The 55,327-nt window shown below is 62.3% G+C and carries 59 protein-coding genes, 1 tRNA gene and 1 pseudogene (2 of these 61 cut by a window edge); 17 read left to right on the top strand and 44 right to left on the bottom strand.

Annotated elements, in window-relative coordinates; all coding sequences use genetic code 11:
* The 8 genes from bamA to AC1D1B_RS18150 all read right to left on the bottom strand — a co-directional run.
* Nucleotides 1-1,661, bottom strand: partial view of an outer membrane protein assembly factor BamA gene (bamA, locus tag AC1D1B_RS18185; protein ID WP_477333829.1) — the 5' portion only. It extends 712 nt beyond the left edge of the window; 1,661 of the gene's 2,373 nt are visible here — the first part of the coding sequence; its start codon is at nt 1,659-1,661; its stop codon lies off the left edge, out of view.
* Between the two features lie 217 nt (nt 1,662-1,878).
* Entirely contained in the window at nt 1,879-3,021 is a 1,143-nt protein-coding gene (rseP, locus tag AC1D1B_RS18180; protein ID WP_477333828.1) for an RIP metalloprotease RseP, read from the bottom strand.
* Nucleotides 3,022-3,125: 104 nt separating this feature from the next.
* Complete coding sequence (locus tag AC1D1B_RS18175; protein ID WP_477333827.1) at nt 3,126-3,941, bottom strand: phosphatidate cytidylyltransferase; 816 nt, start codon at nt 3,939-3,941, stop codon at nt 3,126-3,128.
* Between the two features lie 11 nt (nt 3,942-3,952).
* A complete protein-coding gene (locus AC1D1B_RS18170) occupies nt 3,953-4,675 on the bottom strand; it encodes an isoprenyl transferase (RefSeq protein WP_477333826.1) in 723 nt (240 codons plus the stop codon).
* Nucleotides 4,676-4,706: 31 nt separating this feature from the next.
* Nucleotides 4,707-5,261: a ribosome recycling factor gene (gene frr / locus AC1D1B_RS18165; RefSeq protein ID WP_477333825.1), complete on the bottom strand. Its 555-nt coding sequence runs from the start codon at nt 5,259-5,261 to the stop codon at nt 4,707-4,709.
* 99 nt (nt 5,262-5,360) lie between these two features.
* Nucleotides 5,361-6,083 carry a UMP kinase gene (gene pyrH / locus AC1D1B_RS18160; RefSeq protein WP_477333824.1) on the bottom strand — a complete coding sequence of 241 codons (723 nt, stop codon included), beginning with the start codon at nt 6,081-6,083 and terminating at the stop codon, nt 5,361-5,363.
* Between the two features lie 152 nt (nt 6,084-6,235).
* On the bottom strand, nt 6,236-7,345 hold the full coding sequence (locus AC1D1B_RS18155) for an aldo/keto reductase (protein ID WP_477333823.1): 1,110 nt from the start codon (nt 7,343-7,345) through the stop codon (nt 6,236-6,238).
* Between the two features lie 35 nt (nt 7,346-7,380).
* Nucleotides 7,381-7,908, bottom strand: coding sequence for a nuclear transport factor 2 family protein (locus AC1D1B_RS18150; RefSeq protein WP_477333822.1), 528 nt, complete (start codon nt 7,906-7,908; stop codon nt 7,381-7,383).
* Nucleotides 7,909-8,022: 114 nt separating this feature from the next.
* On the opposite strand from AC1D1B_RS18150, the gene AC1D1B_RS18145 reads away from it, so the two are divergent.
* The gene (locus AC1D1B_RS18145) at nt 8,023-8,949 is read left to right on the top strand and encodes a LysR family transcriptional regulator (RefSeq protein WP_477333821.1); all 927 of its coding nucleotides are present in this window, start codon (nt 8,023-8,025) and stop codon (nt 8,947-8,949) included.
* A gap of 36 nt (nt 8,950-8,985) precedes the next feature.
* On the opposite strand, the gene tsf is transcribed toward AC1D1B_RS18145, so the two are convergent.
* From tsf to AC1D1B_RS18120, 5 genes are all read right to left on the bottom strand, one after another.
* On the bottom strand, nt 8,986-9,906 hold the full coding sequence (tsf, locus tag AC1D1B_RS18140) for a translation elongation factor Ts (protein ID WP_181057059.1): 921 nt from the start codon (nt 9,904-9,906) through the stop codon (nt 8,986-8,988).
* Nucleotides 9,907-10,014: 108 nt separating this feature from the next.
* Nucleotides 10,015-10,797 (bottom strand): 30S ribosomal protein S2, encoded by a 783-nt coding sequence (gene rpsB / locus AC1D1B_RS18135; protein WP_142865747.1) that lies wholly within the window; start codon nt 10,795-10,797, stop codon nt 10,015-10,017.
* Between the two features lie 176 nt (nt 10,798-10,973).
* Complete coding sequence (locus AC1D1B_RS18130) at nt 10,974-11,585, bottom strand: LysE family translocator (protein ID WP_477333820.1); 612 nt, start codon at nt 11,583-11,585, stop codon at nt 10,974-10,976.
* Entirely contained in the window at nt 11,582-11,860 is a 279-nt protein-coding gene (locus AC1D1B_RS18125; protein WP_477333819.1) for a DUF4031 domain-containing protein, read from the bottom strand. Before AC1D1B_RS18125 ends, AC1D1B_RS18130 begins: the two co-directional genes overlap by 4 nt.
* Nucleotides 11,861-11,874: 14 nt before the next feature.
* Nucleotides 11,875-12,705: a cell envelope integrity EipB family protein gene (locus tag AC1D1B_RS18120; protein ID WP_477333818.1), complete on the bottom strand. Its 831-nt coding sequence runs from the start codon at nt 12,703-12,705 to the stop codon at nt 11,875-11,877.
* A 139-nt stretch (nt 12,706-12,844) separates the two neighbouring features.
* Here AC1D1B_RS18120 and AC1D1B_RS18115 point away from each other — a divergent pair, with 139 nt between their 5' ends.
* The 5 genes from AC1D1B_RS18115 to AC1D1B_RS18095 all read left to right on the top strand — a co-directional run bounded on the left by AC1D1B_RS18115 (nt 12,845) and on the right by AC1D1B_RS18095 (nt 17,087).
* Nucleotides 12,845-13,309, top strand: coding sequence for a RidA family protein (locus AC1D1B_RS18115; RefSeq protein ID WP_181057063.1), 465 nt, complete (start codon nt 12,845-12,847; stop codon nt 13,307-13,309).
* Between the two features lie 14 nt (nt 13,310-13,323).
* Entirely contained in the window at nt 13,324-14,052 is a 729-nt protein-coding gene (locus AC1D1B_RS18110) for a glycerophosphodiester phosphodiesterase (RefSeq protein ID WP_477333817.1), read from the top strand.
* Between the two features lie 55 nt (nt 14,053-14,107).
* Nucleotides 14,108-15,322: a GNAT family N-acetyltransferase gene (locus AC1D1B_RS18105; protein ID WP_477333816.1), complete on the top strand. Its 1,215-nt coding sequence runs from the start codon at nt 14,108-14,110 to the stop codon at nt 15,320-15,322.
* Between the two features lie 122 nt (nt 15,323-15,444).
* Complete coding sequence (locus AC1D1B_RS18100) at nt 15,445-15,873, top strand: HIT family protein (protein ID WP_477333815.1); 429 nt, start codon at nt 15,445-15,447, stop codon at nt 15,871-15,873.
* Between the two features lie 146 nt (nt 15,874-16,019).
* Nucleotides 16,020-17,087, top strand: coding sequence for a phosphatase PAP2 family protein (locus AC1D1B_RS18095; protein ID WP_477333814.1), 1,068 nt, complete (start codon nt 16,020-16,022; stop codon nt 17,085-17,087).
* 78 nt (nt 17,088-17,165) lie between these two features.
* On the opposite strand, the gene clpA is transcribed toward AC1D1B_RS18095, so the two are convergent.
* The 3 genes from clpA to AC1D1B_RS18080 form a co-directional block, all read right to left on the bottom strand.
* Nucleotides 17,166-19,634, bottom strand: coding sequence for an ATP-dependent Clp protease ATP-binding subunit ClpA (gene clpA, locus AC1D1B_RS18090; protein WP_477333813.1), 2,469 nt, complete (start codon nt 19,632-19,634; stop codon nt 17,166-17,168).
* 6 nt (nt 19,635-19,640) lie between these two features.
* Nucleotides 19,641-19,967: an ATP-dependent Clp protease adapter ClpS gene (gene clpS, locus AC1D1B_RS18085; RefSeq protein ID WP_023671012.1), complete on the bottom strand. Its 327-nt coding sequence runs from the start codon at nt 19,965-19,967 to the stop codon at nt 19,641-19,643.
* A 276-nt stretch (nt 19,968-20,243) separates the two neighbouring features.
* The gene (locus AC1D1B_RS18080; RefSeq protein ID WP_112561625.1) at nt 20,244-20,573 is read right to left on the bottom strand and encodes a phasin family protein; all 330 of its coding nucleotides are present in this window, start codon (nt 20,571-20,573) and stop codon (nt 20,244-20,246) included.
* Between the two features lie 342 nt (nt 20,574-20,915).
* On the opposite strand from AC1D1B_RS18080, the gene AC1D1B_RS18075 reads away from it, so the two are divergent.
* The gene (locus AC1D1B_RS18075) at nt 20,916-22,295 is read left to right on the top strand and encodes an SPOR domain-containing protein (RefSeq protein WP_477333812.1); all 1,380 of its coding nucleotides are present in this window, start codon (nt 20,916-20,918) and stop codon (nt 22,293-22,295) included.
* 45 nt (nt 22,296-22,340) lie between these two features.
* Here AC1D1B_RS18075 and AC1D1B_RS18070 read toward each other — a convergent pair whose 3' ends face one another.
* The 6 genes from AC1D1B_RS18070 to AC1D1B_RS18045 all read right to left on the bottom strand — a co-directional run bounded on the left by AC1D1B_RS18070 (nt 22,341) and on the right by AC1D1B_RS18045 (nt 26,446).
* A complete protein-coding gene (locus AC1D1B_RS18070) occupies nt 22,341-23,039 on the bottom strand; it encodes a DnaJ domain-containing protein (RefSeq protein WP_477266698.1) in 699 nt (232 codons plus the stop codon).
* The gene (locus AC1D1B_RS18065; RefSeq protein WP_477333811.1) at nt 23,039-23,770 is read right to left on the bottom strand and encodes a vWA domain-containing protein; all 732 of its coding nucleotides are present in this window, start codon (nt 23,768-23,770) and stop codon (nt 23,039-23,041) included. Before AC1D1B_RS18065 ends, AC1D1B_RS18070 begins: the two co-directional genes overlap by 1 nt.
* A 103-nt stretch (nt 23,771-23,873) precedes the next feature.
* Nucleotides 23,874-24,311, bottom strand: coding sequence for a DUF1489 family protein (locus AC1D1B_RS18060; RefSeq protein WP_477333810.1), 438 nt, complete (start codon nt 24,309-24,311; stop codon nt 23,874-23,876).
* A 72-nt stretch (nt 24,312-24,383) separates the two neighbouring features.
* On the bottom strand, nt 24,384-24,722 hold the full coding sequence (locus AC1D1B_RS18055; protein WP_477333809.1) for a type II toxin-antitoxin system HicB family antitoxin: 339 nt from the start codon (nt 24,720-24,722) through the stop codon (nt 24,384-24,386).
* Nucleotides 24,719-24,973, bottom strand: coding sequence for a type II toxin-antitoxin system HicA family toxin (locus AC1D1B_RS18050; protein WP_477333808.1), 255 nt, complete (start codon nt 24,971-24,973; stop codon nt 24,719-24,721). Before AC1D1B_RS18050 ends, AC1D1B_RS18055 begins: the two co-directional genes overlap by 4 nt.
* A gap of 69 nt (nt 24,974-25,042) precedes the next feature.
* Nucleotides 25,043-26,446 (bottom strand): L-serine ammonia-lyase, encoded by a 1,404-nt coding sequence (locus tag AC1D1B_RS18045; protein ID WP_477333807.1) that lies wholly within the window; start codon nt 26,444-26,446, stop codon nt 25,043-25,045.
* 209 nt (nt 26,447-26,655) lie between these two features.
* Here AC1D1B_RS18045 and AC1D1B_RS18040 point away from each other — a divergent pair, with 209 nt between their 5' ends.
* Both AC1D1B_RS18040 and AC1D1B_RS18035 read left to right on the top strand, forming a co-directional pair.
* Nucleotides 26,656-27,351: a cysteine hydrolase family protein gene (locus tag AC1D1B_RS18040; RefSeq protein ID WP_477333806.1), complete on the top strand. Its 696-nt coding sequence runs from the start codon at nt 26,656-26,658 to the stop codon at nt 27,349-27,351.
* Nucleotides 27,352-27,395: 44 nt separating this feature from the next.
* On the top strand, nt 27,396-28,139 hold the full coding sequence (locus tag AC1D1B_RS18035; RefSeq protein ID WP_477333805.1) for a DUF599 domain-containing protein: 744 nt from the start codon (nt 27,396-27,398) through the stop codon (nt 28,137-28,139).
* Here the strand turns inward: AC1D1B_RS18035 and AC1D1B_RS18030 are convergent.
* The 8 genes and pseudogenes from AC1D1B_RS18030 to AC1D1B_RS17995 all read right to left on the bottom strand — a co-directional run bounded on the left by AC1D1B_RS18030 (nt 28,088) and on the right by AC1D1B_RS17995 (nt 33,775).
* A pseudogene (locus AC1D1B_RS18030) lies at nt 28,088-28,757 on the bottom strand (YdcF family protein). The gene AC1D1B_RS18035 and the pseudogene AC1D1B_RS18030 sit on opposite strands and share 52 nt — an antisense overlap.
* Nucleotides 28,758-28,764: 7 nt before the next feature.
* Complete coding sequence (locus AC1D1B_RS18025) at nt 28,765-29,202, bottom strand: hypothetical protein (RefSeq protein WP_477333804.1); 438 nt, start codon at nt 29,200-29,202, stop codon at nt 28,765-28,767.
* Between the two features lie 94 nt (nt 29,203-29,296).
* Nucleotides 29,297-30,862: an amidase gene (locus AC1D1B_RS18020; protein WP_477333803.1), complete on the bottom strand. Its 1,566-nt coding sequence runs from the start codon at nt 30,860-30,862 to the stop codon at nt 29,297-29,299.
* On the bottom strand, nt 30,862-31,317 hold the full coding sequence (locus AC1D1B_RS18015) for a GNAT family N-acetyltransferase (protein WP_477333802.1): 456 nt from the start codon (nt 31,315-31,317) through the stop codon (nt 30,862-30,864). Before AC1D1B_RS18015 ends, AC1D1B_RS18020 begins: the two co-directional genes overlap by 1 nt.
* Nucleotides 31,318-31,324: 7 nt before the next feature.
* Complete coding sequence (gene gatC / locus AC1D1B_RS18010; RefSeq protein ID WP_477333801.1) at nt 31,325-31,612, bottom strand: Asp-tRNA(Asn)/Glu-tRNA(Gln) amidotransferase subunit GatC; 288 nt, start codon at nt 31,610-31,612, stop codon at nt 31,325-31,327.
* Between the two features lie 70 nt (nt 31,613-31,682).
* A complete protein-coding gene (locus AC1D1B_RS18005) occupies nt 31,683-32,528 on the bottom strand; it encodes a radical SAM protein (RefSeq protein ID WP_477333800.1) in 846 nt (281 codons plus the stop codon).
* Between the two features lie 78 nt (nt 32,529-32,606).
* Nucleotides 32,607-33,023 (bottom strand): hypothetical protein, encoded by a 417-nt coding sequence (locus AC1D1B_RS18000; RefSeq protein ID WP_477333799.1) that lies wholly within the window; start codon nt 33,021-33,023, stop codon nt 32,607-32,609.
* Nucleotides 33,024-33,067: 44 nt separating this feature from the next.
* Nucleotides 33,068-33,775 (bottom strand): metal-dependent hydrolase, encoded by a 708-nt coding sequence (locus AC1D1B_RS17995; protein ID WP_477333798.1) that lies wholly within the window; start codon nt 33,773-33,775, stop codon nt 33,068-33,070.
* A gap of 151 nt (nt 33,776-33,926) precedes the next feature.
* Here AC1D1B_RS17995 and ruvX point away from each other — a divergent pair, with 151 nt between their 5' ends.
* Entirely contained in the window at nt 33,927-34,433 is a 507-nt protein-coding gene (ruvX, locus tag AC1D1B_RS17990; protein WP_477333797.1) for a Holliday junction resolvase RuvX, read from the top strand.
* Here the strand turns inward: ruvX and AC1D1B_RS17985 are convergent.
* The 3 genes from AC1D1B_RS17985 to AC1D1B_RS17975 all read right to left on the bottom strand — a co-directional run bounded on the left by AC1D1B_RS17985 (nt 34,351) and on the right by AC1D1B_RS17975 (nt 37,087).
* The gene (locus tag AC1D1B_RS17985; protein ID WP_477333796.1) at nt 34,351-34,692 is read right to left on the bottom strand and encodes a DUF6105 family protein; all 342 of its coding nucleotides are present in this window, start codon (nt 34,690-34,692) and stop codon (nt 34,351-34,353) included. The genes ruvX and AC1D1B_RS17985 overlap by 83 nt on opposite strands.
* A complete protein-coding gene (locus AC1D1B_RS17980; protein WP_477333795.1) occupies nt 34,692-35,330 on the bottom strand; it encodes a hypothetical protein in 639 nt (212 codons plus the stop codon). Before AC1D1B_RS17980 ends, AC1D1B_RS17985 begins: the two co-directional genes overlap by 1 nt.
* A gap of 128 nt (nt 35,331-35,458) precedes the next feature.
* Nucleotides 35,459-37,087 carry a DNA alkylation response protein gene (locus tag AC1D1B_RS17975; RefSeq protein ID WP_477333794.1) on the bottom strand — a complete coding sequence of 543 codons (1,629 nt, stop codon included), beginning with the start codon at nt 37,085-37,087 and terminating at the stop codon, nt 35,459-35,461.
* 177 nt (nt 37,088-37,264) lie between these two features.
* Between AC1D1B_RS17975 and AC1D1B_RS17970 the strand changes: the two genes are divergently transcribed.
* From AC1D1B_RS17970 to dprA, 4 genes are read left to right on the top strand one after another with little or no spacing between them, the layout of a single operon-like run.
* Nucleotides 37,265-38,227: an aspartate carbamoyltransferase catalytic subunit gene (locus AC1D1B_RS17970; RefSeq protein WP_477333793.1), complete on the top strand. Its 963-nt coding sequence runs from the start codon at nt 37,265-37,267 to the stop codon at nt 38,225-38,227.
* Nucleotides 38,224-39,510 (top strand): dihydroorotase, encoded by a 1,287-nt coding sequence (locus tag AC1D1B_RS17965; RefSeq protein WP_477333792.1) that lies wholly within the window; start codon nt 38,224-38,226, stop codon nt 39,508-39,510. Before AC1D1B_RS17970 ends, AC1D1B_RS17965 begins: the two co-directional genes overlap by 4 nt.
* Nucleotides 39,511-39,566: 56 nt before the next feature.
* Nucleotides 39,567-40,172 carry a glycerol-3-phosphate 1-O-acyltransferase PlsY gene (gene plsY / locus AC1D1B_RS17960; protein ID WP_477333791.1) on the top strand — a complete coding sequence of 202 codons (606 nt, stop codon included), beginning with the start codon at nt 39,567-39,569 and terminating at the stop codon, nt 40,170-40,172.
* A complete protein-coding gene (gene dprA / locus AC1D1B_RS17955; protein WP_477333790.1) occupies nt 40,169-41,302 on the top strand; it encodes a DNA-processing protein DprA in 1,134 nt (377 codons plus the stop codon). The genes plsY and dprA overlap by 4 nt, the downstream gene beginning before the upstream one ends.
* A gap of 20 nt (nt 41,303-41,322) precedes the next feature.
* Here dprA and AC1D1B_RS17950 read toward each other — a convergent pair whose 3' ends face one another.
* A complete protein-coding gene (locus tag AC1D1B_RS17950) occupies nt 41,323-42,465 on the bottom strand; it encodes a hypothetical protein (RefSeq protein ID WP_477333789.1) in 1,143 nt (380 codons plus the stop codon).
* A 548-nt stretch (nt 42,466-43,013) separates the two neighbouring features.
* On the opposite strand from AC1D1B_RS17950, the gene AC1D1B_RS17945 reads away from it, so the two are divergent.
* Together AC1D1B_RS17945 and AC1D1B_RS17940 are read left to right on the top strand one after the other, a co-directional pair.
* On the top strand, nt 43,014-43,232 hold the full coding sequence (locus AC1D1B_RS17945) for a hypothetical protein (RefSeq protein ID WP_477333788.1): 219 nt from the start codon (nt 43,014-43,016) through the stop codon (nt 43,230-43,232).
* A 1,349-nt stretch (nt 43,233-44,581) separates the two neighbouring features.
* Nucleotides 44,582-44,893 (top strand): hypothetical protein, encoded by a 312-nt coding sequence (locus tag AC1D1B_RS17940; protein WP_477333787.1) that lies wholly within the window; start codon nt 44,582-44,584, stop codon nt 44,891-44,893.
* Nucleotides 44,894-44,961: 68 nt separating this feature from the next.
* Here the strand turns inward: AC1D1B_RS17940 and AC1D1B_RS17935 are convergent, their stop codons facing one another.
* On the bottom strand, nt 44,962-45,234 hold the full coding sequence (locus AC1D1B_RS17935) for a hypothetical protein (RefSeq protein WP_477333786.1): 273 nt from the start codon (nt 45,232-45,234) through the stop codon (nt 44,962-44,964).
* 105 nt (nt 45,235-45,339) lie between these two features.
* Nucleotides 45,340-45,415: transfer RNA gene (locus AC1D1B_RS17930), tRNA-Lys, on the bottom strand.
* Between the two features lie 327 nt (nt 45,416-45,742).
* On the opposite strand from AC1D1B_RS17930, the gene AC1D1B_RS17925 reads away from it, so the two are divergent.
* Nucleotides 45,743-46,210: a BA14K family protein gene (locus AC1D1B_RS17925; protein WP_477333785.1), complete on the top strand. Its 468-nt coding sequence runs from the start codon at nt 45,743-45,745 to the stop codon at nt 46,208-46,210.
* Between the two features lie 78 nt (nt 46,211-46,288).
* On the opposite strand, the gene glpK is transcribed toward AC1D1B_RS17925, so the two are convergent.
* The 8 genes from glpK to glpD all read right to left on the bottom strand — a co-directional run.
* Complete coding sequence (glpK, locus tag AC1D1B_RS17920; RefSeq protein WP_477333784.1) at nt 46,289-47,782, bottom strand: glycerol kinase GlpK; 1,494 nt, start codon at nt 47,780-47,782, stop codon at nt 46,289-46,291.
* Between the two features lie 89 nt (nt 47,783-47,871).
* On the bottom strand, nt 47,872-49,599 hold the full coding sequence (locus AC1D1B_RS17915; protein ID WP_477333783.1) for an ABC transporter substrate-binding protein: 1,728 nt from the start codon (nt 49,597-49,599) through the stop codon (nt 47,872-47,874).
* Between the two features lie 80 nt (nt 49,600-49,679).
* Complete coding sequence (locus tag AC1D1B_RS17910) at nt 49,680-49,967, bottom strand: DUF2160 domain-containing protein (RefSeq protein ID WP_477266674.1); 288 nt, start codon at nt 49,965-49,967, stop codon at nt 49,680-49,682.
* A 2-nt stretch (nt 49,968-49,969) separates the two neighbouring features.
* Nucleotides 49,970-50,884: a carbohydrate ABC transporter permease gene (locus AC1D1B_RS17905; protein ID WP_477304178.1), complete on the bottom strand. Its 915-nt coding sequence runs from the start codon at nt 50,882-50,884 to the stop codon at nt 49,970-49,972.
* Between the two features lies 1 nt (nt 50,885).
* On the bottom strand, nt 50,886-51,752 hold the full coding sequence (locus AC1D1B_RS17900) for a carbohydrate ABC transporter permease (protein WP_477266672.1): 867 nt from the start codon (nt 51,750-51,752) through the stop codon (nt 50,886-50,888).
* Nucleotides 51,753-52,835, bottom strand: a complete 1,083-nt coding sequence (locus AC1D1B_RS17895) for an ABC transporter ATP-binding protein (protein ID WP_477333782.1) — start codon at nt 52,833-52,835, stop codon at nt 51,753-51,755. It lies immediately after the preceding gene.
* A 10-nt stretch (nt 52,836-52,845) separates the two neighbouring features.
* On the bottom strand, nt 52,846-53,925 hold the full coding sequence (locus AC1D1B_RS17890) for an ABC transporter ATP-binding protein (RefSeq protein ID WP_477333781.1): 1,080 nt from the start codon (nt 53,923-53,925) through the stop codon (nt 52,846-52,848).
* 38 nt (nt 53,926-53,963) lie between these two features.
* Nucleotides 53,964-55,327 carry the 3' portion of a glycerol-3-phosphate dehydrogenase gene (gene glpD / locus AC1D1B_RS17885; protein ID WP_477333780.1) on the bottom strand. The gene runs 157 nt beyond the window's last position, so only the last 1,364 of its 1,521 coding nucleotides appear in the window; its start codon lies beyond the right edge, outside the window; the stop codon is at nt 53,964-53,966.

The following is a 55,327-nucleotide window of genomic DNA, read 5'->3' as shown; positions in this document are numbered from 1 at the left end:
TCATCGCAACCATCGTCGAGCTTGTACTTCTCCTGGGCGATATTGTACGCCAGCTGGGTCGAGATATTGTCGGTGATCGGCAGGCCGAAGCGGACCGTCGCACCGAGCGTCTCGCTGTCATAGTGGTCGTAGTTGCGCGTCTGCTGGAAGATATCGAAGCCTGCGGCGATGCGTCGTCCGAGGAAATAGGGCTCGGTGAAGGAGAGCGCATAGTCGCGCGAATTCTTGCCGCCGCCGGCCGAAACCTTGATGTACTGGCCGCGACCGAGGAAGTTGCGCTCCGCGATCGATCCCTCGACGGACGGACCAGCGGTCTCGCCACCGGTCGAATAACCGGCGCCGACCGAGAACTCGCCGGTCGACTTCTCGACCACGTCGACCACCAGCACGACCTGGTCAGGCTCGGAGCCGGGAACACTCGAGATGTCGACTTTCTCAAAATAATCCAGCGCTTCCAGCCGCTTTTTCGCGCGTTGGATGAGAACCTGGTTGAAGGCGTCGCCTTCGCTGACGTCGAATTCGCGACGAATGACGTAGTCGCGCGTACGATCGTTGCCGCGAATTTCGATGCGCTCGATATAGGCCTTGGTGCCCTGGTCGATGGTATAGACGACCGAAATGGTGTGGTTTTCGAAGTTGCGGTCGCCGCGCGGCGTCACCTGGGCGAAGGCATAGCCCGAACCCGCGACCTTCTCGGTCAGCGCGATGATGGTGTCTTCGACATCCTTGGCGTTGTAGACGTCGCCCTTGTGGGTCTGGACCACCGATTCCAGCGACTTCGAGTCGACTTCCGGAATGGTGCTCTCGACGCTGACGTCGCCGAACGTATAGCGGTCGCCTTCCTGCACGGTGATGGTGACCGTGTACTGGTTGGTCGTGTCGTCGAGCTCGCCGACAGCGGACACCACCTGGAAGTCGGCATAGCCGTGATTGTAGTAGAAGCGACGCAGCGTCTCCTGGTCAGCGCGCAGCTTGTCCTCGTCATAGACGTCATCACGCAGCACAAAAGACAGGAAGCTTGAGCGCTTGGTGGCGATGACGTCGGACAGGCGGCGGCTTGAATAGGCGCTGTTGCCGACAAAATTCACTGCGGCGATCTTGGTGCGGCCGCCTTCGTTGATGTTGAAGACCACATTCACGCGGTTGTCGCCGAGATCCATAATCTGCGTCGTCACAGCCGCATCGTCACGGCCAATGCGCCTGTAGGCGGCCTTGACCGCCTCGACATCGGAATCCAGCGTTGCCTGCGAGAAGGTGCCGCGCGGCTTCAACTGCACCGCGACCGCCAGCGCATTGTCCTTGAGCTTCTTGTTGCCCTGGAACAGAACCTGATTCACCACCTGATATTCAGAAACCTTGACCACCAGCGTCGAGCCGACCTGGTTGATCTGCACGTCCGAGAACAGCCCGGTGCCGAACAGCGCCTTGACCGCATCGTCGATATCGGCGCTGGAAAACGCCTTGCCCGGCTTGATCGTGATATAATTACGAATGGTGTCGGCGTCGACACGCTGGTTGCCGCTGACCTCCACTCTCGAGACAACGGCGGCTTCAGCCGCAGATGTGGCAACGAACTGCACGGCGAGCGCGCCTGGCACAACCAGAGCGGCGGAAATAGCCACCGCGGACGCGGCGCTCAAAAACTTGGATGCTGCCTTCATCGGGCTTTTGTACCTTTTCTCGAAGTCCCCACGGCGAGAAAACCGGACGTGCGGTAATTTCCCCTACCGTATTAACCGGATTTTCCCTACACGCAAGGCTTCTGGTTAATTTGTAATTACTTAACCCTGATGCGTGGCTTTCGCGTCACGCATACCCCCGTGCATGGTAAACGGCGTCTCAACATTGCCGGTGCCGAAGCCGAATTTCTTCATGATTTCAGCACCCAAACAGATCGTTCCAGAAAACGAAGCCCATAAATCCCAGCACCAGAAAGAGGCCGGCCCGGTACCCCATTTCCATCATCCGCTCCGATACCGGACGTCGGAAAACGGCTTCGATGGCGTAGAACAGGAGATGGCCGCCGTCGAGGGGGGGAATCGGTAAAAGGTTCAGAATTCCGATCCCGACGGACAGTAATGCAACAAGTTGCACGAGCCATTCGAAGCCAAGTTTGGCCGCCTGCCCCGACATCTTGGCGATCTTGATCGGGCCACCCAGTTGGCATTTGTCCTCGCGGCCGACAACAAAACGTTGCAGGAAGTGACCCGTGCCCTGAATGGCCTGCCCCGTCTGCTCGACCGCCGCTCCCAGCGCGCCAATCGGGCTGTAGGTGATCACCCTTGGCTGACCGAGCTCCTTGTTGTTGACGACGCCAATGACGGCCACCTTGGTTTTGTTGCCCAGCGCGTCCTGCTGTTCCATCAACTCCGGCGTCGCGGTGACGGCAATCTCCTTGCCATCGCGCAGCATTGTAAAGGTGAGCGAATCGCCAGCGCGACCCTGCACAAGGCGCTGGACGTCGGCGAAGGTCTCAACCTTGCTGCCGTTGACGGCGACGAATCGATCGCCGGGCAAGATGCCAGCCTTTTCAGCCGGACTGCCGGCGGTGACCTGAGCCACCATCGGCTCCAGCACCGGGCGGCCATAAAGGGAAAACATCACGGTGAAGACGGCGATGGTCAAAAGGAAATTGAATAGCGGCCCGGCAAACACCGTGGCAGCGCGCTTCCAGATCGGCTGCGTGTGGAAGGCAACTTCGCGTTCGGCATCGGTCAGCTTGTCCAGCTCGTCCGTGCCGGGCTGGCTCGACGTGACGCTCATGTCGCCGACGAATTTGACATAGCCGCCGAGCGGTATGGCGCAGAGCTTCCAGCGCGTGCCGTGGCTGTCGTTGAAGCCGAAAAGCTCGGGGCCGAAGCCGATCGAAAAGGCTTTTACGCCGATGCCGCACCAGCGGCCGACGAGGTAGTGTCCCATCTCGTGCACGAAGACGACGACAGTCAGCACGAACAGAAACGGCACCAGTGTGCCGAGGACAAAGCCTTCCGTGCTGAAAAACGCGTGAAGAATCTCGTTCAAGTCGTGCCCTCAAATTCACCCACGGCGAAAAGGTGACGCCGCGACTGTGACATCAATCCAGGCGAATCCGTGGCGCGCGCCATTTCTTCGCCGTCAAATACCGCTCAAGCCGGAAAAAGCCCCTGCGCCGGATGATCGGCGCCCGCCGAAATCCAACCGATGACGTATAGGGCAAAAGCCGCCGCGACAAGCCCGTCCACCCTGTCCATGACGCCGCCATGCCCTGGTATCAATGCGCTGGAATCCTTGCGGCCGTGGCGGCGCTTGACCCAGGACTCGAAGAGGTCGCCAGCCTGGGAGACGATCGACAGCACCAGTGCGACCAGCGCCAGGACAGCAAGATTGCTGGCTCCCGCCGCAGCCGCCAGAAGCAGGCCGGCTACGACACCGCCTATGGCGCCACCGAGCGCGCCGCTCTGCGTCTTGCCGGGTGATATCGATGGCGCGAGCTTGGGACCGCCAACGGCGCGGCCGACGAAATAGGCGAAGACGTCGGTCGCCCAGACCACGGCGAACAGAAACAGGATCGCGACCAGGCCGGAACGGTCGCCGTCGCGCAGCAGCGCCAGCGACAGGCCGGACAGCGCTGCGTAGGCAAGGCCGGCAGCATCCCATTGCGCGGCTCCGCGCATGCGTGCGCCGACCGCCGCAACGACGACCATCGCCAGGACAAGAGACAGAAGCCACAACGCCGGCACGCCGGCGATAAGAGCGCCGACGAAAACCAGAAGCAACGCCTCTGGAACGAAACCGAGGGCCGCACCGGCCGCAGGGCGTGACATGCGCGCCCATTCATAGAAGATGACTGCCGAAATGCCGGCGCTAAGCAGGTGGAACCACAGCCCGCCCAACCAGGTCAGCCCAAGCGCTATTGCAGCCAGCACCAGCGCCGAGACGATGCGAAGCTGGAGATTGTTCATCCCGCCGCCGGTCACGAGGCGGCGACGTCTTGAGCGGCAAGCCCGCCGAAGCGGCGCTCGCGGCCAGCAAAATCGCGCAGTGCGTCAGCCAGGTGTTCGCGGCTGAAATCGGGCCAGTAGCAGGGCAGGAAGACCAACTCGCTGTAGGCTGCCTGCCACAAAAGGAAATTCGACAGCCGAAGCTCGCCGCTGGTGCGGATGACCAGTTCCGGATCTGGAATGCCCGCGGTGTCGAGCGAGGCGGCAAAAGTGTCCGCCGTGATCGCCTCGCTGTCGATCTCGCCGCGCGCTACGGCGGCTGCGAGCTTGCGCGCCGTGCGCACGATCTCGTCGCGCCCGCCATAGTTGAAGGCGATGACAAGCGTCAGCGCTTCATTGCGGGCGGTCAGCGATTCGGCCTCTTCGAGCAGGCCCCTGATGTCGGACTGCAGCCCTGCCCTGTCGCCGATAATCCTGACGCGCACGCCGCTCTGGTGCAGTTCGGCCAGATCGCGGCGGATGAACAGCTTCAACAGCCCCATCAGGTCGCTGACTTCGGATTTGGGCCGCGACCAGTTTTCCGACGAAAAGGCGTAGACGGTCAGGAAGGAAATGCCGAGACCGGGCGCGGCGCGCACCGTCTTGCGCAACGCTTCGACGCCGGCGCGATGGCCGGCAAGCCGCGGCATGCCGCGCGCCTTGGCCCAGCGTCCGTTTCCATCCATGATGATCGCGACATGCGCGGGCGTTGCCATGGTCTCGCTTTCGGGCCGGTGTGGGCCGACCCTAAACCTGCATAATTTCAGCTTCCTTATCGGAAAGCAGGTGATCGATGGTGCTGATCGTCTCGTCGGTCAGCTTCTGGACCTGATCGGAGCGCTTGCGCTGATCATCCTCGCTGATATCGCCGTCCTTTTCCGCCTTCTTCAAGAAGTCCATGCCGTCGCGGCGGACATGACGCACCGCAACGCGGGCGTTCTCGGCGTAGCCGTGCGAAATCTTGACCAGCTCCTTGCGGCGCTGCTCGTTGAGCTCGGGCAGCGGGATCCGCAGATTGGTGCCATCGACGATCGGATTGAAGCCGAGATTGGATTCTCTGATGGCGCGGTCGACAGCGCCGACCATCGACTTGTCCCAGACTGAAACCGAAATCATGCGCGGCTCCGGCACCGACACGTTCGCTACCTGGTTGATCGGCATGGTGGTGCCATAGGCCTGGACCTGGATGGCGTCGAGCAGATTGCTGGAGGCGCGGCCGGTGCGCAGCGAAGCCAGATCGTGCTTGAAGGCCGCGATCGCGCCATCCATGCGCCGCCTGAGGTCGTCGAACTCACCACTCATCTTAGTCTCCTCGACCCGTTTGATCCGGGTTCACTGCTTAGGGCCCGAATAGCCCGCTTTCGAAAAACTGGTCCCCGTTCCGGAGAGTATACTCCGGATTTACTCGTCGGCGACGATCGTGCAACGGCCGCCGCCCCTCAGAATATCGCCGAAACCACCTTTTTCGTGGATCGAATAGACGATTATCGGGATGTTGTTTTCGCGCGCAAGTGCAATTGCGGCGGTATCCATGATCGAAAGCCCCTTGTTGATGACTTCGGCATGGCTGATGCGCTCGAAGCGGGTGGCATTCGGTTCCTTCTTGGGATCGGCTGAATAGACGCCGTCAACCTGGGTGCCCTTGAACAGGGCATCGGCGCCGATCTCGGCAGCGCGCAAGGCCGCGGCCGAATCGGTGGTGAAGAACGGATTGCCGGTACCGCCGGCGAAAATGACGACCTTGCCCTGGTTCATATAGGCGGTGGCCTGGCGCTGGGAAAAGCTCTCGCACAGTTCGGGCATGGCGATCGCCGACAGTACTACGGCGTCGACGCCGATCTTGTTCAGCGAGGTGCGCAGCGCCAGCGAGTTGATGACGGTGGCCAGCATGCCCATATGGTCGCCGGTGACGCGGTCGCCGCCCTTGGATGCCACCGCCACGCCGCGAAAGATGTTGCCGCCGCCGATGACGACGCCGACCTCGATGCCGAGCGCGCGGGCTTCGGCAATATCGGCGGCGATGCGGTCGACGACCGAGACGTCGATGCCGAAATGCTGCTCGCCCATCAATGCTTCGCCCGACGCTTTCAGCAAGACACGTCGATAGAGGGGCTTTGCCGTCATCTGGACCTCGTCATTATTGCGTGTGGCGCGGCTGGGCAGGCCACCCTCATGCGGGCGCCGCCGCTGGCGCGATGCCGAGTTCCGATACACGAAGGGCGCCGCGATGTCACGCGGCGCCCTTCGCCCAATTCCGCCGGTTTTGTCGCGGCCAGTCAGCGACTGGTGATGCTAACGGCGTCGCCTTCGACAAGCAGCGGCGGCATATAGCCGACCGGCTTGTCGCCGGTCACGGCGCCGCCGGTAACCCGGGCCTGGATCTCGGGACCGAAAAAAGAATAGGGGAATGGCGGCGGTGTCTTGCTGACGTGATCCAACCGCTCGCGAAGCTCGGCGGGAATCGTGAAATCCAGCGCCGTCAGATTGTCCTGCAGCTGCGCCAGTTTCGTGGCGCCAAGGATCACCGAGGCGATGCCCGGCTGCGTTACCGCCCAGTTGACGGCGACTTGGGGCATGCTGCGCCCGAGCTCGGCGGCGACCTTTTCGAGTTCCGCCACGATCGCCCAGTTACGCTCGGTAAACTTCTGGAACCCCGGATGGGTGGTGTTGCGAAAGCCGTCGAGCCGACCGGCATTGCCATCCTGCGTCGGCCGGTACTTGCCGCTGAGCAGGCCGCTGGCCAGCGGACTCCACACCATGATGCCGGCACCGTGGCGGATGCCGAAGGGCACGAACTCATGCTCGATCGAACGCTCGGCCAGCGAGTATTCGAGCTGCAGGGCCGACACCGGCTCATAGCCGCGCAATTCGGCGATCGTTTGCGCCCGGGCAGCATACCAGGCCGGCACGTCGGACAGGCCGACATGGCGGATTTTGCCTGCGCGCACGAGATCATCCATCGTGCGCATCACCTCCTCGGCCGGTGTCAGGCTGTCCCAGACGTGCATGAGATAGAGGTCGATGTAGTCGGTGCCTAACCGCTTCAGCGAAGCGTCGACGGCACGCAGTATGTTCTTGCGCCCATTGCCGCCGGCGTTGGGATTGCCAGGGTCCGCGTTGAAGGTGAATTTTGTGGCGATCACCGCTCTGTCGCGCAAGCCGCGTTCAGCGATGAATTCACCAAGCCAGGTTTCGGCGGTGCCACCGGTATAGAGGTCGGCGGTGTCGAAGAAATTACCGCCGGCGTCGACGTAGGCGTCGACCATGGCGCGGGCGGTTTCCCTGTCCGCGCCCCAGCCCCATTCGGTGCCGAAGGTCATGGTGCCCAGAGCCAACCGACTCACTCTGAGGCCGCTGTTGCCCAGCGTGTAGTAGTTCATGGTCATGGTGTTTTTCCGATCCTGATTTTTTTGATGCCGGCTCACTGGCCGGGCGTGGTCTTGACCCAGAGGTTGCCGCGCTCATGCGTGGCGCGGAAAATGAAGCCGTCGACCTTCCAGCCGGCGCCGGAGCGGACCAGATGATGCTCGTAGGTGCCCCAGACTTCCCAGAGCGGATCGCCATTGCCCTCCATCCGGTTCCAGGCATAGCCGTTGGAGGAGACGCTGGCCGCATCCGCCTCAAGAACCACCTGGTGGTTGGTGCGCAGATGCAGGCTGGTCTTGCTGCCCCTGAGGTTGCCGGCCCAGGTGCCGATCAGATCGTCGGAAGGGATGGTGGCTGCGGGCTGTCCCGACAGGCTGCTGAAGTCGACGGTGACCCGGTCGGCGAAATAGGAACGCGCAAGCTTCCAGTCCTGCGCATCGACGGCACGGTCAATGGCGTCGGCGATACGGATGACGGCGCGTTCGTCGGCCAGCGCGCGCCAGCCGGACGGCTCGGCGCCGCCGGCATCTGCCGGCGCCAGGGCAAGGCCTGCGGCGAAGGCTACGTTTTTCAAAGCGTTCATGTTTTTTCTCCCTGTGCATCTGCCCGCCGTCGATGTGTTGACCACAATATGGCCCGCCACGCTGGCATCGGTAAGATTGCATTATCTGCATGGACTATGCGATATCATGCATGAATGGATCGCGACCTGCTCAGCCATCTGCCTGTTGTCATTGCCGTTGCCCGACGCGGCGGCTTCGCGCTTGCCGCTGCCGAACTCGGCATGAGTCCGTCCGCGGTCAGCCACGCCGTGCGCCTCGTGGAGGAGCGCATCGGCCAGCCGCTGTTCGCGCGCACGACGCGCAGCGTCTCATTGACGGAAGCCGGCAAGGCGCTGGTGGAGACGGCGGCCCCTGCCCTTCAGGACATTGCCGAGCGGATGGATCGCATCCGCGCCATCAAGGGCCGGCCTTCAGGCCTGCTCAGGCTCAACGTTCCCAACATCGCGGTTCCACTTGCCGTCACGCCTGTGGTCGCGGCGATGGCGGAGCGCTATCCGGATGTGACGGTCGAATTGCTCACCGACCAGGGGCTGATCGATATTGTCGGCGAAGGTTTCGACGCCGGCATCCGGCTGGGCGAGATGATCGCGCAGGACATGGTCACGGTCCGGCTGACGCCGCCGTTCAAGGCTGTCATCGTTGCCTCTCCCGCCTATGTCGGCCGGCATGGCCGCGCGCGCAGCGTGTCCGATCTCGCCAATCACAATTGCATCGGCTACCGGCTCGTCCGCTCCGGTGCACTCTACCGCTGGGACCTGACCGAGGATGGCAAGGATGTCGTGGTCGAGACGAAGGGCACTGTCATGGTTACGGATTCGCTCGCCGCGATCGACCTTGCGCTTGCCGGCGTCGGGCTGACCTATGTGTTCGAGCCGCTGGTGCGCGCGGACTTGGCCGCTGGCCGTCTCGTTCAGATCCTGCCGCAAACGGCGATCGAAGAGCCCGGCCTCTTCCTTTACTTCCCGCGCCGGGCGTCAATGGCGCCGAAGCTCAGGGCCTTCATCGACACTGCACAAGAAATCGGCCGAGCATCCTTGCGGACACCCGGCCGAGTTGCCTGAGCTGAGAAGCCCCTTTTCAGGGACTATTTCCAAGGATTATTTCTTCACCGCAGCCGCGACTTCCGCCGCGAAATCGGTCTCTTCCTTTTCGATGCCTTCGCCGAGCGCAAAGCGCAGATAGGCGGAGATCTTGGCCGGGGCGCCGATTTCCTTCTCGGCATCCTTCAGCGCCTTCTCGACGGTGATGTCGGGATTGAGCACGAAAGCCTGCTTCAAGAGCACGACTTCCTCGTAGAACTTGCGCAGGCGGCCCTCGACCATCTTTTCGATGATCGCTTCCGGCTTGCCGGACTGGCGTGCCTGATCGGAGAAGATCGCCTTCTCGCGCTCGACCGCAGCCGGATCGATCTGCTCGGCCGTCAGTGCCATCGGGTTGGTGGCGGCGACATGCATGGCGACCTGACGGCCAAAAGCGTTGGCGGCATGCTCGTTGCCCGTGGTTTCGATCGCAACCAGCACGCCGAGCTTGCCAAGGCCATCGGCAACCGCGTTATGGACATAGGTCGCGACTGCGCCGTGCGGAACGGTCAGCTTGGCCGAGCGGCGGAAGCCCATGTTCTCACCGATTGTGCCGACGGCGTCCTTGATGGTGTCAGCAACCGACTTGTCCGAACCCGGATATTTTGCGGCAGCCACAGCCTCTGTCGTGCCATAGGCGAGCGCCACCTTGGCGACGTTGGCGACGATTTCCTGGAAAGCCGCGTTGCGGGCGACGAAGTCGGTCTCGGAATTGACTTCGACGACAGCAGCCTCGCGCACACCATTGTCGACACCGATCAGGCCTTCGGCAGCGGTGCGGCCGGCCTTCTTGTCGGCCTTGGAGATGCCCTTCTTGCGCAGCCAGTCAACGGCCTCTTCCATATTGCCGTTGGTCTCGGTCAATGCCGCTTTGCAGTCCATCATGCCCGCGCCCGTCAAGTCGCGGAGTTCTTTGACCTGTGCAGCCGAAATGCTCATTGTCGCCTCTTTGTTTTAAATGCACCGACGCACCACCGGTACTCGGTGATGCGTCCGTTTAGCGTGCCAAAATATTAGAAAGATGAAGGCCGGGGCCGGCCTCCGCTATCAGGCTTCCGGGGTCTCGGCCGCCGGGGTCGGATCCAGCGCCGGTTCGACCGGAGCTTCGACCGAGGCGCCGATGTCGACGCCGAGCGCGCCCTGCTGGCGTGCGATGCCGTCGATGGCAGCCTTGGCGATCAGATCGCAATAGAGCTGGATGGCGCGGGCCGCGTCGTCATTGCCGGGGATCGGGAAGTCGATCTTGTCCGGGTCGCAGTTCGAATCGATGATGGCAACGACCGGGATGCCGAGGCGCTTGGCCTCGAGGATGGCGATCGCTTCCTTGTTGGTGTCGATGACGAACATCAGGTCGGGCGTCGAGCCCATGTCCTTGATGCCGCCCAGCGCCTTGTCGAGCTTCTCGCGCTCGCGGTCGAGGTTGAGGCGTTCCTTCTTGGTCAGGCCCTGGGCCTCGCCGGCCAGCATCTCGTCGAGCTTGCGCAGGCGCTGGATCGAGTTCGAGATCGTCTTCCAGTTGGTCAGCATGCCGCCGAGCCAACGCGAGTTGACGTAGTACTGGGCCGAACGCTGCGCCGCGTCAGCGACGATGTCCGACGCCTGGCGCTTGGTGCCGACGAACAGCACGCGACCGCCCTTGGCAACGGTGTCGGAAACCTGCTTCAACGCCTGGTGCAGCAAAGGCACCGTCTGCGAGAGGTCGATGATGTGGATGTTGTTGCGGGCGCCGTAGATGTAGGGCGCCATTTTCGGGTTCCAGCGGTGGGTCTGGTGGCCGAAGTGAATGCCAGCTTCCAAAAGCTGGCGCATGCTGAAATCAGGCAGTGCCATTCAAAGTTCCTTTCCGGTTAGCCTCCACGGACACAGGCATTTTTGGACTTTGTCCTCGAACGCCACCGGAGGTTTCAGCCGGATTTCTCCCGGGCAGACACCAAAGTCCGTGTGTGGAATGAGCGCGCATATAGAGGGGAAGTGCCGCAAACGCAAGCGGTGAGGCGCGTTACCGCTCAGCGTGCGGCAATCAGCGCTCCGGTGCCGATCATGGCGCTGCCGGCAAACCTGTTCATCAGCCGCATGCGTTTGGGCGTCCTGAACCAGCCGGACGCCCGGCCCGCCAGCGCCGCATAGACGCCCATGGTGACAATGTTGACGCTAACGACCACAGCGACCACCAGCAGGCCATCGGCAAACGTCATGGTATTCAGGTTGAGGATCAGTGGCATGATCGAGGCATGAAACAGGATCGCCTTCGGGTTGCCCAGCGCCACGGACGCGCCGAGCAGGAACGACCGCGACAATCCGGTTTGAGGCATCCCCTGCACGGCCGACTGCGCGGCGGCGGCCCGCCACATCTTGACGCCGAGAAAGATCAGGTAGGCCGCACCAGCATATTTCAATAGGAGAAACACCCATTCGAAGGTCTGGGCCAGCGCCACCAGTCCGAGCAGTGCCAGGGTGACCAGCACGGCATCGCCGGCGGCGATGCCAATTCCGGCGACGAACGCACGCAGGAAGCCGCGCGACACGCCGTTGGTAATCACCGTGAACATCGCCGGACCCGGCGTCGCGGCGGCAAGGGTGATGGCAAGGCAATAAGCCAGGAATGCCGTTACTGTCACGATCGGCCCTTTCCGTTGGGTACCCGCACGCGCCGGAAGATCGCGACGATCTCCTCGCGGCTGCATTCGATTGCGCCGAGCCGCACCGCGCGGTCGCGCTCGAAGCCGGTTATGTCATAGTGAGGCGCCGATGTCTTGGGCGGCCCCTGGTAGGACGAGCGCTTGACGCCAAGCTCGCCGGCGAAACGATGCAGTTCGTCCGTATCGTCGGCCATCAGGTGGCACCAGCGATGGCCGGCCCACTTCCAGATCGCCGCATCGACATAAACCGCCATCAAGCCTGCTGTTGCTATTTCGAGACCGGGCAAGGCTTGGTCTGGTCGAACAGCGACAGGTTGACCAGCTTGCCGGTCATCGAGAACTCGCCATAATCCATGGTGAGGTCGCGGGTGATGCCGTTCTCGTGCAGCTTGAAGCTGATGCGGTATTCCGGCACCTCTTCGCCCGATTTGTCGGTCGCGTCGAAATAGGCGATGTCGACCGGCCAGTATTTGTCGCCGGCGAGCTTTGCCAGCGCCGGCGCTTCGGGGTCGGCCTTGTCGCCCTCGGCCTTCTTGCCGACGATAACGGTGGTGGTCATCACCTTGTTGGCATCTTCCGAACCGTCGAACAGGCTGGTTTCGTAGAAGTTCTCGCCTTTTTCGGCCTTGCCGATCAGTTCGACCAGGTGCTGTGTCGGGAACTGCGTGGCGGCAAGTTCCAGGCTGTTCTTCTCGGGCTTGTCGATGTCGACCTTGAGGCCCTTGGTCTCTTTCGTGGCGGTCCCCTTGACCTCCTTGTCGAGATTCTGGTCGACAAAGGATTTGGTCACGAATGAAAAGGTCTTGCCTTCGGCGTCCTCGAAAGTGGTCGTCTGCTGGTCGGTCAGCCTGGTGTTGTCACCGGTGACGATCTGGGTGACGAAACGGAATTTTACCGTATACCCCTCGCAGGGTGAGCCGTTGAACTCATAGACCATGCGGCCGGAAATGCCGGTGATCCCCGAGCGGTCCGACGCCTTGCTGAGGGTAAGATCGTAGACGGCGCGATGCGCCTGCAGCGCCGGCACGGCAAAGGCGGGAGCCATCGAAAACAGCGCTGGGACAAGAACGGCGTGGAAGGCAAGGCGCGTTGCGCGCATAGGGGGCTCCGATCGTCGCGGCTGATGGCAGGCCGCAGGGAAAGATGGTCCAGCTTAAAAAAAGTCATGGCGGAAGCGAGGCAAAAATAGCAATTTCGGCCCCTGCCAGCGCGGCGTCTCCAAGCAATAGGGAAATACCATGAGTGAAACAATCGAAAAGCGGCTAAGCGATCTCGGTGTGACGTTACCGGCCGCCGCAGCGCCCGCCGCCAACTATGTGCCCTATTGCAGGTCCGGCAATCTTTTGTTCACCGCCGGGCAACTGCCGCTCAAGGACGGCAAGCTGCAGGCAAGCGGACTGCTCGGCCGCGACGTCGACACGGCAACCGGCAAGGAAGGCGCAAAATACTGCGCAATCAATATTCTGGCGCAGGCCAAGGCAGCGCTTGGCGATCTCGAAAAGATCCAGCGTCTGGTCAAGATCACCGTGTTCGTTGCCTCGGTACCGGATTTCGTCGAGCAGCATCTGGTCGCCAACGGCGCCTCCGATTTCCTGGTCGCCGTCCTTGGCGAACGCGGCAAGCATGCCCGATCAGCCGTCGGTACCGCGTCGCTGCCGCTTAATGCCGCAGTGGAAATCGAAGCCGTCTTCGAAGTCGCATAAGCAGGGACTGAGCTATGACCGATCTTTCCTGGCTGACCGAGCGGCCCGTCGCCCATCGCGGCTTCCACGATATGAACAAGACGCGCTGGGAGAACACGCTGTCGGCCTTCACTGCGGCCGCCGAGCGCGGCTATGCGATCGAATGCGACGTGCATTTATCGTCCGATCGCGTCCCCGTCATCATGCATGACGGCGACCTCAAGCGGCTCACCGGCCAGGACGGCTTCGTCTGGCAGCGTACGGCGGTGGAACTGGCGGCACTCAGGATCGGCGGCACCAAGGACCATGTGCCAACGCTGCAGGAAGCGCTCGACCTGGTCGCGGGCCGCGTGCCGATGGTTGTCGAGCTGAAGGGCATGCCCGGCTATGACGAGGGGCTGGTGGCCAGCGTCGGCAAGATGTTGAAGCGCTACAAGGGCAAGGCGGCGATCATGTCGTTCGACCATTGGCTGGTCCGTGATTTCCCCAAGGACGCGCCGGGCATTCCGGGCGGGTTGACGGCCTATGGCAAGGATATCAGGCTGATCGAGGCGCATTTCGCCATGCTGGCGCACGACCTCGCCTTCACCTCCTATGCGGCGGGCGACCTGCCGAACCCGTTCGTCAGCTTCGTGCGCGAAAAGCTGAAAATGCCTGTGATCACCTGGACGGTGCATGACCAGCCGGCGGTCGATCTCACTTTCAAATATGCTGACCAGATGACGTTCGAAGGGTTTGAACCCGATCTGGTCAAAGTCGCCTGACGGGAGTGTCTGAAACGTGACTTGTAGCGGCCCCGACAGAGCTTAAATAAGTCTCATGGATCAGGGTGATGAAGGCGACGGACAAACGGCGAATGCGGAGTTTTCCATCCGCGTCGCTGCTGGCATCAATGCCTTCACCTGCGACGAGTGGAACGGCTTTGCCGGCACCACGCGCGGCGACACAGAAAACGGCTATAACCCTCTCGTTTCATACGCTTTTCTGAGCGCGCTTGAGGATTCCGGCTGCGCCGTGCGGCGCACCGGCTGGCAGGGCCATCACCTCCGGCTGGAGAACGCAGAAGGCCGATTGCTCGGCGCGGTGCCCTGCTATCTCAAGTCGCACAGCCAGGGCGAATATGTCTTCGATCACGGCTGGTCGGATGCGTTCGAGCGTGCCGGCGGCAACTACTATCCGAAACTGCAATGCGCCGTGCCATTCTCCCCGGTCACCGGCCCTCGCCTGCTGGTCAGCAGGGGCGAGGACGATGCCACAGTGAAGGTGGGTCTCGCGGCGGGCCTGAAGGCGGTGACGGAAAAGCTCGGTGTGTCCTCAGCGCATGTCACCTTCGCGCAGGAGAGCGACGTTGCAACGCTCGAAGCATCGGGCTTCCTGCACCGCACCGACCAGCAGTTCCATTTCTTCAACGAAGGCTTTTCGACCTATGACGATTTCCTCGCCACGCTGGCGTCGCGCAAGCGCAAGGCGATGAAGAAGGAGCGCCGCGAGGCGCTCGCAAACGATATCTCGATCGACCGGCTGACCGGCAAGGACCTGACCGAAAAGGCCTGGGACGATTTCTTCGCCTTCTACATGGACACCGGCAGCCGCAAATGGGGCCGGCCCTATCTCAACCGCAAATTCTTCTCGCTGATCGGCGAGCGCATGGCCGACGACATCCTGCTGGTGATGGCCAAGCGCAATGGCCGCTATATCGCCGGCGCCATCAACTTCATCGGCTCCGATGCACTCTACGGGCGCAACTGGGGTTGCATTGAGGACCACCCGTTCCTGCATTTCGAAGTCTGCTACCACCAGGCCATCGACTTCGCCATCGAGCGCAAGCTGAAGGTGGTCGAGGCGGGCGCACAAGGCGAGCACAAGCTGGCGCGCGGCTATCGTCCCGTGACCATGCATTCGGCGCACTACATCGCACATCCCGGCCTGCGCAATGCGGTGGCCGACTATCTCCGGCGCGAACGGCGCGAGGTCGAGCGGATGGGCGAAATTCTGGAAGAGCATACGCCGTTCCGCAAGGATCTTGAGGAATAGCCGCCACCGCCTCCTCGCCCCAGTTTGCTCCGATTGACGGGGGAATGGTCGATCTCGCCTGACCTGGCTTGTCGGTCCGGGGCAGCTTCGCTACACCGGGAGCATACTCCCGGAGCGTCGCCATGACCGAGACTTACGACCCCAGCAATATCTTCGCAAAGATCCTGCGTGGCGAAATCCCCTCGCACCGTGTCTACGAGGATGACGCGGTGGTCGTCTTCATGGATGTGATGCCGCAAGGGCCCGGGCACACGCTGGTTGTGCCGAAGGCGCCGTCGCGCAACCTGCTCGATGCCGATCCGGCGACGCTCGGCCCGCTGTTCACGGTCGTCCAGAAGGTTGCAATGGCGGTCAAAAAGGCTTTCGGCGCCGACGGCGTCACCATCCTGCAGTTCAACGAACCGGCCTCCGGCCAGACCGTCTATCACCTGCATGTCCATGTCATCCCGCGGTTCGAAGGCATCGTGCTGAAGCCGCATACGGGACAGATGGAGAAGCCCGAAGTGCTGGCTGAGAACGCGGGCAAGATCCGGGCAGTGCTGAACGGTTGAAGCTGGTGTGCCTCAAGGCGATGCGCTTAGGCACATTCCACCGCGTCGGTTAGGAAAGTATCAAACCACGCCATGGTAACTTGCCGTACCGTGGTGCGTTTGGGTTTTCAAAAATCGTGGGAAATTCGGTTGCGACATCAGAACCGTTGGCAAAGGCAATTGCCGGGCGGGTCTTTCTGAGCATCCTGGCGGACGCATACCGGCGACACCGGCTACTGCACGTGATGGCCATCGCTGCCTTGCTTTTGGCAGCCGCGGTCGGCCTGCGTACCGGAAATATGCCGGATTTCAGCGTTCTGGTTGACTATGCCCAATACCTTCTCTTCGCTTTCTGGATAGGCGGCTGTGCCTTCGCACTCGGCAGCTTTTTTCACCTTGCGCTCGTCAAGCGGGATCCTGAACCGCTCGGCACTTTTCTGCGATCGATGGCGAGCTTCTTCGGCAACGCCGAGCGCAACGCCAACAGCCTCAATGGTCTGGCTGCGAGCATCGCGCTCATATCCGCTTTCGGTGTGTTGAAAGGGGCGGTTGCGATCCTTTCGCCATTCGCATGGGACCACGCATTGGCTCAGGCCGACCGGGCGCTGCATTTCGGTCGAGCTCCCCATGAATGGCTATGGTTTATCGTCCAGTCGCCGCTTGCGGTCAGACTATTCAACCTGTCCTACAATTCCTGGTTCGTCGTCCTCATCGCCTCGGTCTTCATCGCTTGCATCACGCGCAACGACACGAAGCTGCGCCACCAGTTCCTGATGAGCTTCATGCTTGTGTGGATACTGGCGGGGTTCTTCCTGGCGATGGGCCTGTCTTCGGCAGGGCCGTGCTTTTACGAGCGGCTGGGGCTCGGCAGCGACTATCATTCCCTGATGCAAGCACTCACTGCTGCCAATCGATCCTATCCGATCTGGGCGCTCAGCACGCAGGACATTTTGTGGAGCGGCTATATCGGGGCGACCCCAGGCAGTCTTGGTATATCCGCTTTCCCGTCCATGCATGTGGCGATGGCGGTGCTTTTCGCGCTTTATGCAACACGCCGCTCTCGGCTGGCTGGTCTGTTGATGTGGACATTCGCTGCAATCATCATGGTCGGCTCCGTCGTCCTTGGCTGGCACTATGCCGTGGATGGCTATGCGAGCGTGCTGATCTCGATCGCCATCTGGAAGGCGTGCGGTCTTTTCCTGGCTCGCTTCGCACCCGACGGCGTCGCCGCCTGACCTGAAAGTGCTGTTTCGGCAAATCGGCCAGCCATGAAAAAAGGCCCCGTCACCGGGGCCTTTTCATTGGCGAACTTTTTAGCCCTTGCGTGGCAGTTGCGGCACCAGGCTGCGCTTGCCGCCGTCCTTGCCCTTGGGCTCAGGCTTTTGCGCCACCGCCTTCTTGGCGACGGGCTTCTTGGCAACCGCCTTGCGAGTGGCTTTCGGCGCCTCTTCCGGCTCCTGCTTCGGCTGCACCGGCGCTTCGTCGGCCAGCGATTCGAGTTTCAGGCCGGTTTCGCCGGTTTCCTTCTTCTCGACGGTGACGCGCACCGTGCCGCCCTTCTTGAGCTTGCCGAACAGCACCTCGTCGGCCAAAGGCTTCTTGATATGCTCCTGGATGACCCGGCCAAGCGGCCGCGCACCCATGCGCTCATCATAGCCCTTGTCGGCGAGCCAGGCGATCGCATCCGGCGACAGGTCGAAGGTGACGCCACGTTCGGAGAGCTGGGCCTCGAGCTGCATGACGAACTTCTGCACCACCTGATGGATGACCGGGATCGGCAGCGAGCCGAACGGGATGATCGCATCGAGACGGTTGCGGAATTCCGGCGTGAACAGCCGGTTGATCGCCTCGACATCGTCGCCTTCGCGCTTGGTCGACCCGAAACCGATCGCAGCGCGCTGCGCATCGGAAGCGCCCGCATTGGTGGTCATGATCAGGATGACATTGCGGAAGTCGATCTGCTTGCCGTTGTGGTCGGTCAGCTTGCCGTGGTCCATGACCTGCAACAGGATGTTGAACAGGTCCGGATGCGCCTTCTCGACCTCGTCGAGCAGCAGCACGCAATGCGGATGCTGGTCGACGCCATCGGTCAACAGGCCGCCCTGGTCGAAGCCGACATAGCCGGGAGGCGCGCCGATCAGCCGCGAAACGGTGTGGCGTTCCATATATTCCGACATGTCGAAGCGGATCAGCTCGACGCCGAGCGAGGCAGCCAATTGCTTGGCGACTTCGGTCTTGCCGACGCCGGTCGGACCCGAGAACAGGTAAGAGCCGATCGGCTTTTCCGGTTCGCGCAAGCCGGCACGGGCCAGCTTGATCGCCGAGGTCAGCGCGCTGATTGCCGTGTCCTGGCCGTAGACGACGCGCTTCAGCTCGATGTCGAGGCCCTGCAGCACCTTCTCGTCGTCGGCCGAAACCGTCTTCGGCGGGATGCGGGCCATGGTGGCGATAGTGGCTTCGATCTCCTTGATGCCGATCGTCTTCTTGCGCTTGGCTTCCGGCACCAGCATCTGCGAAGCGCCGGTCTCGTCGATCACGTCGATCGCCTTGTCCGGCAGCTTGCGGTCGTTAATGTAGCGCGCCGACAGTTCCACCGAGGCCTTGATCGCCTCGTTGGTGAACTTCACCTTGTGGAATTCCTCATAATAGGGCTTCAGGCCCTTCATGATCTCGATTGCATCCTCGATGGTCGGCTCGTTGACGTCGATCTTCTGGAAGCGCCGCACCAAAGCACGGTCCTTCTCGAAGAACTGGCGGAATTCCTTGTAGGTGGTCGAGCCGATGCAGCGGATGGCGCCCGAAGACAGCGCCGGCTTCAACAGGTTCGACGCATCCATGGCGCCGCCCGAGGTGGCGCCGGCACCGATGACGGTGTGGATCTCGTCGATGAACAGCACGGCGCCCGGATAATCCTCGAGCTCCTTGACGACCTGCTTCAGCCGCTCTTCGAAATCGCCGCGATAGCGGGTGCCGGCAAGCAGCGTACCCATGTCGAGCGCGAAGATGGTGGCGTCCTGCAGAACTTCGGGAACGTCGCCTTCGACGATGCGCTTGGCCAGGCCTTCGGCAATCGCCGTCTTGCCGACGCCGGGATCGCCGACATAGAGCGGGTTGTTCTTGGAGCGGCGGCACAGCACCTGAATGGTGCGGTTGATCTCGCTCTCGCGGCCGATCAGCGGATCGATCTTGCCGGCCTTGGCCTTGTTGTTGAGGTTGACGCAATAAGCCGTCAGCGCATCCTGCTGCTGCTTCTTCTTGCCGCCTTCCTCCTGCGGCTCGGCGCCGTTCTGGCCGCCCTGCTCGTCATCGGCGCCGCGCGGCGAGCGCGTCTCCGATGCGCCCGGGCGCTTGGCGATGCCGTGCGAGATGTAGTTGACCGCGTCGTAGCGGGTCATCTGCTGTTCCTGCAGGAAATAGGCGGCGTGGCTCTCGCGCTCGGCGAATATGGCGACCAGCACGTTGGCGCCGGACACTTCCTCGCGGCCGGATGACTGCACATGGATCACGGCGCGCTGGATGACGCGCTGGAAGCCAGCGGTCGGCTTGGAATCCTCATCGTAACCGGTGACGAGGTTGTCGAGCTCGGTGTCGATATATGTGAGAACAGTGTGCTTCAGCTCGTCGAGATCGACGTTGCAGGCGCGCATGACGGCGGCCGCCTCGGTGTCGTCGATGAGCGCGAGCAGCAGATGTTCAAGGGTTGCATATTCATGGTGCCGCTCATTGGCGAGCGTCAGCGCCTGGTGAAGCGCCTTTTCCAGGCCTTGGGAGAAAGCCGGCATGTTACCTCACTTCTTCTCCATCACGCATTGCAGCGGATGCTGATTCTGTCGGGCGAAATCCATGACCTGGGACACTTTGGTCTCGGCCACCTCGAATGTATAGACCCCGCACTCGCCCACTCCATGATTGTGAACATGAAGCATGATGCGTGTGGCGGCTTCGCGGTCCTTTTGAAAAAAACGCTCCAGGACGTGAACCACGAACTCCATAGGCGTGTAGTCGTCGTTGAGGATAAGGACCCGGTAAAGGCTGGGCTTCTTGGTCTTGGTTTTCGTGCGCGTAATGACGGCCGTGCCGCGACCGGCCTCATTGCCGTCGCCGTCACTTTGCATCCGCACCACGCTTGTCGTGGCAGTCAAACCTGAAGTCACGTAATCCTGCCTCTTTCGAATCCCCATGCGAGTTCGACATGTAGGTGTTCGATGGACGATTTTAAGCCCTTCTTGTTAGCTGACAATATGGCTAGGTGGGCAAACCCAGGCGATTTTCAAAATCGTGAACCGCCAAAGCCCCGGAATTGAAACCGGCATGAAAAAACCCGGCCGCGCATCCGCGACCGGGTCTGTTTTGCAAGCCCGAAAGGCCGTGCCTGGTATTTTCGAGCGAAATTACTTCGCCTTGGCGACAATCGATTCGAAGGGCTTGTAGGCTTCCTTAGCGAGCTCGGCATAGAGATCGCCGAACTTGGTCGCCTCGGCAACGAAGCTCTCATAGCTCTGCTTGGCGAAATCGGACTGGATCTCGATCGCCTTCTCCAGCGACTTGGCGGAGATCAGCTTTTCGACCGCGGCGCTGCCGGCTTCGAAGCTCTTCTTGGTGTATTCGCCAGCTTCGGTGGCGATCGCCTGCGCGCCCTTGGAGAGCGAAGCGAAGCTCTTCAGTCCGGTGTCGGCAAACTCTTTGCCGTATTTCGAGAAGTCCTCATAGGTCTGGGTCATTTCACGTTTCCCTTGGCGGTTTTAAAGCGCCCTTGCCTGAGCGCAGTTGTGCAATGCAGGAGAATATATTGTGCGCTGCACAAAAGTCAAGATTTCCGCGGCATCGAGCCGCGCTGCGCCGGCAAACGGCTAAAATTCGAATAAAGAAAGGCTCAAGCCCGAGGAAAATGGTGAACGCGCTGGTTACCATAAACGGATTGGTAACGCAGGCCGCGATAGTTTGACGACAAGTGAGGTCGGATCCCTTTGCCGCCTCCGGGGCAATGAGTTTCAAAGGAACTATCAGTGCGTCAGGCGTTGTCGGTCTTCGGTTCAAAATCCGTATCTCCCCTCAAAACGATCATGATCCTCGCTTTGGCGATGTCATTCGTCGTTGGGGGTGCCGCATCGTCGATGGCCGCCAGGTCGTCGGCGATCGTCGTCGATGCCAAGACCGGCAAGGTGCTTTATTCGTCCGATGCCAACGGCCGGCGCTACCCGGCGTCACTGACCAAGATGATGACGCTCTATTTGACCTTCGAGGCCATGGCGAAGGGCAGGATCAGCAAGAACACGCCGGTGCCGTTTTCGGCCAAGGCAGCGGCCGAGCCGCCGACCAAGCTCGGCGTCAAGGCCGGCGGAGCGGTTTCGGTCGAGACCGCCATCCTGTCGATGGTGACCAAGTCGGCCAATGATTCAGCGACCGCGCTCGGCGAACTGCTCGGCGGGAACGAAAGCAATTTCGCCCGCATGATGACCGCCAAGGCTCGGCAGCTCGGCATGGACGGCACGGTGTTTCGCAATGCCAACGGCCTGCCCGATCCCGGCCAGTTCACCACCGCCCACGACATGGCGATGCTCGGCATCGCGCTCAGGGAACATTATCCGCAGTATTACGGCTACTTCTCGCAGCGCTCCTTCCTCTATGGGCGCCAGCGCATCAATGGCCACAACCGCCTGCTCGGCCGCATCAAAGGCGTCGACGGCATCAAGACCGGTTACACCCGCGCCTCCGGCTTCAACCTCGTCTCGTCGGTTTCCGACGGCAACCGCCGCCTTGTCGCCGTCGTCATGGGCGGCACTTCGGGCCGCAGCCGCGACAACCAGATGGCCGGGCTGATCAACGCCTACATGCCGCGCGCATCGACCCGCGGTGGCGGCGCCCTGGTCGCCAAGGCAGGCGGTGACAATCCGATCAAGGCGCTGGCCAAGGTCTTCCTGCCCAAGCACGACGCGCCGACGCCGGACGACAAGCCGGTGATGGAAGACGATGCCGTGGCGTCCAACGACGATCCGACATCTGCCGACGAGCAGTCTGGCGACGAACAGACGGTGGCCGCGGTCGAAGAACCCGCGCCCGTCGTCAAGACCAGGAAGGTCAAGACCGTCATCGTAACGGCGCCCAAGGTAGAAACGGCGCAAATGGTTGCCGCCTACGCCGAACCCACGCCAGCATCCCCTCAGGCGGTCGACCCGGTCAACACGGCCTCGGTGCCGTCGGGTTGGGCGGTGCAGGTGGCGTCTTCGCCCAAGCAGTCCGAAGCCCAGGCATTCCTCGACAAGACCGCCAAGCAGGCGCCCAAAGTCCTCGCGGATGCCGCCGGCTTCACCGTCGCCTTCGACAAGGATGGCGAGACCTACTACCGAGCCCGATTCGGTGGCTTCGGCTCGAAGGACGCGGCCTGGAATGCCTGCAACGCTTTGAAGAAGAAGAAGATCGCCTGCTACGCCGTCCAGCAATAGGGCGGCTTCGAAACCACCTCCCGGAAATTTACTGCGTCGAAGGAGTTAGTTGTGATTGGAGAGCAAGACGTCCTTGGCTTCGTTGATCCGCGCCGCCAGGAAAGACGTGCCGCCGATGTCGGGGTGCAGGCGCTGCATCAGGCGGCGGTGCGCCTTGCGGACATCCGCCGCGGCGGCCCCCGCTTCAAGACCAAGGACCTTGTAGGCCTCCTCCTTAGTCATGGCGCCCGCACCTGGCGCAACACCCAGCCCTTCGCCACCGTTCGCCTCAGCGTCTTTGCGCCAGACGGGAAAACGGCCGTCAAGATACGTCTCTAGGAGCTGGCGGCTCTCCGGGTCGCCGGGGAGTTCGCGGTAAAGCTGCTGCAGTTCGGCCAGGCCCATAGCGCCCAACATCTTGCCTTCATGGCGGCCGGCCAGAACCAGGCCTTCAAGCCCGCCCGTATCGTGATCAAGCTCCATTTCCAGTGCAGCGGTGCGCACCGTCGAGCGCTTGCCGGGCGCCAGCCCGACCGTGGGTCGCTTCATTCGCACCGAACCATACCAGGCAAGGGCCGCGGCCAGGATGAGGCCGGCAATGCCTTCGCGCCCGACCACCAGCACGGCAAGACCGACCAGCGCCAGAAGCACCGGCCCGAGCGTGCGCATGCCGCTTGCCAGTTTTTGCGGATCGGCGCGGACGAAGATCGTCGCCGCGCCAAGCAGCACCAGAAGCAGTGCAACAAGTGCAATGATTGCGCCCATCAATTCCCGCCGCCCTTGAGATGCTCGATCATCAGCCGGTCTTCCGGCCTGCCCCTCGCCTCAAGCGCCTTCAAGCCGCCGGTCGCATAGACGGCGACGGCTGAAAGCAGTCCGGCCAGGGTCGCGGCAGCCCGCCGGTCAAATCGGAACCAAGCCCCTTTGGACAGCCGCGCGATCTCCTTGAACGCCTCTTCTGCGCCGGAATCATGACCTTCCTGGAAGACGAAGACGGGAACGCCGTGCAGGCCGAGGCTGCCGGCCTTCTGCGCCAGGTCGTCGATATCCTCTTCCATGGCGTCGCCGATATAGACCAAGGCATTGACCTTGGCTGTCGCCGTTTCCTTCAGCGCATGTGCCAACACCTTGCCGATCTGGGTGTGACCGGCGCGGCAATCGATCCGCGTCATCAACTGCTTCAAGGCATTGGTGTCGGCGACAAACGCGGATGACCGGCACTCACCCAGACCGCGAAAATAGACGAGTTGGACACTGAGGGTTCCGGCCTTGCCGACGGCATCGAACATTTCGCCCTGCAGCTTGGTGGCGAGATCCCAGGTCGGCTGGCGGCTCATCGTCGCGTCGAGCGCAAGGATCAGCCGCCCGGAGCCGGTCGCTGACGCCGCAAGCGTCCGTGCCTGACGGATAAAGGCGTCGATCTCGCCGGCATTGGATTGAGGCTTGACCGGCGCAGGACTGGCCCTCGCGGGCACGGGCTGCTTCTTGTCGCTCATGAAATTCAAGATGTGGCGTTGCGGGGCCGCTTGCAAGTCCAGCTTTGGACAAGATGAAGGGCCAGCGATCGGCCCGCGGGTGAGGCGACGCCCAGCCCTGGCGCTAGAGCAGACCGAGATCGGCGAGTTCGCGCTTCAATTTCGGCGGCATCTCGACCATTCCGGCCTTGCCCTTGCCGATATCGGCGGGCGCATCCGATGGTTTCAGGTATCGCCAGCCCTGGAAGGCACGACGTGGCTGCCAGTCGGTGCGCACGACTTCTAGGCCGAGCATCAGGCGGCAACGGCCGATTCCTTCATCGTCGGTGAAAGGGCGGATTTCGGTGATCAGCTGACGGCACTGGACGCTACCTTTGATCACCCAGTAGAGCGAGCCGCCATCGGTGACCTCGGCACCGCGCGTCGGCACCATGCGGGTGGTGTGCCAGTGTTCGGCCGGTTCGCCGGCGCGGCGTCGCTCGTCGAGGCGAAAGGCGATCCACTCTTCGAGATCCTCGACGCTGTCGCAACCGACGCACAGTTTTAGGAGATTGAGTGCCATGGCGGCAATCTAGCGGCTGCACGCCGAGCCTTCAACGCTTTGGAAGGTTTTGCACAGGCAGAGCCCGTCAGCTCACGAAGCTTGAGCCGCTGTTTTGATGGCTTCCGCAACCCATTCGTTGAGGCTCTTGTTCTCCGCCGCCGCTGCGGTCGCAGCCGCTTCATGCACACTGGGTTCTAGCCTCAAATTGAAGCGGCCGGAGAATTCACGGAAAGGCTCGATGTTCTTCTCCCTGCACAGGGTGAGGAACACCTCCAGGGATTTCGCACCCTCCACATGGAGTTGCTGGACGTCCTTGGCGTAGAAATCTGCGCCCCCGGCCAGCCCCAGAAATTCGCCCCTGAGCATTTCGATCTCCGGATCGAAAGACACCAGCGCCTTGTGACCGTCGATCTCTATGATGTTTTTCATGGTCTCACTCCATGGCTTTCCAGCCATTTCCTGATGCTCGACACTGCACCTTTGTCCGTGTCCGGTGTTGGATGTGGTCGATGAAAGACACGAACCTCCCCGAACAGAAACACACCGACGCGTGATCCTTCGCGCTCACTCACCTCGGCACCCAAGGCCACGAACAGAGCCTCAATTTCCGACCATCGGACTGTGCCGCTTACGGGACGCGCGAAAATCTGGACCAGCGTCGCTTGGTGCTTACGCTTCATGCCAATCTAGTACCACTAAATGGTATCATTTCGCAAGGATTCAATGGAAAAAATGGCCTGAGCCCGCCTTCAACATTCGACGACATTGACGGCCAGCCCGCCCAGGCTGGTTTCCTTGTACTTCTCGTTCATGTCGAGGCCGGTCTGGCGCATGGTTTCGATGGCCGCGTCGAGCGGCACGAAGTGGACGCCATCGCCCTTGATGGCCAGCGACGCGGCGGTCACCGCCTTGACGGCGCCGAGCGCATTGCGCTCGATGCAAGGCACCTGGACCAGGCCACCGACAGGATCGCAAGTCATACCGAGATGGTGTTCGAGCGCGATCTCGGCGGCGTTTTCGACCTGCTCGGGCGTGCCGCCCATGACGGCGCACAGCCCTGCCGCGGCCATTGCCGAGGCCGAACCGACCTCGCCCTGGCAGCCGACTTCGGCGCCGGAGATCGAGGCGTTGGTCTTGATGATGCCGCCGACGGCGGCGGCGGTCAGCAGGAAGTCGCGGATGCTCGGCTGGTCAGCCTCGGGATGGAAATGCAGCCAGTAGCGAAGGACTGCCGGCAGCGTGCCTGCCGCGCCGTTGGTCGGTGCGGTGACAACACGGCCACCGGCGGCGTTCTCCTCGTTCACCGCCATGGCGTAGATCGACAGCCAGTCATTGGCCAGCAAGGGGTTTGGCTTGTTCTGCTGCCACTGTTCCTGCAGCTTGTCGTGCAGCATGCGGGCACGGCGTCGTACTTTCAGCCCGCCAGGCATAATGCCGTCCTGCGACAGACCGCGGTCGATGCAGCCCTTCATGGCGCCCCAGATGGCATCGAGGCCGCTGTCTAGCTCTTCGCCCGACATTTGCGTCTCTTCGTTGACGCGCTTCATATCAGCAATGGACAGACCGCTCTTGCCCGCCATCTTCAGCATCTCGACAGCGTTCTTGAAGGGATAAGGCACTTTCTTGCCTTCGGTGGTCACCGAACCCTTCACCTTCATCCGCTGCAGCTCTTCCTCGGACACGACGAAGCCGCCGCCGATCGAATAATAGATGCGCTTGAGCAGCAGCCGGTCGCCGGCATCATAGGCGTAGAACGCCATACCGTTGGCGTGGCCGGTGAGCGGTGTTTTCCTGTCCAGCACCAGATCCGTTGCCGGATCGAAGCGGTAGGCGGGATGGCCGGGCGGCGAAATCCGCTTCTCGGCGGTGATGCGCGTGGCAATGACGTCGGCCTGATCGGGATCGACCGTTTGCGGCGTCAGGCCGGCAAGGCCAAGGATGACGGCGCGGTCCGAGCCATGGCCGATGCCGGTATACGCGAGCGAGCCGTGCAGGCTGGCGCCAATGCGATCGACCTTGACGCCGGCCGGGCGTGGCCACTCATCTCCGGCGATCTCGTCGAGAAACCGCCGCGCCGCCGTCATCGGCCCCATCGTGTGCGAACTCGACGGTCCGATGCCGATCTTGAACAGGTCGAAAACCGAAAGGAACACGCTGCGCCGTCTCCGGGAATGAGATCAAGACCTACATATAGGACTTTCCATGATGTTTGTGCTGTTTTGACAAATGCGGCGCTGCACCCGCCGACCTTGTTTGCTCCGGCAGCGACATTGATTGCTCGACCATGACGCCGCGGCTATCCTGAACAGTGCGCCCCGGGGTGCGCCGCAGCGTTGTTTCTCGTCTGCCGAGGGAGAGAGCCGTGCTTACGTTGAATGCCAGGCCGCAGCCGGTGCGCATCGCGCCTGCCGAGACCGCCGTCGTCGTAGTGGACATGCAGAATGCCTTTGCCTCGAAAGGCGGCATGTTCGACCTCGCTGGCTTCGACATATCCGGCGCCGCACCGGCAATCGACGCCAGCAAGCGCCTGCTCAAGGCAGCACGCGAGGCCGGCGTCGGCGTCATCTACCTGCAGATGTCGTACAAGCCCGATCTCAGCGATGCGGGAGACCCTTCGTCCCCGAACCATCACAAGGAACTGGGAATGGTCATGATGCGCGAGCGTCCGGAACTTGCCGGCAAACTGTTGATCGACAACAGCTGGGATTGGCAGATCGCCGACGCGCTGAAGCCGGAACCGGGCGATCAAATCATCCGCAAATCGCGCTACAGCGGCTTTTGCAACACCGGCCTGGAATCGTATCTGCGCGCCCGCAAGATCCGAAATCTGCTGTTCACCGGGGTCGCCACCAACATCTGCGTCGATGCCACCGCGCGCGACGCCTACATGCTGGAATTCTGGCCGATCCTGGTCGAGGACGCGATGAACCATTCTGGCCCCGATTTCAATCGCCAGTCGACGCTGTGGAATTTCGAACACGCCCTCGGATGGATCACCGGGACTGACAGCGTCGTCGAGGCGTTGCAGATGGAAGCCGCCGCGCCTTTGCCGGCCTGAGCCAACAGTCGAAACGGTTGGCTGGCCTGTGATAAAAGAGACGCATGGGCGATTCCTTCCATCTGTCGACAGCCGATCTCGCGGCGCTGGCCTTCTTCCTCCTTGCATGGGTGCTGCATACGCTGGCGTCCGACGGCAGACTGGTCAGCCGTGTGTCGCTGACGATGGCCATGAATGTGCAGCGCGAGGCCTGGATGCGCACCATGGCCGAGCGCGAGATCCGCATCGTCGACACCGCCATCATGAGCGGCCTGCAGCAAGGCACCGCTTTCTTCGCCTCGAGTTCGCTGATTGCGCTCGGCGGCTGCTTTGCGCTGCTCGGCGCCTCGGACCAGGTGCTTGCCGTGCTGAATGACCTGCCGTTGAATGCGACTTCGACGCGCTCGGCCTTTCAGATCAAGGTCTTCGGCCTGGTGCTGATCCTGGCCTTCGCCTTCTTCAAGTTCGGCTGGGCCTACCGCCTCTTCAATTACTGCACGATCCTGATCGGCGCGGTGCCGATCCCGCATGGCGAAGCCTCGCGCAATCCGGTCAGCGAAACGGCGGTGTGGCGCGCGGCGCGCATGAATATGCTGGCCGGCAAGCATTTCAATTCAGGCCTACGCGCCGTGTTCTTCTCCATCGGCTATCTCGGCTGGTTCGTTGACCCGATCGTGTTCGTGCTGTCGACGCTGCTGCTTCTGGCGGTGCTGGTGCGGCGCCAGTTCTTTTCCGCCGCCAGGCAAGCAGTGATCGGTCAGCCGCCTGGTCCGGGGAAAAGCTGGTCGATCCGGCCCGACAACCAATAGGCGGCAAGGCCGATCCATTCGCGGATCGCCATGGTCGTTGTCTGCAGCGAATCGGGTGCGTTGTCGCGGAACAGGCCAAAGCCTTCCTTACCCGAGGTGCGGTAGTCGACAGGCCACGCAACCGTCGCAAAACCGGCCTTGTCGAACAGCGCCTTGGCGCGCGGCATGTGGAAGGCCGAGGTCACCAGCAGCCAGGTCTCACCGGGCTTCGGCGTCACCAAACAGTTCGCCGGTACCGCCCGAGATAACCACCTTCGCCTCGGGAAAGCGCCGGGCGAGGATCGCGGTCTCAACCATGCGGTCGCCGCCGGAATTCAACTCGTAGCCGCCGCGCACCAGATTGATGGCGCCCTCGAAACCGCCGCCCAGCACGACAATGCCGTCGACCTTCTGCGGCAGCGGCGGCCTTGGGAAGCGCTCTTCGAGCGGATTGAGCATCATGGCGCCAAGCGACGTCCAGGCCGACAGTGCGAGAATCAGGAAGGCGAACACGCTGCCTGTCGCGGCCAACCGACGCCGGCCGAACGGCGCCGCGAGCAAGCCGGCCAGCAGCAGGAAGATCGCCAAATTGAGCGGCTGGACGAAGAACCAGAATATCTTGGAGAGATAGAAGAACATTGGCTTCCTATCGCAAGCTCAAATTTCGACTGCCGATAAAGTGCTCGACCGCATCCGCCACCGCCTCCGCCTCGGAACGGCTCAACTCCCTGCCGAAAACGAGGATGCCGCTGGCGTTGGTCAAGCTGATGACTTCCGACAACCCGGCTTCATCGGTTGGATAGGTATGGTCGAGGATTTCGACCCTAAGGTGCCCTTTCAAAGGCAATGACGAACGATTTCGCAAAGAACTCCTCACCGAGCGCACGGCTGCGGCGTCGGTTAGCCGCAGGGTTTCCTTGCCGAAGACCAGCCAGATGAAGTCCTTGCCGAGGAAATAGGTGAAAAGGGCAATGACCGCCAAGAACGACAGCAGGCCGAGAGTGCCGGTGGTGAGCGTTGCGGACGACGTGTCGGTCAATCCCATGTAGCCGGTGTAGGCAACGATCGCTGCCCCGATCAGCACAAAGCCTGTCCTGAAATCCGAGGTGCGGGGCGGGTTCGTGATCAGCAGTTCGTTTCCCGTCTCGACGATGGAAATGCGAGACGGGGGCGGCATGCTACCACCATTTCTCCGGCTGGAAGGTTCCCGCCGCGTGCTCGATGATTGCGGCGGTCTGGAACAGGGTTTCCTCGTCGAAAGGACGGCCGATCAGCTGCAGGCCGAGCGGCAGGCCCTTGGCGTCGAGGCCAGCGGGCACGGCAATGCCCGGCAGGCCGGCCATGTTCACGGTGACCGTGAAAATGTCGTTGAGGTACATCTTCACCGGGTCGGCAGCCATGTCCTCGTCGGCGATGCCGAAGGCGGCGGACGGCGTCGCTGGCGTCAGGATGACGTCGACACCGGCGGCAAAGACGGTCTCGAAGTCACGCTTGATCAGATTGCGCACCTTCTGTGCCTGCAGATAGTAGGCGTCATAGTAGCCGGCAGACAGCACATAGGTGCCGATCATGATGCGGCGCTTGACCTCGCGGCCGAAACCGGCGGCGCGGGTCTTTTCATACATGTCGACAATGTCCTTGCCCGGCACGCGCAGACCGTAACGGACGCCGTCATAGCGCGCGAGGTTGGACGACGCCTCGGCGGGTGCGACGATATAATAAGCCGGCAAAGCATATTTGGTGTGCGGCAATGAAATGTCGACGATCTCGGCGCCGGCATCCTTCAGCCAGGCAATGCCTTTCTGCCACAGCGCCTCGATCTCTTCCGGCATGCCGTCGACGCGGTATTCCCTGGGAATGCCGACCTTCATGCCCTTGATCGGCTTGCCGATCGCCGCCTCATAGTCCGGCACCGGCCGATCGACCGACGTGGTGTCCTTGGCATCGACCGAAGCCATCGACTTCAACAGGATCGCCGCATCGCGCACGTCTCGGGCGATCGGTCCGGCCTGATCAAGCGACGAAGCGAAGGCGACGATGCCCCAGCGCGAGCAGCGGCCATAGGTCGGCTTGATGCCGACCGTACCGGTGAAGGCGGCGGGCTGGCGGATCGAGCCACCGGTGTCGGTGGCCGTGGCACCGGCGCAGAGGAAGGCCGAGACGGCCGAAGCCGAGCCGCCCGACGAGCCGCCGGGCACCAGCTGTGCGTTGTCCAGCGTGCGCGCGGTCTTGGTGCCGCCGGCCGAAACAAAACCGCCATCGCCCTGATGCGTGGTCGGCATCACCACCGTATCAAGGCGCGAGCGCCGCCACGGATTGACGACCGGGCCGTAGTAGGAGGTTTCGTTGGACGAGCCCATGGCGAACTCATCCATGTTGAGCTTGCCCAGCATGACGGCGCCGTCGGCCCACAGATTGGCGGTGACGGTCGATTCGTAACGCGGCTTGAAGCCGTCGAGCACATGGCTGCAGGCCTGGGTGTGGACGCCTTCGGTTCCGAACAGGTCCTTGATGCCGAGCGGGATGCCTTCCAGCGCACCGCCCTCGCCCTTCGCCAGCCTGGCGTCGGAAGCCTTGGCCATATCGCGCGCCTTGTCGCCGGTGACGACAATGTAGGCATTCAACACAGGATTGGCGCGCTCTATTGCCGAGAGATAGGCCTCGGTGATCTCGGCGGCGGAGATCTCCTTGCCGCGCAGCTTGGCGCGGGCTTGCGAAATCGTCAGATGGGTCAGTTCGCTCATCAAAGGCTCTTTTCGTAAAACACCGACCACTCGGAATCGGGATAATCCAGCACAGGGCCGCAGCGCGAGAAGCCGGCGCGTTCGTAGACGGTCCAGGCAGCGGGATGACGATCGCCGGTTTCCAGCACCAGACGCTTCAGCCCTTCGCTGCGCGCCAGCGTCTCGACCTGCTCGACGATCTTGGCGCCGATCTTGCGGCCGCGATGCGAGGGCCGCGTATACATACGCTTGACCTCGCCAACGCTGGCATCATGGCGCTTCAGCGCGCCGCAGCCGATGGCAAGGCCTTCGTCGCGGGCGATGAAGACCGTGGTGTCGTCGCCCGCCATCTGCTCGACAGTCAGATGGTAGCAATGCTCCGGCGGCGTCAGTTCGAGCAGCGTCGCGTTGAGCTCTTCGACCAAAGCGCGGACATCGTCCTGCAGCGGCGTTTCGATGGCGATCTCGATTGCCATCGGCCGGCTACTCCACGACCTTCGGCACGAGGAAGAAATTCTCGTCGGTGGCCGGCGCGTTGGCGACGATGTCGGCGGCCCTGTTGCCGTCGGTGACGATGTCTTGGCGCTTCTTCATCTCCATCGGCGTCACCGAGGTCATCGGCTCGATGCCGGAGACATCGACCTCGTTCAGCTGCTCGACGAAGCCCAGAATGGCGTTCAGCTCGCCGGTCATGCGCTCGGCATCCTCCTCGCTCACCGCAATGCGGGCGAGACGCGCGACGCGCTTCACAGTCTGCAGATCAACGGACATGTCTTTAGCCTTTGGGAAAACCAGATGGCGCTATAGCGGCGCGGCGCGTGCCGCGCAACATCGATCGTGCTCAAGGCTGTACTGCGGTGCTGGCCCGGGCCTTTGGCAGACGCAACGGAAGCGGCAATTCGAACAAGCGCTCCTTGGCCGGACACATGCCGCATGCGGCTTCGTCCTCGAGGGCGGCGAAAGCGTCGAGTTCAGCGCGTGAGCAATCCGGGTCGAGCGGCTGATAGGCGAGATAGCGATCCCATTTGTCGGAAAGGCGGTATTTTGCCTTCTGCATCGGCAAATAAGCCAATGCAGCGCATTTCCAGATGCGCCCATCGAGGAGCTGCTTGCAGTGGCGGGCCGGACAGGCCTCCCAGCTGGCGCGCGGGTCGCCATCCTCGTAGGGCAGCATAGTGTCGCCAAAACCTTCGTAGCGCCGGGTCCAGTTCTTGTGCGCCGGACGCACCCTGGCGACGAAACCGTGCTCCTGCCGCCATTGTTCCAGCAAGGCGAAGACCGGTTTCAGCCGGTCGCGGTATTCCTCGGAATCATGATGCACGGAGATGACGAGGCGAGCGCCCGGATCCGCCGCAAGGACGACCGGCAGTGTCGGGTGGCGATGCAGGAAGAAGCCGTTCGAGACGATCTCGATCTGCGTGCGCGGCCAATGCCGCCGCACCAGACCGACAAATTGCGGCAGTTGCGGATGGATGGTGGGCTCACCGCCAAGCAGGGAAAACCGGGTGACCGAGACGCGCCGGCTCCACAGCTCCATCCAGCGGTCGGCATCCTCAAGCGACACCGTGCCGGCATGAGAGTGGTTGGAATAGTGCGAACAGCTTTCGCAGGCCAGGTTGCAGCCATGCGCGACATGCAGTTCAAGCTTCCGGAACACCGGCTGCTCTTCCCGCAGAAGCGATCTCACCCGTTTCAGCATCCCCATGGGATCACGCTAGCACGCGGATGTGTGCGGTGCATCATGCCGCCGGCGGCAAATTTCTGCCTATGGTAAGGACACGCCGTCGCAAAGGTAATAGCTGCCGCCATTGCCGGCCTGCTCGCCTTCGTCGGCGGTCGGGCGCACCGAAACGATGTCGATTTGCGTCGCGTTCATCTGCGTGATCGAAAGCACGTCGGGAAAGAGGAAGCCCGGCTCCTGGCAGATGGCGGTGACCGCCCAGCTCGGCGAGCGCGTCGCCTTGGTGACCTGGACGAACTCGCAATTATACTCGACGCTTTGCAGGCCGTCCGCCGACAAGATGACATTGCCGGCGTCGATCAGGGTCTGCAACGTGTCCTTTTTGGCTTGCGCGCAAAGCTCCTGGGTTTGGAGATAGACGCCCTTGATGAAGTCCTCGGCGGCCGATGCGGGCGACGCCGCAACCAGCATCGACACGCAAAGAGTCCTTCTCAAGGCCATGATTTCATTCCCTTTTGCGACAAGGGATCGTCCAAGCGATCGCTCTATAGTGTGATCGTTTGGCCGATTGCTGGCAAGGCCACGTCGACGCCAGATCCTTCGAGGCCGGTGACGAATTTTTCCGCCGTCGGGTCGATGATCGGGAAGGTGCCGAAGTGACAGGGCACGACCGTGTCGAAGTGGAAGAAGCGCCGGCAGGCAAGGGCCGCCACCGCACCGCCCATGGTAAAGCGGTCACCGACCGGCACGATGCCGATCTTCGGCTCGTGCAATTCGTTGATCAGCGCCATGTCTGAGAAGATGTCGGTGTCACCCATATGGTAGAGCGTCTTGTCCTCCGGGAAATGCAGGACCAGACCGCCGGGGTTGCCGAGATAAACGTTCTGGCCACCATCGAGGCCGAACGACGAGGAGTGCAGCGCCTGGACGAAGGTGGTGGTGAAGGCGCCGCAATCGACGGTGCCGCCGAGATTGCCGGGATTGATTTTGTTGCCGTCGACGCCCTTGCCGACCAGGTACATGCAGATCTCGAAATTGGCGACCAGCTGGGCACCGCTCTTCTTCAGCACCTCCACCGCGCCGCTGACATGGTCATTGTGGCCGTGGGTCAAAAGGACATGGGTGACGCCCTCCGCCGGCCCCTCCCAGCCACCCGTCCATGACGGATTGCCGATGAGATAGGGGTCGATGAGGATGGTCGCGCCTGATGTCTCGATGCGAAAGGCCGAATGTCCGTACCAGGTCAATTTCATCAATCGTGTTCCTCGATTTTGGTTGCGCCGGAAGATAGAACGCCGGCTGCGAAATTAAAGTGACATAGTACGCTCGCGGTTCAAAAGAACGTGTCACGCTCGTTGTGACGGTAAGACTGGGTCACGGTAAAACTGGTTTTGGGGAAAGCCGTTGGGCATCATAGCAATCGAGGATCTGCCGGCACGCCTGGAAGGCGGCAGGACGCTGGCCGGGCTCGACCTCGGCGACAAGACGATCGGCGTCGCTGTTTCCGACCGCGGCCTGTCTTTCGCGCATCCGCGCCCGGTGATCCTGCGCAAGAAATTTTCGCTGGATGCGGCAGCGCTGCTTGCCCAATTGCAGAAGGACAATGTCGGCGCATTTGTGCTCGGCCTGCCCATCAACATGGATGGGTCGGAAGGTCCGCGCGCCCAGAAATCCCGCGCCTTCGTGCGCAACATGGCTGGGATGACCGACCTGCCCTTCGTGCTGTGGGACGAGCGGCTGTCGACGGTCGCGGCCGAGCGGACGCTGATCGAGATGGATTTCTCGCGCCGAAAGCGCGCCGGCAAGATCGATTCGGCGGCGGCGGCCTTTATTCTGCAGGGAGTTCTGGACCGGCTCCAGTCGCTTGGCTCATCCGATCGGACGGAACCGAATTCCCCACCTTCCGCCTGATCCAGGCGGCGATTTTGCGTCGGCGGCGGAACGCCCACAGCGCCATCAGCAGGAAGCCGTCAAAGACGCAGGCCCTTGCCACCATACCCGGAATGATCGCCGGATCGATGCCCAGCATCTGGCCGTAGAGCTGGAACACGACATCATGCAGCTGCCGGCTGAGCATAACGTAGCCGAAATTGATGTCGTTGAGCGACAGGAAGAACCAGCCCCAGAACAGAGCGAGCGGGGCGGCCCACAATGCGAACAGCGTACGCATCAGTGACCGTCCCTGCGGCTGGAGCCGCCTCTGTGGCCACCATCTCTGGGGCCACCATCTCTGGGACCGCCATCTCTGGGACCGCCATCTCTGGGACCAATGTCGGGCCGGCCGGAAATACGCGACAGCAAGGATCCGTGCGCGGCGCCTTGTGCCATCGCATGCGCCGTGGCGCGGCTCTCGGCCTCCCGCGAAACCGCGCCGGCGAAAACCGATCTCCGCTCGGCAAGCATGGCGACGTAGGAGGCCAGAAGTGCCGCCAGTTGCACGGCAACAACCATGAACAGGCCGTTGATGCCTTGCGCGGCGCCGCCGATCAGGATGAGCGACAGGACGGCGGATGCGGAAATAAAGGCGGTCCGCGCCACGCTGTCGGCACCGTCGGGGCTCGCTGCGGCGTTAACCAAACTCTCGACGAAGACCCAGCAAAACAGCACCGCGACGACCAGCAGCGCAATGGCCAGCGGCGCCACGACGGCAGCATTGTCGAGATCGACCGGAAGGGTGTTTTCCATGACGACGCCAAGTACCCCCAGAGCGCCCGCAACGCCGCGGTTTCCATCCATACAGATGAACGCCAGCAGGGCGAAAACCACCGCCCAGTGCAAGGCCAGAAAAGAGGTCAAAATAGCACGCATGGCATTCCTGCTTTAGTGACAAAGACAGTGGGCTTTGCGGCCCGCCGCTGCAACGGAAACCATTTGTTAAGGTTAACGTCCATCCACAGGCGGCAGTAAATTCGTGGTGAAAAGCTGTGCAGCCGGCTTCAGTTGACCGGCGGATAGAGGGTGTCGATGATCATGCGCGCATCGTGGCGCGAATCGAGCATGCCGTAGGTGTTGCGCCACTGGCCGGCGAGCCGCGTCTCGACGAAGGCATCGGCGATCCGCCCTGCCCCCAGCCGGCGCAATTCCGCCGCCGCCGCCGACAGCGCCAGTTGTTCGGTGAGCAGACGGGCTGACCCCTCATCGGTGCCGGCAACCTGCATGGCTGCCTTGAGCACGCCGATAGTGCCGCGTCCGCCGGCGCCGAGATCGCGGTCGATGCCGGCCAGCACCTCCTCGAACAGGCCGGGCGCGCGGCCAAGCACACGCAGCACGTCGAGCGCCATGACATTGCCCGACCCTTCCCAGATCGCATTGACCGGGGCTTCGCGATAGTAGCGGGCGAGCGGCGCCTCCTCGACATAGCCATTGCCGCCAAGGCATTCCATCGCCTCATAGAGCAGCGGCGGCGCGATCTTGCACACCCAGTATTTGACGACCGGGGTCATGGCGCGGGCAAAGGCCGCCTCGCCGCGATCGCTGGCCGCCTCGTCGAAGGAACGCGCCAGCCGGAACGAAAGTGCTGTGGCGGCGGCGACATCGAGCGCCATGTCGGCCAGCACGCGCTGCATCAGGGGCTGTTCGATCAGCGTCGAGCCGAACACCTGGCGGTGGCGGGTGTGATGGACGGCCTCGGCAAGGCCAGCACGCATGATCGCCGACGAGGCGACGGCACAGTCGAGCCGGGTCAGCGTGACCATGTCCATGATCGTCTTCACGCCGGCGCCGGGCTCGCCGACCATCTCGCCGATGGCATTGACGAACTCCACCTCCGAGGACGCGTTGGAACGGTTGCCGAGCTTGTCCTTCAGCCGCTGGAAACGGAAACCGTTGCCGGAGCCGTCGCCGAGGATGCGCGGCACGAGAAAGCAGGAAAGCCCTTCCGGCGCTTGCCCAAGCGCGAGAAAAGCATCCGACATCGGCGCCGACATGAACCATTTGTGGCCGGTGAGGCGATAAAAGCCGCTGCCGGCGCGCTCGGCCCGTGTGGTGTTGGCGCGCACGTCGGTGCCACCCTGCTTTTCGGTCATGCCCATGCCGAGCGTCAGCCCGGTCTTTTCGACCGGCGGCTTCTGGCTCTGGTCGTATTTGCGCGTCGTCACGCGCGGCGCCCATTCGCGAAACAGCTTTGGGCTGGCCATCAGGGCGGCCAGCGAAGCGCTGGTCATGGTGATGGGGCAGAGATGCCCGGTCTCGAGTTCGGCGGTCAGATAGAAACGCGCGGCGCGCACCTGATGGCGACGGCCGATCTCGTTGTCGCCATTCTCCCAGATCGAGGAATGCAGGCCGCCGGCAACCGAGCGGCGCATCAGCGCGTGATAGGCCGGGTGGAACTCGACCTGGTCGATGCGCCGGCCCTGGCGGTCATGGGTGCGGAGCTTCGGCGTCTCGACATTGGCGAGGCGCGCCAGCTCCTGCGCCTCCTGCGTCAGGACGAACCGGCCAAGCCCGTCGAGATCCTTGCGCACCGGATCGGAAAAACGCTCGGCGAGCTGGATCAGCAACGGATCGCCCCGCCAGGCGTTGCCGCCCGTCAGCGGCGGCGGCTGGTTGGTCACGTCGTCGGTCACGCCCGATCCTTCTGAAGGTAGAATGGCCTTATCGCTACAAAGGCTTCGAATCCGAGCCATCGGCTAGATATAGCCCAAGCCGGCCGGCGCGCGCGACGAAAATACCGGGGAGAAAGGCCGCAATCCGAAGCTGGCGCTTGCGGCAGGGAATTCTCCCCCCTATAGCAGCGCCTTGAGATGACCGACGCTTCGTCCCTGCCGCTTTATCCTCACCGCCATCTTCTGGGCATCCGCGATCTTTCCCCCGGTGATATCGAGCTTTTGCTCGACCGGGCCGATCGCGCAGTCGCGATTTCCCGGCAGTCGGAGAAAAAAACCTCGACGCTGCGCGGCCGCACTCAGATCAACCTTTTCTACGAAGCATCGACCCGCACGCAGTCGTCGTTCGAACTGGCCGGCAAACGGCTCGGCGCCGACGTCATGAACATGTCGGTGGCGAGCTCGTCGGTGAAGAAGGGCGAGACGCTGATCGACACGGCAATGACGCTGAACGCGATGCGGCCCGACATCCTCATTATCCGCCACCAGTCGGCGGGTGCTGCCGCGCTGCTGGCGCAAAAGGTCGGCTGCTCGGTGGTCAATGCCGGCGACGGCGCGCACGAACATCCGACACAGGCGCTGCTTGACGCGCTGACCATCCGCCGTGCCAAAGGACCGCTGTCGAAGCTGATCGTGGCGATCTGCGGCGACATTCTGCATTCGCGCGTCGCGCGCTCCAACATCATGCTCCTCAACGCGCTCGGCGCGCAGGTGCGGGTCGTGGCACCCTCGACGCTGTTGCCGTCCGGCATCGAGAAAATGGGCGTCATCGTCTCGCGCTCTATGGCCGAAGGGCTGAAGGGAGCCGACGTGGTGATGATGCTGCGCCTGCAGCGCGAGCGCATGGAAGGCGCCTTCGTGCCTTCGGTGCGCGAATATTTCCGCTATTTCGGGCTCGATGCCGAGAAGCTGAAGGCGGCCAAGGACGGCGCGCTGGTCATGCATCCCGGACCGATGAACCGAGGCGTCGAGATCGCGTCGGAAATCGCCGACGGCCCGCAAAGCGTTATCCAGGAACAGGTCGAGATGGGTGTTGCCGTGCGCATGGCGGTGATGGAAGCGCTGCTCGACCCGCGCCGCAACGAGGGTCGCGGCGCATGAGCACGACGGTCTTTGAGCGCGCCCGCATCGTCGATCCGTCACGCGGCATCGACGAGACCGGCACCGTTATCGTCGAGGGGAAGAAAATCGTTGCGGCTGGCAAGGCTGCCCTGAACCAGGGCGCGCCGGCCGGAGCCACAGTCGTCGACTGCGCCGGCAAGGCGATCATCCCCGGCCTGATCGATGCGCGCGTGTTCATCGGCGAGCCAGGCGGCGAACACCGCGAGACCATCGCTTCGGCAAGCATTGCGGCGGCGGCCGGCGGCGTCACCTCCGTCGTCATGATGCCCGACACCGACCCGGTGATCGACAATGTCGCGCTGGTGGAATTCGTGCTGCGCACCGCGCGGGACACGGCAATCGTCAACATCTTCCCGGCCGCGGCGATCACCAAGGGCCTTGCCGGCCGCGAGATGACCGAGTTCGGGCTGCTGCGCGAGGCCGGCGCGGTCGCCTTCACCGATGGCCGCCACACAATATCCAGCGCGTTGGTGATGCGCCGGGCGCTGACCTATGCCCGCGATTTCGGCGGCGTCATCGCGCATGAGACGCAGGATGGCGACCTCGCCTCGGCCGGCGTCATGAATGAGGGCCTCTATGCCAGCTGGCTCGGCCTTGCCGGCATTCCGCGCGAGGCCGAGTCCATTCCACTGGAGCGCGACCTGGCGCTGGCCAGGCTGACGCGCGGCGCCTACCACGCAGCCAAGATCTCGACAGAAATGGCCGCGCAAGCGGTGGCGCGGGCGAAAGCCGACCAGGCCAATGTCACGGCGGGCGTTGCGATCCACAATCTGTCGCTCAACGAGAACGATGTCGGGGAATACCGCACCTTCTTCCGGCTGACGCCGCCTTTGCGCGCCGAGGAAGACCGGCTGGCGATGATCGAGGCGGTCAAGGACGGCACGATCGACATCATCGTCTCCTCGCACGACCCGCAGGATGTCGACACCAAGCGCCTGCCCTTCGCCGATGCCGCTGCCGGCGCGATCGGGCTGGAGACTCTGCTGGGCGCAGCGCTGCGCCTCTACCACAATGGCGATTTGCCATTACTCAGACTGGTCGAGACACTGTCCACGGCGCCGGCCAAACTGTTCGGCCTGCCCGGCGGCAGTCTGAAGCCCGGCGCGCCGGCCGATCTCGCGGTCATCGATCTCGAAGAGCCCTGGATCGTCAGCGAAAGCGGCATCCGCTCGCGCTCGAAAAACACCTGTTTCGAAGGCGCGCGGCTGCAAGGCATGGTCTTGCAAACGCTGGTGGCGGGCCGCACAGTGTTTTCAGCCTAGAGCGATCGCGGCATATTGCACGCCTATCAGCTGCGAGAGAAATGCGGGGGGAAACAATGAGTTACAACGTCATCCTGGCATTGCTGTTCGGCTATCTCCTAGGCTCGATTCCCTTCGGCCTGCTGATCACCCGCGCCGCCGGTCTGGGCGATGTGCGCAAGATCGGCTCCGGCAATATCGGCGCCACCAATGTGCTGCGCACCGGCAACAAGGGCCTCGCCGCCGCGACGCTGGTGCTCGACGCGCTGAAGGGTACGGCGGCGGTGATGATTGCGCGCCATTTTGGGCACGACTTCGGACTGTGGGCCGGTCTTGGACTTTGGGCAGGTCTTGGCGCCTTTCTTGGCCATCTGTTTCCGGTCTGGCTCGTGTTCAAAGGCGGCAAGGGCGTGGCCACCTATCTCGGCGTGCTGATCGCGCTGGGCTGGCATGTGGCGCTGATCTTTATCGTCGTCTGGCTGGCGATGGCCTTCCTGTTTCGCTATTCCTCGCTGGCGGCGCTTGCGGCGGCGGTCATCGTGCCGATAGCGCTTTATTTCTGGAGCACACCGGAGACCGCCGGGCTGTTCCTGGTGATGAGCCTGATCGTCATCTTCAAACATCGCGCCAACATTTCGCGCCTGCTTGCCGGCACCGAGGGCAAGATCGGAGCCAAGGGTTGAGCAAGCCCGCCGCCGGGCCGCGCCTCAGCGACCGGCAGCGGCTGAGCTGGTTGCGTCTGATCCGCACGCAAAATGTCGGCCCGGCCTCGTTTCGCGAACTGATCAACCGTTTCGGTTCGGCTGAGGCGGCGCTTGAGATGTTGCCCGAGCTGATGATTTCGGGCGGCGCCAGGAAGATCGTTCGCATTCCCTCCGAGGCCGAGGCAGAAGCAGAACTGGAAGCGGCCGGCGTCGCCGGCGCCCGCTTCGTCGGCATTGGCGAGGCGGACTATCCGCCGATGCTCAAGAATATGGACAATCCGCCGCCGCTGATTGCCATGAAAGGCGAGGCTGCGGTGTTCCGCCTGCCGGCGGTCGCCATTGTCGGCGCCCGCAACGCATCGCTCGCCGGGATCAAGATGGCGCGCATGCTGGCGGCGGATCTTGGCCGCGACGGCTACGCCATCGTCTCAGGCCTGGCGCGCGGCATCGACACGGCGGCACATCAGGGCAGCCTTGCGACAGGCACGATTGGGGTGCTGGCCGGCGGGCTCGATGTTCCCTACCCGCCTGAAAATGCCGGTCTCACCAATGACATCGCCGAACGCGGCGGCGCCGTCATTTCGGAAATGCCGTTCGGCTGGCAGCCGCGGGCGCAGGATTTTCCGCGCCGCAACCGGCTTGTCGCGGGTGCGGCCCTCGGACTGGTGGTGATCGAAGCGGCGCAACGCTCCGGCTCGCTGATCAGCGCGCGCCTAGCCGGCGAAATGGGCCGGCTGGTCTTTGCCGTGCCGGGTTCGCCGCTCGATCCGCGTTGCGCCGGCTCCAACGGCCTGCTCAAGGATGGCGCCATGCTTGTCACCGAAGCGGCTGATGTTTCCGGAGCGATCGCGCCTCTGGCCGGCAAGCGGACGCCAAGGGCTGTGCCCTCGCCACCGGAAAAGCTGCCCGATCTATCGGCAACGCCGCCGCCCGGCGAGGACGAGCGTGCCGGCGTGCTCGAAGCGCTCGGACCAACGCCCGTGGCGGTGGACGAGATCATCCGCCACACCGGCCTCAATGCCGCGCAGGTGTCCATGGTGCTTTTGGAACTCGACCTCGCCGGCCGCATCGAGCGCCACGCCGGCGGCAACGTCTCGCTGGTTTCGTGAAAGCCCCTGAATTCTGTGGCTTACCGGAACAGATACTTCGACACCTCCGGGTTGCCGCGGCGCCACATCACGTTGTCCAGAAAGTAGTGATGCACGTTGATGAAGATCAGCACGATGAAGAAGAACAGCGATGAACCGAGGACTTGCCGGTCGTACGGGATCAAAGCCGTCAGCGCCGATGGGATCAGCCAGAAGCCGAGATAGCCGAGGGCGGTGCCGCCGACGATAAAGCCGAGGAGCCGAAACCTGTAGAGGGGGCCGAGAAAGGACAGGACCTTGGGCTGCGGATCGCTTTCGGCATCGGAGCTGTCGCGCTCGACATTGGTCTGATAGCGCCAGACCACGGCGAGATACTGCAGCGAGTGAAGCGCTGGCACGATCAGCAGCCAGAGCGGGTTTATTCTGGCAATCAGGATCCAAAGATAGAGCGACGCGACATAGGCCACCAGGCCGTTATAGGGCAGACCGCCGCCGTTCTTTCGCCAGCGATTGACCAGCATCAAAAGCGTGGCCGCCGTCGACGCAACGGCCGCCAGCAGGGCAATGTCGGTGACCCAGGAAGGGGCTGCGAATGTGTAGTAGTCGAGGCCGTAATATTTGCCCTGGGTGACTGCCGTATTCGTCTGCAGCCATGCCAGGATCCACACGGCATAGGAGTTGACCAGCAGCACCTTCTTGTCGCGATCGTCGAAGAATTTGCGCTTGAGTACCGCATCCACCATCAGCATGCCGTAGCCCTGCTTGACGTAGTGCCAGCCGACGAAAAAGAACATGGCGTTGGTTGCATAGCCGAGCAGGCGCGTGTTCGCCGCCGCTGCGCCATAGGCAAAGAATCCAGCCATGACCAACGGCACGACAATGCCCGCGAAGATGTAGCGGAGCTGCAGGCTCCTGTCGTAGCCGCTGCCAGATACCTTGCGCCCGAAATTGCGATAGAAAAGTTGGTAGGAGTGGGCGAAGTGGGGATAGTTCACGAGATAGGCCACGAAGACCATCGTTGCGGCAACCGGACCCTCGTACTCGAGCGGAACGAGAAACAGCACCGGCAAAATGAGAAACGCGCTGCCGCCCAGCATGAGGAAATCGGCGACCGGGCCGTACAGGTATTTTTGAGGTGTCGCCGCCTTAGGGGCTACAGCATCCGCCGAAAGCTGAAGTGTCATGGTTGAACCCTCCCCTGGGAAGGTTGAGTTTAGCCCGCGACGGGTTTGGCGACAAGGTTGGAAGCTGCGCTCTGGGCCGACGCAAGCACAGCGCGATTGGATTCCGACCCATGACCTACTGATTGAAAGTCAGGGCCTCAACGGTAAACGAATGCAAGCACTACGACTTCAACACCGCGAGCGGCAAGGCGATCACTCGCCAGCCATGGGCCTGAAGGGCTCAAGCGGCTCGCAGCAGACGAGAAGGACGCTGCCGACACATTCAGGCGGGTTGAAGGTGTCCGACCGAGTGCTCGCGCATCCTCAAGACGAGCAGGCGCGTGGCTGCGAATGGCGCCATGACGACAAACGCCATCGTGACACTGACGAAAACCGACAAGAGACAAATCCCGCCGGGGACGGAGCAAACTGTTTCCATGAACTACACCCCTTTCCACCGTTAACCTGGTGGCCTCCCCCGCACGTCTGTAAGCATGCTCCCGCTTCAAGAGAAATACAAGCATGTGCTAATAGACAGGGACCGGAAGCGGTTTCTCGGGAGGGATCAGGTGAGCTTTCTTCGTCCTAGGCCAAAGCCCAAAAAGGCATACCCCAACAGCGACCGCTTCGCGGAGGATGGTCGGCGCATTTACAGCGCCTACGAGGCCACGACAGTGGCTGGCCCTCGGCGCAAAGTGTGGGCGAAGCGTATTCGGATCGCGGCGATCGTGATTGCAGTGATCGCCGTGGTGCTGGCGGCCATCGTCATCAGCGTCTTGCCGCATTAGCCGCGCCCCAATGCGTGACAACGACCTTGCAGAGCGCCCTGGCAAGGGTTGGACGGCCCCACCGGCAAGGTCCGGGTGAGCACGATACGAAAAGGCTGGCGGGCGCACGGGCGTCGTACAGGTGCCAGGCAACGGCCAACGGCAGCGCGCTCCGGCGGGCCACAGGAAACCAATTCAAGGCTCAATCGTTCATTTAGGGTATGGCGCTAATCGGGAGTGCGCATGAACCCTCGCGAAAACTCTGTTTCTCCGTTTGAGGAGGAACAATACCAAGCCAGACATGCAAAGAACGCACGCCTCAGAGAGCTTCGATCTCATGCGTCTTGGCTGGCTTTCGACCCTCATGCCCAGTTTCATGATGAGGTAGACCTCTCAGCCATTTTCGAGGAAGGCGCGTTGCGCAAACGCTTATAGAGCGGGCAAGTCCCAGGGACTTCAGTCGTAATTGAGTCATTCCTAATATGCCTATAGCTTAGGCAGTGCGGGGGACCCCCGAAATCCAAACCCGCAATGGCCGGTGCGCCTCGCTTGCCCAAGCAACCCCCCGCACCGGCCATTTCTAATTTCTGGGGGCCTATGGCTGAGGAAGTGTCGCGTGGACGGCTGAGCGGCGCCAAAAATAATTTGGATCAATGTCGCATGTCGATTGGCTAAATGCGGAACGTTCAATGGACGATTCCGGAATTCCCTGTTTGTTCCGTCAAAGTCTAACGGTCAGGGAAGCGCACTGGAAAGCACGTGCGGTAACAGTTGATTCAACCATTACTGGTATATTAGGTGAAGGTGGCGGCTCCGACAGTTGGGCGGGGTGCTTGGTGCCGGAGCCGCCTGCGCAGTCCGGTTGGGGTTTGACCGCGCCGTCCTATAATGGGACAGCGCGGTCAACGATTCGTTAAAATTTTCCGGAACCTAATTAAGCATGTGCTAATTGATTTGCGGTTCTCGTGTTGTCGCGAAGCTCGTCGGGAGTCGATCCGACATGCTGCAAATCGCGGCGGCGATCGTCCGGGGCTGTCGTCCACATCTGCTGCGGCGTTCGCCCAATATATGGAGGCGCCGGAAGGGCGTCACTGAACTACTGGATTTTCTCCAGATGCCCGCTGCCTCACGGTAGCGGGCTTTTTATGACAACGCTGCTGACATGGCGCTGCACGAACGATTTCGAGGAGGCGCCGTCCGGCGCCCGGCCCTGGGCAGGGCGGCTTCTGCGAAGCGTCTTATATTAGCAATAAACGATATATTAACGGCTCTGATGCAGCCTTCCGCACGGAGGATGGAAAACGCCTCCTCATCGACGTTCCAACGCGTGCCTGGAGCGCCCGGACGCTCGACCAATGCGGAGCAAGCGCATGAGTGTCGGAACAGCTCTCGAACAATTGCTGCGGTTGATTCATCGCCGAACCATGAAATTAGCGGCGTTGCCGGAGGATGAAAGGGATTTACACTACGATCTCATCCGCCTGTCATGTTGCAAAGCCGCCGAGCACATTGGGCAAAGTCCCGACAAGGCAGCCATCACGGCAAACGATATGGTTGGGTTTGTTCGGGCACTGGTCGGAATCGTTGAGGTGGGCTGTGGATCAGATCAAGGGCGAAGCGACGATCGGCCGCCGCCGGCACGACATTTTGGTGGTGGGGAGAATGGCACTACGCGCATCTAGAGATGCGCTTCATTGGTGTCGCCACTTGCGTCTCCAGATTGGCCCACTGCCTTCACGTGGCGGGCTTTTCAATGAGTGATCCAGCCTGCGGCGCGACCAACCTCGATCAGCGCCATGACCACTGTCGCGGCAGTCACGAGCGCAGCCATCCAGCGTTCGAAGTTAGCGAGCCGCCGAGCCGTCACAACCTGCTGACCGTCCCAGTACAGCTCGCCTGATTTTTCATGGATTCCCAGCAGGGTAAGGCCGCTGCTGCTGATGGCCTGCACTCCTGTCGGCCATTCTGGTGGTGACTCGTCTTCCACGTGGCGATGTCTTCGAATCTGCTCCCAATCGATCATGGTTCCCCCGGAAGATCGTTTCTGTTAGCCAGTTAGCCCCTGTGGATAACCGCCTCCATACGTTTCGGTAGCGAAACAATATCGTGTTGATTTTGCTCGGCAATTTGGTGAGCGCGATGGGATTCGAACCCATGACCTACTGATTAAAAGTCAGTTGCTCTACCGGCTGAGCTACGCGCTCCCGCGGGCTCTAAAAGGCCGCCCTCGAAATTGCGCGGAACATAGGGAGAGTGCCGCGACCGGTCAACCGGAAAAAGATGGCCCTTTCACAGAGGTTCCTGCCATCGCCTGACGCCCCGCAAATTGCCTTGGCAGGAGGCCGGTGAGCCGCTCCGGTGCTGAGGTAACCGCTTCAAAATCTGCAGGCGCGCGAGATGGGTCTGTTGTTCTCCGGTTGACTGGAGAAACATTGCAAATCAGCAACTTAATGTTTTGGCGGGAACCTTCGCACCGCCGGGCCGTTCTCTCCCCACAAGGGACGTCAACCACCCTTTTTAAGGAGAAGATCGTGAACAAGATCGTATCGGGTATGCTGGCGGCCACATTGTCAGCCTCTTTCGCAGCTTCCGCGGCCGTGCCGGCTGGCGCCACGCAAATGATTGCGCCGCAGGCCCCGTCGGCTTCGTCCGATGTGCAGGCGGTCGACTACAAGCCGTGGATGAAAAACCGCAACTTCAACGGCGACCGCAATTTCTCGCGCAGCAACAATGACGGCGCCTACTGGAACGGCCATCGCGGCTCGCGCCATTACCGCCACGGCTATCGCCGTCACGGCGATTTCTGGTTTCCGGCGGGTGCATTCATTGCCGGCGCGCTGATTACCGGCGCGATCGTCAACAACAACCAGAACCGCGTCTACCGGGGCGGCGATTCGCATGTGCAGTGGTGCTATGACCGCTACCGGTCGTATCGCGCGTCGGACAACACTTTTCAGCCGAACTACGGTCCTCGGCAGCAGTGCAATTCGCCCTACTGACCTAGCTGAGTGACTGCCAAGTATTGTGTAGAAGGCCCGCGCCGACAACGGCGTGGGCCTTTGTTTCTGCCGAAACCGTCAGAACGCGCTCAGCGTCCTGCGCACCGCATCGCGCCAACCCGCCAGTTTTACCGAACGGACAGCAGCATCCATGTCCGGCTTGAAGCGGCGCTCGAGCGCCCAGCTTCTGGCAAAATCCTTCGCCTTTGGCCACACACCCGCCTTCGAGCCGGCGAGCCATGCGGCACCCAGCGCCGTCGTCTCCAGAATGGTCGGGCGGTCGACCGGCGCATCGAGGATGTCGGCCAGCCGTTGCATCGTCCAGTCGGAGGCCACCATGCCGCCATCGACGCGAAGCACGGTTTTGGCGGAAGCGCCCTTCCAGTCCTTGCGCATGGCGTCGAGCAGGTCGCGCGTCTGGTAGGCTACGGATTCCAGTGCTGCACGGGCAAACTCCGCCGGACCCGAATTGCGGGTCAGCCCGAAGATCGCGCCACGCGCTTCGGCGTCCCAGTGCGGCGCGCCGAGCCCAACGAAAGCCGGCACCAGATAGACATTCTGGGTCGGGTCGGCGGTTGCCGCCAGCACGCCGCTGTGCTCGGCCTTGCCGATCACCTTGATGCCGTCGCGCAACCATTGCACGGCCGCACCAGCGATGAAGATCGAGCCTTCCAGCGCATAGGTGGTCTTGCCGTTCAGCCGGTAGGCGATGGTGGTCAACAGCCGGTTCTTCGAGCGCACCAGATCGGCGCCAGTGTTGAGCAGCGCGAAACAGCCGGTGCCGTAAGTGGATTTCATCATGCCCGGCTCGAAACAGGCCTGGCCGATGGTCGCCGCGTGCTGGTCGCCCGCCACGCCGAGGATCTTTATCTCGGCACCGAACAGGCTTTTCTCCGTCACGCCGTAGTCGTCGGCGCAATCCTTGACCTCGGGCAGCATTGCGGCCGGGATGCGCAGGATGGAGAGCAGCTCGTCGTCCCAGACATTCGTCTCGATGTTATAGACGAGCGTGCGCGAGGCGTTGGTGGCGTCGGTGGCGTGAACCTTGCCGCCGGTCAGCCGCCAGATCAAAAAACTGTCGATGGTGCCGGAGAGCAACTCGCCCTTTTCTGCGCGTTTTCTCGCGCCCTTCACCTTGTCCAGCATCCAGGCAATCTTGGTGCCGGAGAAATAGGGATCGAGCAGCAGCCCGGTTTTTTTTGTGAATTTTTTCTCCAGGCCCTGCTTCTTCAGCTTCTGGCAGAGCGGCGCGGTGCGGCGGTCCTGCCAGACGATGGCATTGTGGATCGGCTTGCCGGTCGCCTTGTCCCAGATGACGACGGTTTCCCGCTGGTTGGTGATGCCGATCGCCGCCACATCGGACGCCGCGCGGCCGGCAACCTTGAGCGCGCCTTTGACCGTAGCGACGACGCTTGCCCAGATTTCTTCGGGATCGTGCTCGACCCAGCCGGAGGCCGGATAGTGCTGGGTGAATTCCTGCTGTTTGCTGCCGGCAACCTTCATCTCGCCGTCGAACAGGATCGCCCTGGTCGAAGTCGTGCCCTGGTCGATCGCAAGGATGTATCCGGTCATTATTCCTCCCGGTAGCTCGCTTATACAAACAGGGGAGACGGCAAGATGCCGCCTCCCCGTTCACTATGATCCTGGCGCGTACGCCAAGACTACTTCTGCCAGCTCTTCACCAGTTCATCGTAGTTGATGGTGATCGGCTTTTCCTTCTCGTTCTCGATCTTCAGCTGAGGAGCGAGATTGCCCTTCTTGACCGCGTCGGCGTTCCAGTAGGCAAGATCATGCTCTTCGGCCATCTTCGGGCCGATATCGCCCTGGACGCCCGACTTCTCGATGCGGCTCATGACCTTTTCCTGTTCGGCGCAGAGCGAGTCCATGGCTTCCTGCGCGCTCTTGGCGCCGGACGAGGCATCGCCGATCGCCTGCCACCAAAGCTGTGCCAGCTTCGGATAGTCAGGAACGTTGGTGCCGGTCGGTGACCACTGGACACGAGCCGGCGAGCGGTAGAACTCGATCAGACCGCCGAGCTTCGGCGCGCGTTCGGTGAAGCTCTTGTCGTGGATCGTGCTCTCGCGGATGAAGGTCAGACCGACATGGCTTTTCTTCACGTCGACCGTCTTCGACGTCACGAACTGCGCGTAGAGCCAGGCGGCCTTGGCGCGATCGGTCGGCGTCGACTTCATCAGCGTCCAGGAACCGACGTCCTGATAGCCGAGCTTCATGCCGTCCTTCCAGTAGACGCCATGCGGCGACGGGGCCATGCGCCACTTCGGCGTGCCGTCGTCGTTCAGCACGGCCTTGGCGCCCGCGTCGACCATCGAAGCGGTGAAGGCGGTGTACCAGAAGATCTGCTGCGCGACCGCACCCTGCGCCGGCACCGGGCCGGATTCGGAGAAGGTCATGCCCTGTGCTTCGGCCGGAGCGTAGGCCTTCAGCCAGTCGAGGTACTTCTGGATCGAGTAGACGGCTGCCGGGCCGTTGGTGTCGCCGCCGCGCGCCGTGCAGGAGCCGACAGGACGCGAATTCTCGTCGACCTTGATGCCCCATTCGTCGACCGGCAGGCCGTTCGGCAAGCCCTTGTCGCCGTTGCCGGCCATCGACAGCCAGGCGTCGGTGAACCGCCAGCCGAGCGACGGATCCTTCTTGCCGTAGTCCATGTGGCCATAGACCTTCTTGCCGTCGATCTCGCGGCCGGTGAAGAATTCGGCGATGTCCTCATAGGCAGACCAGTTGACGGGGACACCGAGGTCGTAACCGTATTTGGCCTTGAAGTCGGCCTTGTTCTTCTCGTCGTTGAACCAGTCGTAACGGAACCAGTAGAGGTTGGCGAACTGCTGGTCGGGCAGCTGATAGAGCTTCTTGTCCGGCGCCGTGGTGAAGGAGGTGCCGATAAAGTCCTTCAGGTCGAGGTTCGGATTGGTGACGTCCTTGCCCTCGCCCGCCATCCAGTCGGTCAGGTTGCGGACCTGCTGGTAGCGCCAGTGGGTGCCGATCAGGTCGGAATCGTTGACCCAGCCGTCATAGAGGTTCTGCCCGGTCTGCATCTGGGTCTGGATCTTCTCGACGACGTCGCCTTCCTGGATGACGTCATGCGTGATCTTGATGCCGGTGATGGCGGTAAAGGCCGGCGCCAGCACCTGCGATTCATATTGGTGGGTGGCGATGGTTTCCGAGACGACCTTGATGTCCATGCCGGCGAAAGGCTTCGCGGCATCGATGAACCACTGCATTTCAGCTTCCTGGCCGGCGCGATCAAGCGTCGACAGCGGGCCGATTTCCTTGTCCAGGAACGCCTTGGCCTCGTCCATTCCGGCGTAGGCGTTGCCTGCCCCGAGCAACAGGACAAGTGCGGTTGTTGATGTTAAAAATTGCCGTCGCATTAGTTTCCTCCACTGTTTTAAGGTTTCAAGTGCGATCTGGAGCGGCCGCCGGCACGCGGTCGCTCCAACAGTTTCCCCCTCTATACGTAGCGGAACACGCCGACGGCGTAGACCACGGAGAGAGCGAGAGCCCACCACAGGTTGGATCCGACAAGACCCAGCCAAGCGAGATGGATAAAGGCGCTGCCAAGCAGCGACAGGAAAAGACGATCGCCGCGCGTCGTTTCGAAACGCAGGATGCCGATGCGCGGATTGCCGCCCGGCGAGGCGAATTCCCAAAATGCCATGCCGCACAGCAGCAGAAGAATGGTGCCGAAGAACGCCGCCGTCGGCCACGTCCATGCCATCCAGGTGAGGTCGAGGTTCATGGTCACACCCTCCCCAGGGCGAAGCCCTTGGCGATGTAATTGCGGACAAACCAGATGACGAGCGCGCCTGGGATCAGCGTCAGCACCCCGGCGGCGGCGAGCAGGCCCCAGTCCATGCCGGCGGCCGAAACGGTGCGGGTCATTGTGGCGGCGATCGGCTTGGCATCGGTGGTGGTCAGCGTGCGCGCGATCAGCAGTTCCACCCATGAGAACATGAAGCAGAAGAAGCAGGCGACACCGATGCCGCTGGCGATCAGCGGCATGAATATCCTGACGAAGAAGCGGGGGAACGAGTAGCCGTCGATGTAGGCGGTCTCGTCGATCTCCTTCGGCACGCCCGACATAAAGCCTTCGAGGATCCACACCGCCAGCGGCACGTTGAACAGGCAGTGCGCAAGCGCCACCGCGATATGGGTGTCGATCAGGCCGAAGGCCGAGTAGAGCTGGAAGAAGGGCAACGCGAACACCGCCGGCGGCGCCATGCGGTTGGTCAACAGCCAGAAGAACAGGTGCTTGTCGCCGAGGAAGCGGTAGCGCGAAAAGGCGTAGGCCGCCGGCAGCGCCGCTGCGACCGAAATCACCATGTTCATCACCACATAGGTGATCGAGTTGATGTAGCCCGAATACCAGGAGGCGTCGGTGAAGATGGTGACGTAGTTGGCGATCGTAGGTGCATGCGGATAGAGCGTCAGCGACGACACGATCTCGGCGTTGGTCTTGAAGCTCATGTTGATGAGCCAGTAGATCGGCAGCAGAAGCACGATGATGTAGACCGTCGGCACGATCCACCACCAGCGCGATTCCTCGCCGCGCTTGCGCATCAGCCGGGCGACCTGGTCCTGCGAGAGCGTGCTCGCCAGTTTTCCCGCGGCTGTCGTCTCGCTCACTCGGTCAGCTCTCTCGTTGGCGCCGCTCATCTCAGCGCTCCGCGTCGTAGTTGGTCATCACGGTGTAGAACACCCACGACAACAACAGGATGATCAGGAAGTAGACCAGCGACATCGCCGCCGCCGGACCGAGGTCGAACTGGCCGAGCGCAGTCTTGACGAGGTCGATCGACAGGAAGGTCGTCGAATTGCCGGGGCCGCCGCCGGTGACGACGAAGGGTTCGGTGTAGATCATGAAGCTATCCATGAAGCGCAGCAGCACGGCGATGAGCAGCACGCGCTGCATCTTCGGCAGTTGGATATAGCGGAACACCGCCCAGCGCGAGGCGCCGTCGATCTTGGCCGCCTGATAGAAGGCATCGGGGATCGAAACCAGGCCGGCGTAGCAGAGCAGAACGACAAGGCTGGTCCAGTGCCAGACATCCATGATGATGATGGTGACCCAGGCGTCGAACGGATCCTGGACATAATTGTAGTCGATGCCGAGCGCATTGACGTAATAGCCGAGCAGACCGATGTCGTTGCGGCCGAACACCTGCCAGATGGTGCCGACGACGTTCCACGGGATCAGCAGCGGCAACGCCATCAGCACCAGGCAGACCGGCACGCCCCAGCCCTTCTTCGGCATGTTGAGGGCGATGAAAATGCCGAGCGGCACTTCGATGGCCAGGATGATGAAGGAGAAGATCAGGTTGCGGACCATCGCTTCCCAGAACCGGCTGGACGACAGCAATTCCTCGAACCATTCGGTGCCGGCCCAGAAGAAGACGTTGTTGCCGAACGTGTCCTGCACCGAATAATTGACGACCGTCATCAGCGGAATGACGGCCGAGAACGCCACCAGCACCAGCACCGGCAGCACCAGGAACCAGGCCTTGTTGTTCCAGGTCTTTTCCATCTATGCCCCCATCTCGACGCGCCAGGAATCGGCATAGATGTTGATGCCGGCCGGGTCGAAGCGCACTTTCGGATCGGCCGGCACGCTCTCGTCCTCGCCGATGACGGCCGCGATCTCGCGGCCTTCGAGGCTGGCGCGCACCACCTTGTGGCGGCCGAGATCCTCGACCTTGCTGATTTTCACCGCCATGCCGTCGCGGCCGAGCCTGACATATTCGGGGCGGATGCCGAGTTCGATGGCGCTGGTGCCGGTCTTCCCGGTAGAAGTCTTTGGTGCGCCGGGCAGTTCGATGCGCTGGCTGCCGATGGTCGCGGTCTTGCCGTCGATCGCCACCGGCATGACGTTCATGCCGGGTGAGCCGATGAAATAGCCGACAAAGGTGTGACGCGGACGCTCGAACAATTCAGCCGGCGTGCCGATCTGGACGATGCCGCCATCATACATCACCACCACCTGGTCGGCGAACGTCAGCGCTTCGGTCTGGTCATGGGTGACATAGACCATGGTGTAGCCGAAGCGGCGGTGGAGTTGCTTCAATTGCGAGCGCAGCACCCACTTCATATGCGGATCGATGACGGTCAGCGGCTCGTCGAACAGGATGGCGTTGACATCCGAGCGCACCAGGCCGCGGCCAAGCGAAATCTTCTGCTTCTGGTCGGCCGTCAGGCCCCTCGCCTTCTTCTTCGCCCAGGACGCCAGGTCGATCATCTCCAGTGTCTCGCGCACCTTGCGGTCGACATCGGCTTCCGGCACGCCGCGGTTGCGCAGCGGGAAGGCCAGATTGTCGTAGACGGTCATGGTGTCGTAGATCACCGGGAACTGGAACACCTGCGCGATGTTGCGCTCCTGCGTCGACAGGTTGGTGACGTCCTTGCCGTTGAACAGCAGCTCTCCGTGCGACGGATGCAGCAGGCCCGAAATGATGTTGAGCAGCGTGGTCTTGCCGCAGCCCGAGGGACCGAGCAGCGCATAGGCGCCGCCATCCTCGAAAGTGTGGTGCACTTCCCTCAGCGCGAAATCGGCATCCTTCTGCGGGTTGGGCAGGTAGGAGTGCCTGACATGATTGACGTCGATGCGCGCCATCTCTTCCCCCTCAAGCCGCGAGCTTCGGCGCGACGACGGCGCTGCCGTTTGCGTCGAAGACCATGATGTGGCGCGGATCGATGAACACCTCGACCTCGGCGTCGGGCTCGAAATCGCGGATGCCATGGGTCAGCATGACCCAGCGCGCATCGGCGAAGTCGAGATGGATGAAGCTTTCCGAGCCGGTGATCTCGGTGATCGTCACCTTGGCGCGCACCGGCACGGCGCCGGCGTCGGGCCGCTCCAGCGACAGATGATGCGGCTGGAAGCCGATCGTGTAGTTCGCATCGGCAATGCCGGCGAGTTCGGCCGGCACCGGCAGCTTGACGCCGCCCTCGAGCAGGAAATCCGGACCCTTCTTGGCCAGCACGATGGTGTTGAGCGGCGGATCGGCAAAGGTCTTTGCCGTCACCAGGTCGATCGGCTTGCGGAAGACGTCGATGGTCGGCCCGAACTGGGTGATGCGTCCCTCTGACAGCGTCGCCGTGTTGCCGCCGAGCAGCAAGGCTTCATGCGGCTCGGTCGTGGCGTAGACAAAGATGGTGCCGGCGGCGGCGAAGATCTTCGGCAGTTCGGCGCGCAACTCCTCGCGCAGCTTGTAGTCGAGATTGGCGAGCGGCTCGTCGAGCAGCACCAGACTGGCGTTCTTGACGATGGCGCGGGCAAGCGCGGTGCGCTGCTGCTGGCCGCCGGACAGGCTGAGCGGCGTGCGGTCGAGATAGGGCGTCAGCTTCAGCAGCGCTGCCGCGTTGCGCACTTCCTTGTCGATCTTGGCCTGGTCGGTGCCGGCCACCCGCAACGGCGAGGCGATATTCTCGTAGACGGTCATCGCGGGGTAATTGATGAACTGCTGGTAGACCATGGCGATCTTGCGCTGCTGCACCGGCATGCCCGTGACATTCTGGCCGTCGAACCAGACCGAACCGGAAGTCGGCACGTCGAGCCCGGCCATCAGCCGCATCAGGCTGGTTTTGCCCGACAGCGTCGGCCCGAGCAGGACATTGAGCGAGCCGTGCTGAAGCGTCAGCGACACGTCGCGGATGTGCTCCGCGGCACCGACCGTCTTCGTCACGTTTCTCAGTTCCAGCATGATGCCTCCTCCCAGGCTTTGTGCATCAATCGCCGTCCCTATTCCGCTGCCACAACATGGCGCTGGCTGATGCCGCGCATGAATTCGTCGAGGGCCGAGACCTGCTCGCGGCTGAGATGCAGCCCGCGCTTGGTGCGGCGCCACAATACATCTTCGGCGGTCAGCGCCCATTCGTTTTCCGCGAGGTAGCGCACCTCGGCCTCATAAAGATCGGCGCCGAAATTGCGGCCGAGATCGGCATTCGACTTGGCGAGGCCGAGCAGTATTTGCGCGCGCGTGCCGTAAAGCCTGGTCAGCCGGCGCGCCAGGCGCTGGTCGAGAAAGGGATAGGCGCTCTTCAGCTTCGCCACCTGTGCGTCGAAACCAGTGGCGGGGAAATCGCCGCCCGGCAAAGCCGCGTTCGCCGTCCATGGCTTGCCGCGCTTGCCGAGAAAGCCTTCGATCTTTTCCAGCATCGATTCCGACAGCCGGCGATAGGTGGTGATCTTGCCGCCGAAAGCGTTGACGATCGGCGCCTTGCCCTCGCCGCCATCGGCTTTCAGCACATAGTCGCGGGTCGCTTCCTGCGCCTTCGAGGCGCCGTCGTCGTAGAGCGGGCGCACGGCGGAATAGGTCCAGACGATGTCGGGGCGCGTCACGGGTTGGGCAAAATACTCACTCGCTGCGGCGCAGAGATAATCGATCTCGGTGTCGCTGATCTTCACGTCATGCGGATCGCCGGGATAATCGCGGTCGGTGGTGCCGATCAGCGTGAACTCTTCCTCATAGGGAATGGCGAAGATGATGCGCCCGTCCTTGTTCTGGAAGAAGTAGGCGCGCGGATCGTCGAACTTCTTCTTGATGACGATGTGGCTGCCCTGCACTAGGCGGACATTGTGCACGTCGTTCTGGCCCACAGTGGCCGACAGAACGTGGTCGACCCACGGACCGGCGGCATTCACCAGCAACCGGGCCCTGACCTCTTCGGCCTTTCCCGTCGCCAGATCTTCCAGCCGGATCGCCCAGATATCGCCTTCGCGGCGCGCCGCCACGACTTTCGTGCGGGTGCGGATGGTGGCGCCGCGGTCGGCGGCGTCACGTGCGTTCAACGCCACCAGACGGGCATCGTTGACCCAGCCGTCCGAATATTCGAACGCCTTGTGGAACAGCGGCTTCAACGGCTTGCCGGCAGGGTCCTTGGCCATGTCGAGCGTGCGGGTCGCCGGCAGCAATTTGCGGCCACCAATATGATCGTAGAGGAAAAGGCCAAGCCGGATCAGCCAGGCCGGGCGCAGGCCCTTGGCATAGGGCAGCACGAAGCGCATCGGCCAGATAATGTGCGGCGCGTTCTTCCACAGAACCTCGCGCTCCATCAGCGCCTCGCGCACCAGCCGGAACTCGTAGAATTCGAGATAGCGCAGGC

The organism is Mesorhizobium sp. P2_C5_2, assembly GCF_056404535.1.
This window is presented reverse-complemented; position numbering and strand designations above follow the sequence as displayed.

Coding starts and splice junctions, on each gene's coding strand:
- AC1D1B_RS18175 (WP_477333827.1), bottom strand. CDS start 3,941: ATGAACAATCTCCAGCTTCGCATCGTCTCGGCGCTGGTGCTGGCTGCA.
- AC1D1B_RS18170 (WP_477333826.1), bottom strand. CDS start 4,675: ATGGCAACGCCCGCGCATGTCGCGATCATCATGGATGGAAACGGACGC.
- frr (WP_477333825.1), bottom strand. CDS start 5,261: ATGAGTGGTGAGTTCGACGACCTCAGGCGGCGCATGGATGGCGCGATC.
- pyrH (WP_477333824.1), bottom strand. CDS start 6,083: ATGACGGCAAAGCCCCTCTATCGACGTGTCTTGCTGAAAGCGTCGGGC.
- AC1D1B_RS18155 (WP_477333823.1), bottom strand. CDS start 7,345: ATGACCATGAACTACTACACGCTGGGCAACAGCGGCCTCAGAGTGAGT.
- AC1D1B_RS18150 (WP_477333822.1), bottom strand. CDS start 7,908: ATGAACGCTTTGAAAAACGTAGCCTTCGCCGCAGGCCTTGCCCTGGCG.
- AC1D1B_RS18145 (WP_477333821.1), top strand. CDS start 8,023: ATGGATCGCGACCTGCTCAGCCATCTGCCTGTTGTCATTGCCGTTGCC.
- tsf (WP_181057059.1), bottom strand. CDS start 9,906: ATGAGCATTTCGGCTGCACAGGTCAAAGAACTCCGCGACTTGACGGGC.
- rpsB (WP_142865747.1), bottom strand. CDS start 10,797: ATGGCACTGCCTGATTTCAGCATGCGCCAGCTTTTGGAAGCTGGCATT.
- AC1D1B_RS18125 (WP_477333819.1), bottom strand. CDS start 11,860: ATGGCGGTTTATGTCGATGCGGCGATCTGGAAGTGGGCCGGCCATCGC.
- AC1D1B_RS18120 (WP_477333818.1), bottom strand. CDS start 12,705: ATGCGCGCAACGCGCCTTGCCTTCCACGCCGTTCTTGTCCCAGCGCTG.
- AC1D1B_RS18115 (WP_181057063.1), top strand. CDS start 12,845: ATGAGTGAAACAATCGAAAAGCGGCTAAGCGATCTCGGTGTGACGTTA.
- AC1D1B_RS18110 (WP_477333817.1), top strand. CDS start 13,324: ATGACCGATCTTTCCTGGCTGACCGAGCGGCCCGTCGCCCATCGCGGC.
- AC1D1B_RS18105 (WP_477333816.1), top strand. CDS start 14,108: ATGGATCAGGGTGATGAAGGCGACGGACAAACGGCGAATGCGGAGTTT.
- AC1D1B_RS18100 (WP_477333815.1), top strand. CDS start 15,445: ATGACCGAGACTTACGACCCCAGCAATATCTTCGCAAAGATCCTGCGT.
- clpA (WP_477333813.1), bottom strand. CDS start 19,634: ATGCCGGCTTTCTCCCAAGGCCTGGAAAAGGCGCTTCACCAGGCGCTG.
- clpS (WP_023671012.1), bottom strand. CDS start 19,967: ATGCAAAGTGACGGCGACGGCAATGAGGCCGGTCGCGGCACGGCCGTC.
- AC1D1B_RS18080 (WP_112561625.1), bottom strand. CDS start 20,573: ATGACCCAGACCTATGAGGACTTCTCGAAATACGGCAAAGAGTTTGCC.
- AC1D1B_RS18075 (WP_477333812.1), top strand. CDS start 20,916: ATGATCCTCGCTTTGGCGATGTCATTCGTCGTTGGGGGTGCCGCATCG.
- AC1D1B_RS18070 (WP_477266698.1), bottom strand. CDS start 23,039: ATGGGCGCAATCATTGCACTTGTTGCACTGCTTCTGGTGCTGCTTGGC.
- AC1D1B_RS18065 (WP_477333811.1), bottom strand. CDS start 23,770: ATGAGCGACAAGAAGCAGCCCGTGCCCGCGAGGGCCAGTCCTGCGCCG.
- AC1D1B_RS18060 (WP_477333810.1), bottom strand. CDS start 24,311: ATGGCACTCAATCTCCTAAAACTGTGCGTCGGTTGCGACAGCGTCGAG.
- AC1D1B_RS18055 (WP_477333809.1), bottom strand. CDS start 24,722: ATGAAAAACATCATAGAGATCGACGGTCACAAGGCGCTGGTGTCTTTC.
- AC1D1B_RS18050 (WP_477333808.1), bottom strand. CDS start 24,973: ATGAAGCGTAAGCACCAAGCGACGCTGGTCCAGATTTTCGCGCGTCCC.
- AC1D1B_RS18035 (WP_477333805.1), top strand. CDS start 27,396: ATGGGCGATTCCTTCCATCTGTCGACAGCCGATCTCGCGGCGCTGGCC.
- AC1D1B_RS18020 (WP_477333803.1), bottom strand. CDS start 30,862: ATGAGCGAACTGACCCATCTGACGATTTCGCAAGCCCGCGCCAAGCTG.
- AC1D1B_RS18015 (WP_477333802.1), bottom strand. CDS start 31,317: ATGGCAATCGAGATCGCCATCGAAACGCCGCTGCAGGACGATGTCCGC.
- gatC (WP_477333801.1), bottom strand. CDS start 31,612: ATGTCCGTTGATCTGCAGACTGTGAAGCGCGTCGCGCGTCTCGCCCGC.
- AC1D1B_RS18000 (WP_477333799.1), bottom strand. CDS start 33,023: ATGGCCTTGAGAAGGACTCTTTGCGTGTCGATGCTGGTTGCGGCGTCG.
- AC1D1B_RS17995 (WP_477333798.1), bottom strand. CDS start 33,775: ATGAAATTGACCTGGTACGGACATTCGGCCTTTCGCATCGAGACATCA.
- AC1D1B_RS17985 (WP_477333796.1), bottom strand. CDS start 34,692: ATGCGTACGCTGTTCGCATTGTGGGCCGCCCCGCTCGCTCTGTTCTGG.
- AC1D1B_RS17980 (WP_477333795.1), bottom strand. CDS start 35,330: ATGCGTGCTATTTTGACCTCTTTTCTGGCCTTGCACTGGGCGGTGGTT.
- AC1D1B_RS17970 (WP_477333793.1), top strand. CDS start 37,265: ATGACCGACGCTTCGTCCCTGCCGCTTTATCCTCACCGCCATCTTCTG.
- AC1D1B_RS17965 (WP_477333792.1), top strand. CDS start 38,224: ATGAGCACGACGGTCTTTGAGCGCGCCCGCATCGTCGATCCGTCACGC.
- plsY (WP_477333791.1), top strand. CDS start 39,567: ATGAGTTACAACGTCATCCTGGCATTGCTGTTCGGCTATCTCCTAGGC.
- AC1D1B_RS17950 (WP_477333789.1), bottom strand. CDS start 42,465: ATGACACTTCAGCTTTCGGCGGATGCTGTAGCCCCTAAGGCGGCGACA.
- AC1D1B_RS17940 (WP_477333787.1), top strand. CDS start 44,582: ATGAGTGTCGGAACAGCTCTCGAACAATTGCTGCGGTTGATTCATCGC.
- AC1D1B_RS17935 (WP_477333786.1), bottom strand. CDS start 45,234: ATGATCGATTGGGAGCAGATTCGAAGACATCGCCACGTGGAAGACGAG.
- glpK (WP_477333784.1), bottom strand. CDS start 47,782: ATGACCGGATACATCCTTGCGATCGACCAGGGCACGACTTCGACCAGG.
- AC1D1B_RS17915 (WP_477333783.1), bottom strand. CDS start 49,599: ATGCGACGGCAATTTTTAACATCAACAACCGCACTTGTCCTGTTGCTC.
- AC1D1B_RS17910 (WP_477266674.1), bottom strand. CDS start 49,967: ATGAACCTCGACCTCACCTGGATGGCATGGACGTGGCCGACGGCGGCG.
- AC1D1B_RS17905 (WP_477304178.1), bottom strand. CDS start 50,884: ATGAGCGGCGCCAACGAGAGAGCTGACCGAGTGAGCGAGACGACAGCC.
- AC1D1B_RS17900 (WP_477266672.1), bottom strand. CDS start 51,752: ATGGAAAAGACCTGGAACAACAAGGCCTGGTTCCTGGTGCTGCCGGTG.
- AC1D1B_RS17895 (WP_477333782.1), bottom strand. CDS start 52,835: ATGGCGCGCATCGACGTCAATCATGTCAGGCACTCCTACCTGCCCAAC.
- AC1D1B_RS17890 (WP_477333781.1), bottom strand. CDS start 53,925: ATGCTGGAACTGAGAAACGTGACGAAGACGGTCGGTGCCGCGGAGCAC.